Origin of the sequence: Actinoplanes sp. NPDC023714 (genome assembly GCF_040639855.1) — a bacterium.
In the GTDB taxonomy this organism is placed as follows: Bacteria; Actinomycetota; Actinomycetes; order Mycobacteriales; family Micromonosporaceae; genus Actinoplanes.
This window is the reverse complement of sequence record NZ_JBFAAR010000009.1, coordinates 74881-132551: the sequence shown is the minus strand read 5'-3', so window position 1 is coordinate 132551 and position 57671 is coordinate 74881. Positions and strand designations below refer to the sequence as shown.

The window sequence follows — 57671 nt, the reverse complement described above, 5'->3', positions numbered from 1 at the left end:
GGCGCCTCCGGGTACCTCATTTTCCAGGGCTTCTACAACCGCGCGGTCGCCATCTCGGTGCGCGAGGTGTCGATCCCGGCCGTCTCCGCGCTCTCCTACATCCAGCAGGAGCGCCGGCTCAGCGTCGCCTACCTGGCCCGGCCGTCGACGAACCTGAACGCCCTGCTCGAGCAACGGAACCGGACCGACCAGCAGCTCGAGGAACTGCGCGAGGTCGCCGACGGCGCGCTCAGCGCCGCACCGGACTCGATCAAGAACCAGTGGTCGACGCTGGTCGGGTACCTCGACCAGATACCGACCCAGCGCAGCGCCATCGACGCCCGCTCCACCACGTCGAGCCGCGCGTACGACTTCTACAACGAGCTGCTCGACGCCGCGACCGCGATGTTCGACATCCAGGCCCGGATCACGCCGGACGCGACGGCGGCCCTCGGCGGTGTCACCTCGGTCGAGCTGTTCAGCGCCAGTGACATGATGTCCCGGGCCGCCTCCACGATGGACGGCGCGTACGCCGCGAAGGCCCTCGGCCGCACCGACTACCTGGAGTTCGTCCGGCTGGTCGGCGCGTACCGGGCCGAACTCGACGAGATCCGCGACCACCTGGAGCCGACCGTCCGCGAGCGGCTGCAGACCATGGAGTCGAGCAGCGCCTGGGAGAACCTGACGGCCGCGGAGAACTCGATCATCGCGGCCGGACCGTGGAAGAAGGGCGTGCCGGCGGCGGTCACGATGAACCGCGACCGCTGGGCCATGGTGACCGGGACGGTCTCGCAGAGCCTCGTCGACCTCACCATCGACGAGGCCGACCAGGTCTCCGCGCGCACCCTGCGCACCGGCAACAACCAGCTGCTCACCGCGCTCGTCGGCTCGCTCGTGGCGCTCGCCGTCGCGATCGGCGTCATCTTCTGGGCGCTGCGCTCGTCGGCCGTGCTCGTCGACCGCGCGCTGTCGACCCGGCTGTCCCGCCTCGGCGAGGACGCCGGCGCGCTCGTCGACACCCGGCTGCCGGCCGTCATGGACCGGCTGCGCAAGCGCGAGGCCGTGGACCTGGAGACCGAGTTCGCCGCGAAGGACTACGGCGCCGACGAGATCGGCCAGGTCGCCGACGTGATCCACCGCTCGCTCACCGTCGCGGCGGAGGCCGCCGTCGACGAGGCGAAGGCCCGCGCCGCCGGCACCGCGATGCTGATGGGCGTGGCCCGGCGCCCGCAGCGACCGCTGCAGCGCGGCCTCAAGGTGATCGAGGACCTGCAGGGGCAGATCGGCGACGAGAAGCTGCTGACCCACCTCTTCGACATCCACCACCAGCTCAACCAGACCCGGCGATTCCTGGAGAACCTGGTCATCCTCGCCGGTGGGCAGATCGGCCGGCGGTTCTCCAAGCCGGTGCCGCTGCGCCGGGTGCTGCTCGCGTCGTTCGCCGAGGCGCGCGACTACCAGCGGATCAACCTGCGCGGCGCCACCGACGTGGCGCTGGTCGGGTACGCGGTCGCCGAGGTCATCCACCTGATGGCCGAGCTGCTCGACAACGCGCTCGCCTTCTCCCCGCCGGGCACCACCGTCTGGGTCACCTCGAGCCGGGCCCAGCACGGCGTGGCCGTGGAGATCGAGGACGCCGGCGTCGGCATGAGCCAGGAGGCGATCGACCGGGCGAACACGCTGCTCGCGACCGCGCCGACGCCCGAGGTGACCGAGCTGAAGGACGGCTCGCAGGTCGGTCTCTACGTGGTGGCCGAGCTCGCCAAGCGCGAGGGCCTCCAGGTCAGCCTGCGCCGATCGGCATACGGTGGTCTACTGGCGATCGTGCTGCTGCCCGAGCGACTGCTGATCAGCAACAGTGAGCCCGACGAGGACACCGGCTCGGTGATCCCGCCGGCGCCCACGCCCGCCGTGCCGCCGGCCCGGGAGGAGGGCCTTCCGGCCCGCGAGGACGGCCCGATCGCGGTCCTCGAGAAGCCGGTCAAGGTCGAGGTGGCGGCCGAGAAGCCGAAGCCGGTCACCCGTACCCCTCAAGCGGCGCAACCAGGCGGCAAGCCGCCGCTGCCGCACCGCCGTCCCCAGCAGCACCTCGCGCCCGGTCTTCTCCAGACCCCTCCCGGGGAACCGGCGGCTCCGGAGCCGGCGCCCGCGCCGCGGTCGCCGGAGGAGGTGCGCAGCCGGTTCGCGCGGTATCAGCGCGGCTGGGCCGAGGGACAGAACGCAACCCCCGCTACCGACACCGAAACCCCCAGTGAGCAAGGCAGGAACGAATGACCCACCCGACATCTTCCATCGATCTCCCCTGGATGTTGGACGACCTCGTCGAGGTTCCGCAGGTCGTCTCCGTGGTCGTGCTCTCCACCGACGGCCTGATCGTGCAGAAGTCCACGCAGATGCAGCAGGACCTCGCCGAGATCCTCGCGGCCGGCGCGTCCTCGATGTACAGCGTCGCCGCCGGGACGGGCCGGCACTTCAAGAGCGGTGGCGTCCAGCAGGTCGTCATCGAGTTCCAGGAGCACACGCTGTTCATCGCGGCGGCCGGGCAGAACGCCCGCCTCGCGGTCCTCTGCGAGCAGGACGTCGACATGGGCATGGTCGCCTACGAGGTGAGCCGGCTCGTGACCCGCATCGGCGACTACCTGAGCGCGCCCGCCCGCAGTAATGACGGGTGAGGCCTGGGACGGCGACGACGAGACCGCGGCAGGCCGGTTCGTCCCGTTGTACGTCCTCGTCAACGGGCGGACCAGCCCCCGCGACAGCAACCTGGACCTGGCCACCCAGGTGATCGCGGTCCCGGTCGACGCGAGCCGGCTGGAGCCGGAGTACCTCCAGATCCTCGGCCGCTGCGGCAACTGGATCTCGATCGCGGAGATCGGTGCGTACCTGCACATCCCGCTGACCATCGTGAAGGTGATGGTCGACGTGCTGCTCGAACAGGGCTACCTGGACAGCGGCGCCCCGGCACAGCACAAGGTCGTCGACATGCGGCTGCTCAACGCAGTCCTCGCCGGTCTCGAACGGCTCTAGGAGTAATGGTGAATCGCACATCGGTCAAGATCGTCATCGCCGGCGGCTTCGGCACCGGCAAGACGACCTTGGTCAGCTCGGTCAGCGAGATATCCCCGCTGACCACCGAGGAGCTCCTGACGTCAGCGAGCATCGGGATCGACGACGTCACGGGTGTGGAGTCGAAGACGCACACCACGGTGGCGCTGGACTTCGGGCGGATCACGATCAGCCCGGACGTGGTGCTGTACCTGTTCGGCACGCCCGGCCAGGACCGGTTCTGGTTCATGTGGGACGAGCTCGCGCAGGGCGCCCTCGGCGCGATCGTCCTGGTCGACACCCGCCGCCTCGACACGAGCTTCCCCGCCATCGACTACTTCGAACGGCGCGGCATCCCGTTCGTGGCGGCGGTGAACCGGTTCTTCGGCGAGTGCGAGTACACCGAGGACGAGATCCGCTCGGCCCTGGAGCTCACCCCCGAGGTGCCGCTGGTCTGGCTCGACGCCCGCGACCGCGCGTCGTCGAAGCTGGCGCTGATCGCCCTGGTCCGGCACGCCATGGGACGCCTGCCACAGGCCGCCTGAGCCGCCGTGCCGGCCCGGGGCGGGACGCTCAGAGCGGCTGGGTCATCCGGAGGTGGTTGCCGAACGGGTCCCGGAAGCCGCAGTCGATGCCGTACGGGCGCTCGGTCGGCTCCTCGGTGAACTCGACGCCACGGGCCAGCAGCGTCTCGTAGGTCTTGCGGCAGTCGTCGGTCGCGAGGATGTGGGTGCCGCCGAGGGCGCCCTTGGTGAGCAGGTCGCGGACCTGGCCGGCGGTCTCGGCCGACATCATGGGGCCGCCCGGCAGCGACAACAGGATCTGCCGGTCGGGGTGACCCGGGACGTTGACGGTGAGCCAGCGCATGAAGCCGAGGTCGGCGTCGGTGTGCACCTCGAAGCCGAGCGTGCCGACGTAGAAGCCGAGCGCCTCGTCCTGGTCGAGAACGTAGATCTGGGAGTGGGTGATCGCGTTGAACATGCTGGTCACGCTACTCGCCGGGGTGGCCGGAAAACTTATCCGAAACTGCTCATCCGGGCCGGGTCCAGGCCATCGCGAAACAGTTGGGGGCGTCGGCGAGCGGTGGCGACGAGCGGCGGTAGTCCCGAGGTGACTTGCCGACTATTTCGCGAAAAGTCCGGCTGAAGGTCCCAGGACTCTCAAATCCTATTTTGTACGAGATGTCGGTGATAGGCGTCGCCGACGATCTCAACAGGAACATCGCCCGCTCCACCCGGCGCCGCTGCAGGTACCGATGCGGCGTCTCGCCGAACGTCGCCCGGAAGACCCGGCTGAAGTGCGCCGGTGACACGTGCGCGATCCGGGCCAGCGCCGGGACGTCCAGCGGCGACGCGTAGGCCCGGTCCATGGCGTCCCGGGCCCGCAGCATCCGGCGGTTGCTGTCCTCGGACGCGGATACGGGGACGGACACGGCGGCGGGACGACTCACCGGCTCACGATAACGCCGCCCCGCCCGCCCACTTCAGCGAAAGGGGGGCGGCGGGCGGGGCGGCGGGTCATCACAGCGGCGCGAGGCGCACCTTGAAGTGCCGCAGCAGGGGTGGCGCCGAGACGATCCGGTAGCCCCGGATCCGTTCCGGGTCCTTCGCGATGGCCCCGAGCACGGCGGCGACGTACTCGAAATGCTCCGACGTGTAGACCCGGCGCGGGATCGCGAGCCGGACCAGCTCGAACGGTGCCGGGCTGGTCAGCTGGAATCCGGAGTCCAGCGTGCCGAGGTACAGCGACCCCAGCTCCGCCGAGCGGATGCCGCCGTCGAGGTACATCTGGCAGCCGAGCGAATGCCCCGGGAACTCGGCGGGCGTGAGGTGCGGCAGCAGGCGCCCGGCGTTCAGGTAGAGCGCGTGGATGCCGGCCGGCTCCACGATCGACACGCCGGCGTCCCGGATCATCTGGGCGAAGCGCGCGGTCTGCGCGGCCCGGCCGGCCAGGTAGAGCGGGTCGACGACCTCGCGCAGGCCGACCGCGAGGCGCTCCAGGTCCCGGCCGGAGAGCCCGCCGTACGTGGAGAACCCCTCGGTGGCGATCAGGTTGAACTCGCACTGCGCGAAGAGCGCGTCGTCGCGCAGCCCGATCAGCCCGCCGATGCCGGTGAGGCCGTCCTTCTTCAGGCTGATCAGGCAGCCGTCGGCCAGCTGGAAGGCACGGGTCGCGATCTGCCGCGGCGACCAGCCCTGATATCCCGGCTCGCGCTGCTGGACCAGCCACGCGTTCTCCGCGAACCGGGCCGCGTCCAGGAAGAACGGCACCCGGTAGCGCTGGCAGAGGTTCCGCACGGCCTCCAGGTTCGCCATCGAGACCGGCTGCGCGCCGAGCCCGTTGTTGGTGATCGTCATGAGCACCAGGCCGACGTCGGAGGGGCCGGCCAGCAACTCCTCCAGCGCGTCCAGATCGATGTTGCCCTTGAACGGCGCCGGGTCGTCCAGGTCGAACGGGATCGGCAGGTCGACCGGCTTCGCGCCGGCCAGCAGGACGTTGGTGTGCGTCGTGTCGAAGTGCGTGTTGCTGACGCAGATCTGGCCGGGCTTCAGCAGGCTGGAGAAGAGCACCCGCTCCCCGGCCCGTCCCTGGTGCACCGGGAGCAGGTGCGGATACCCGGTCAGGTCGGCGGCCTCCTCGCGGAAGCGGAACCAGGACCGGGCGCCCGCGTAGGACTCGTCGCCCTGCGCGGCCGCGGCCTCCTGCGCCGAGGAGGTGGCGCCGGTGCCGGAGTCGGAGAGCAGGTCCACCGCGATCTGGTCGGAGCGCAGGTTGAACGGGTTGTATCCGGCCGCCTCGATCGCCTCCCGCCGCTGCGACGGCGACAGGAAGGCGATCGGCTCGACCACCTTGATGCGGTAGGGCGGCGGCAGCGGGATGTGATCAGTGGACAAGGGAAGCTCCTCGGTAGGCCTCGGACGACAGGTAGACCGTCATGCCCGGCCGGGGCGGGCCGAGCCGCAGCGAGACGTGCGCGATGAGCCCGGCGTCGCCGTCCAGCGGCCGGCTCGTGACCGCGGCGATCGCCTCGTCGAGCAGGGCCGGGTCGAACCGGTACCGCTCGAGCAGCGGCAGCACGCGCTCGCGGGCCTCCCGGTCGTCGGTCACGTAGCTGCGGATCGGCACGTAGACGCTGTAGCCGTTGGGCCGGTCCGCGCCCTGCGTGATCGTGTAGCTGCCGACGAGCGGGCGCCCGCTGAACCGCTCGGCGCGTCCGGCCTCCGCGCAGAAGGCCGCCACCAGCTCGGGATCGACGCCGGGCACCACCGCCGCGGCGCGGGCCACGTCCTCGGCGCGCGCGTCGTGGTGCGAGATGTAGAGCTTCACCCGGGCCTGCGGCCCGTCGTGAAGATCGAGGGCGAAGAAGGTCAGGCGATCCCGGCGGCCGAGTTCCGCCGGGCGGATGGCTTGGCTCAGCATTCTTTCGTACGCGGGACCGAGCCCGAGACGATCGAGCGCCCGCCGGACGACGTCCGCCGCACCGGCGGGTCCGCGCAGCTCCGGGTTGAAGTAGACCTTGAACTCGGGCGCCCGGCCGGTGCGGAACACCAGGGACAGCCAGAGCACGAAGTCGCCCTGCGGGTCGTCCGCCTCGAACAGGTCGCGGATCGCCTCGAGGCGGCTCGTCGCGAGGCCGTGGCGCTCCGACTGGCGGCGCAGGAATTCGTACGTGGCGAGCGCGTTCGCGCGCACTCCCGGGGTGCTGCCGAACGCCTCCGCGAGAATGCGCAGGGCCGGCGGCTCGCTCTCGTTGTACGCGATGGAGAACTCGACCGGCGTGTGGTCGTCGGCGACGTCGGAGGGCCAGGCCGGAGGCTCCTGCATCGAGCGGCGGCCGTGTTCGCCGAGCAGTTCGGAAAGAAGCTCCACGGGCGTCGACGGATCCATTCCGACGACGTCGCAGAGCCGGCGCAACTGGCCGCCGAGGTGATCAAAAACAGACAAGTCTTGCATCGCGACCCCTGTTATCCGGCAGCCCGCCGGCCACCCGGTCGTCCGACCCCCTCACGGCCGACCTTCCCTGTTTTTCTGCCACCAATCGTTATTTGGATCAACGCGCTTAGTCGAGTGCGACATAGATCACAGTGGACTCATGTGACTGTCCGCAGTGGTTAACGCGCATTTACCGGAGAGGAACCCACCTCGCCGCGAACAAGGTGAGAAGCTCTCAGGATGCACGGAGCGTACTCGATAGATGATCTTCAACGCTATCCCGGAGGTACCGTGTCCCTTGGGGTGCAACGGGACGGAACCGGTCACGCTCCACAGTGTCAATCAACTACTCTGCGTGTCTAGCGGATCTCCAGAACACCGGTTAATCTGCCTATGCCGAGCGTTCATTTTCTCCGCAAGAACAGGTAACACCCGTGGAACATGTCATTCTGCTCGACGAATCCGGCACCGCGATCGGCGTTGCCGACAAACAGACGGTCCACACGGATTCGACGCCCCTTCATCTGGCGTTCTCCTGTTACATTTTCGATTCTGCCGGCCGTTTTCTCGTCTCGCAGAGGGCATTGACGAAGAAGACCTGGCCGGGCATCTGGACGAACAGCGTCTGCGGCCACCCGGCGCAGGGCGAGGCGATGACCGACGCGGTCCGCCGGCGCGCCGGCTTCGAGCTCGGGCTCACCCTCGGCGAGGTCCGCCTGGTCCTCCCGTCGTTCCGCTACCGGGCCGAGCTCGACGGCGTCGTGGAGAACGAGATGTGCCCGGTCTTCTACGCGACCGCCGCCACCGACCCGGCCCCCAACCCGGACGAGGTCGAGGCGACCCGCTGGGTGCCGTGGGAGTCCTTCCTCTCGTCGGCCCGGACCGACGACGCCTACTCCCCCTGGTGCCGCCTGCAGATCGCCGAGCTGACCGCCCTCGGCGCGAATCCCGCAGCCTGGCCCACCGGCGACCCGGCCCACCTGCCGCCGGCCTCAGCCACCTTCTGACCCGCCGGCCTCAGCCACCTTCTGACCGGAAGCCGGCTGCAGCCCATCGCTGCGAATCGGGCGTGCGGCAGCAATACGCCGCGGCCGGGCAGGCTCGCACACCGACTCGGCCGGCGGACCCTGCGACCAAGCGCAGCCCCAGCCGAGCACACCGCGCGCGTCCCAGCGGACCCGAGCGCGCCGCGCGCCACCCCTTCCCCCGCGAACCCGACGGCGCCGCACGGCAAGACATTGACAGTCATCATGTGATCGTTAACATGAACGAAACACGAGATCGAAGGGATTCCCCGATGCCCTGGAAACTCGTACGCCTGATGTCTGTGCTGGCGCTCGCCGCCTACGCCGCCGGCGTAGCCGTCGGCGCCGCCCGCCTCTGAGCTGTTAACGCTCCCCCCGGAGGTCGTCATGAGAAGACTCCTCGTCGCGCTGCTCGCCCTCGTCCTGGGCGCGCTCGCCATCCCCCAGCCCGCCTCGGCCGCCACCACCCTGGTCTATTCGACGTTCAAGGGTGACGGCGCCGCCGACCAGGAACTCTGGATCTACCAGTCCACCAACGGCGGCACCAGCTACTCCGTCCTGTCCGACACCAACTTCCGCGGCCCGACCGGTGTGCTGCGCGACCCGAGCATCCTGAAGTACAACGGGCGCTACTACATCGCGTACACCGTGCAGTCCTGGACCACGAACTCCACCTACTTCAACATCGCGACCAGCACGAACCTGACGTCCTGGTCCAACGTGGCGAGCGTCCCGGCCGGCATCGCGAACGCGAACTACACGTGGGCGCCCGAGTTCTACGTCGAGAACGGCGTCGTCCGGATCATCACGAGCGTGGCGTCCACCGCGTGCGCCTGGTGTTTCCGCCCGTACGTCTACACCGCCCGGAACTCGTCGCTGACCAGCTGGTCCGGGCCGTCGCAGATGTGGGGCCTGGGCACCAACCACATCGACACCTTCGTGGTGAAGTCCGGCAGCACCTGGCACGCGTTCACCAAGAACGAGACGACGAAGTACATCGAGCACTGGACCACCACGGCGAACCTCTACGAGGGCTGGGTGAACCGGGGCACGCTCTGGTCGTCCGGCTACGAGGGACCGTCGCTGGTCCGGCTCGACGACGGCCGCTGGCGGATCTACGTCGACAAGTACACGAACGGCGGCGTCTGGACCGCGACCAGCTCCGACCTGAACACCTGGACGGGCCTGAGCGCGGTCGGCTGCTCCGGCTGCCGGCACGGAACGGCGACGGTCAAGTGAAGCGCCGGGATCTGCTCGCCGCGGTGGGTGGCGCGACCGCGGGGGCGCTGCTGCTTCCGGGCGCGGCCCGGGCCGCGACCTATGCCGGGTACGCCATGGCGTACTTCACCGAGTCGCCGACCATGAGCGCCGCGAGTTACCGGGTGCACCTCGCGGTCAGCGCGGACGGCCTGAACTGGACCCCGCTGAACCAGAACGCGCCGGTCGCGACGCCGACGCTGGGCAGCGGCGGCCTGCGGGACCCGTTCATCCTGCGCAAGCAGAACGGCGGGTTCGTGGTCCTGGCGACGGACCTGAACGGGACGGATTGGGCGTACCAGAGTCAGTATCTGCATGTCTGGGACTCACCCGATCTGCGCAGCTTCACCGGGTACCGCCTGCTCAAGGTGCACTCGCTGGCCACCCACGCGTGGGCGCCCGAGGCGGTCTGGGATCCGGCCCGCAATCAGTACGCCATCGTCTACTCGTCGGTGGTGGGCGGCCACAACGTGCTGATGGTCAGCTACACGACGGACTTCGCGACGGCCACGACCGGGCAGGTCTTCTTCGACCCCGGCTACGACGCCATCGACGGCAACTTCGTCACGGTCGGCTCGACGAACTACATGTATTACAAGAACAACACCAACAGCACCCTCTTGGGTACGCGGTCCAGCAGCTTCGCGCCGGGCAGCTTCTCGATCTACACCGGGGCCATCACGCCCGGCCGGGGTGTGGAAGCGCCGCAGATCGTCAAGTCGAACACGGCCGAGACCTGGTACATGTGGGGCGACACCTGGAGCCCGAACGGCCGGTTCTTCTGCTGGCAGTCGGGGAACATCCCCGGCGGGGCCTGGACGCTGCTGAACGACCGGGCGTACACCCAGCCGTTGAACTCGAAGCACCTCGGCATCACGCCCATCACGGCGGCCGAGATGTCCGCGCTGACCAGCCGCTGGGGAACACCCGCCTGGAATCGGATCAAGTCCTACAACTTCCCGGACCGCTACATCCGGCACGCCGGCAACGTCGGCCGGATCGACGCGTACCCGTTCGACCCGTACCAGGATCAGATGTGGACCCTGGTGCCGGGCCTCGCGAGCTCCTCCGGGGTGTCGTTCCGGTCGGTCAACTACCCCGACCGCTACCTGCGGCATTCGAACTACGCGATGGTGCTGGCCGCCAACGACGGGACCAGCACGTTCGCGGCCGACGCCACCTTCACCCGGGTGGCCGGCTGGGCCGACTCGTCGTGGACGTCGTTCCGGTCGTACAACTATCCGGACCGCTACCTGCGGCACTCCGGCTACGTGCTGCGGATCGACCCGGTGACCAGCTCGTCGGCGGCGACCCTCAAGCAGGACGCCACCTTCCGCGTCACTTACTGACCTGCTCGGGGACCTTCGTCACGGATCGCTCGCCGAGCTGCCGTTCCAGCGCCTCCAGCGCGGAGCGCAGCTCGGCGAGGTTCCGCTCGACGGACGCCTGATCCGGGTTGATCGGCTCCGGTTTCACCCGGGACGCCCGCTCCGCCTCGTGCGCCTCCTGCAGCGCCGTCAGCACGAGCCCGACCAGCAGGTTCGTGAGCAGGTAGCAGGCCGCCACCATGTACGACACGTAGTAGAGGACGGCCCAGCCGGTCACCTCGCGGCCGGCCTGCAGCGTGTCGGTGATCCCGTCCAGCGACAGCAGCAGGAACAGCGTGAGCATGGCCTGGCCCACGGTGCCGTACCGCTCCGGGTAGGCCGCGCCGAACATCATCCAGCCGAGGATCGCGTAGCCGTACAGGAGAAGCGCCGTCACCAGCAGGAAGCTGCCGAGGCCGGGCAGGCTGTGCCGGATGCCGACCAGGATCACCCGCAGGCTCGGGAAGAGCCGGAACGTCCGGACGATCCGGGCCAGCCTCAGCAGCCGCAGCAGCGTCACGTTCTCCCGGACGCCGGGCAGCAGCGGCGCCACGATCACGGCGAGGTCGAACAGGTTCCAGCCGTCCCGGAAGAAGCCGGCCGGGTGCTCGGCGTGGCGCCCGAATCGAATGATCAGCTCGAGGCTGAAGAGCGCGACGCAGACGTACTCGATGGCATGCAGAAGCGGCCCCGCGGCCGCGACCACCGCGGGGTAGGTCTCCAGCCCCAGCGTCACCGCATTGATCATGATGACCGCGAACGACGCGACGTTGAACCACGGGGCGGCGGCGACGGACGCACACCGGGAGGCGACGAGCTTTCGGAACATGGACTGCGAGGTCTCCTCGGTGGCGCGGTGATCCGGACACACCTTATGAGGCGGGCATCAAACGACCAAGGGTGGCGCGGATGCGTCACGCTGGAGTGGTGATCCGCTTGATCCTCAACGTGCTCTGGTTCATCTTCTTCGGCTGGGCGCTCGCCCTGGCCTACCTGCTCGCGGCCGCCATCAGCTTCCTTCTGATCATCACGATCCCGTTCGGTGTGGCGGCGCTGCGCCTCGCGATCTACTCGGCGTGGCCGTTCGGCCGCACGATCGTCGACGACCCCGGCGCCGGCATCGCCTCGGGGCTCGCGAACATCCTCTGGCTCATCCTCTTCGGCTGGTGGATCGCCCTCGCGCACATCGCGGCCGGCATCGCCCAGTGCGTCACGATCATCGGCATCCCGTTCGGCATCGCGAACTTCAAGCTGGTGCCGGCGGCGCTGTGGCCGCTCGGCCGGGACATCGTCGCCGTGCCGTAATCATCCCGCTCGGATGAGGACGGCCGCCGAGGGTGCACATACGGTGAACAGCGAGTGACCATCGCGTGTGCGCCCCGGCGCCGCGTCGCCCACGGCGAGAGGAGGCACCCATGGCCAAGAAGGACAGCAAGAAGAAGGACAAGAAGTCCAAGAAGTCGAAGAAGAAGTGACATCTCGGGGCGGCCCGCTTCCATGGGCCGCCCCGCCCGTCTTACATTGACCCTCTTGGATGAATTTCAGGAGGGCACCATGGATGCTGACCTGCCGGAATATCCGTTCCCCCAGCCTGCGGCCCTGGAGCCGCCGCCCGAGTGGGACGCGCTGCGCGCCGGATGCCCGGTCTCCCACGTGCGGCTGTCCAGCGGCGACGAGGCTCTGCTGCTGACCCGGTACGCCGACGTGCGCCAGGTCCTCAGCGACCCCCGGTTCACCCGGCTGCTCGACGCCGACGGGGCCGCGCGGGTGACCGCCCAGGAGTCGGGCGGGGTGTTCGGCGCCGAACAGGCCTCCCGGACGCCGATGGGTGAGGCGCACCAGCGCTGGCGGAAGCTCGTCGGGCGGTACTTCACGGCCAAGCGGATGTCGGCCATGCAGCCCCGGATCGCCGCCATGGCGAACCAGCTCATCGACGACATCGTGGCCAAGCCGCCGCCCGCCGACCTGGTCCAGTCCTTCGGCTTCCCGCTGCCGGTCTGGGTCATCTGCGACCTGCTCGGGGTGCCGGACGCCGACCGGGACCGGTTCTCGTACTGGTCGGACACCATGCTCAGCCTCACCCGCTACACGCAGAAGGAGATCGACGCGGCGCAGCTCGAGTTCGGCGAGTACCTCTGGCGGCTGATCGAGGCCAAGACCGCTTCGCCCGGCGAGGACCTGCTCAGCGACCTCATCGAGGAGTTCTCCACGATCGAGCTGATCGGCACCGCCCAGGGGCTGCTGATCGCCGGCCACGAGACCACCGCCAACATGATCGGCAAGATGGTCGCGATGCTGCTGGCCGACCGGTCCCGATGGGAGAGCCTGCTCGACGACCCGTCCCTGATCCGTACGGCGGTGGAGGAGGCGCTGCGGTTCGACGCGAACCCCGGCTTCGGGATGCCGCGCTACATCACCGAGGACATCGAGGTGGGCGGCGTGACACTGGCCGCGGGCACCACGGTGATCAGCAGCATGGGGTCGGCGAACCGGGACGAGAGCGCCTTCCCGGGCGCCGACGGCATGGACCTGAATCGGTCACCCAATCCGCACCTCGCGTTCGGGGCCGGTCCGCATTCGTGCATCGGGCAGGCGCTCGCCCGTACCGAACTCCAGACCGCACTGACCGCCCTGCTGGACCGGCTCCCCGGGCTGCGCCTCGCGCAGGCCGCCGCCGACCTGCCGCGCCGGGAGGGACTCATCATCGGGGGCCTGGAGAAGCTCATGGTGACGTGGTGAAGGTGACCGTCGACCGCGAGGTGTGCTGCGGGGCGGGACAGTGCGTGCTGCTCGCGCCCGAGGTCTTCGACCAGGACGAGGAGGACGCGCGGGTCCTGGTGCTCGCGCCCTCCCCGCCCGCGTCCGAGGAGCGGGCCGTCGAGGAGGCCGCCGCCGTCTGCCCGACCGGGGCCATCTCGATATTGCGTTGAGCGCTCGCCGCCGCTGGGTCATCCTGGTGATGGCCCCGGCGGCTTCAGAAGCGAGTCCCTCCGCATCAGACGCACTGGCGCTCACACCACGCTGGTCTTTTGCCTTCTCGGCGACCGATCCTTCACATCGGAACCGCTCCGGGGCCACCCTTCCCTTCCATCGAGGTTCACCATGTCCGAAGTCATCGTCCGCAGCGGATTCCGCGGACTCAAGTACGTCGACGGCCGGTTCGACGCCGTCCTCGAGCCGGGCCGCTACGAGCTGCCCAAGCGACGCGCGCTGGGTGGCCGCGTGCCGCACGTCGAGATCACCCACATCGACCTGCGCGAGCGCGAGCTCAACATCAAGGGCCAGGAGATCCTGACGGCCGACAAGGTCGCGGTCCGGGTCAACATCATCACGCACTTCCGGGTGACCGACCCGGTCGCCGCGGTGGAGCGGGTGGCCGACTACGCCGACCGCGTCTACAGCGACGTGCAGCTCGCCGCCCGGCGCTCGCTCGCGTCCATGACGCTCGAAGCGATCCTGACCAACCGCAACCAGCTCAGCGAGGACATCCTGCGCGACGTCGAGGGCGTCTCCGCGACGTACGGCGTCCAGATCATCCGCGCCGACGTGAAGGACCTCGTCTTCCCCGGCAACCTGCAGGACGTCATGAACCGGGTGCTCACCGCCCAGCGCATGGCCGAGGCGCAGATGGTCGAGGCCCGCACCCGCGCCGACCGCGAGGCCCTCGAGGCGTCGGCGCGCGCCGAGACCACCCGGCTCGCCGCCGAGGCCGACGCCGCGGCGAAGCGCATCCGCGCCGACGCCGAGGTGGACGCCCTGCGCCGGCTGGCCGAGGCCGCCGAGGCGTACGCGCGACACCCGGCCCTGCTCCGCCTGCGCGAGCTGGAGACGCTGGGCGCGCTGGGCGCGAACGCCGAGGCCCGCCTCTACATCGGCTTCGACAAGCACGTCGAGCCCTGATCCCTATCGGTCATAGCATGGTGTGATGGTCACTCCGTGATCTACCGCGCTGTAGCAGGTCGCCGATAGCGTCCGTTCTCGGACACCACCACCTCATGTCCGCTGGCGCGGCCACCGTCGCGCCGACTCCGAGCGCTCTCCGCCGGCCCCGGCGCACCCACCGAGGCCGCCGGGGCACTCCTTTGACACACTGCGGGCATGGGGTTGTTCACGCTGCCACAGGCCCGTTCCGAGCTGGAACGCCTGCGCCCGGTGCTCGACGAGATGATCGCCGTCCGAGCCGATCTGGTCGAGCTGTCCGCCGCCCTGACCCCCGGCGGCGAACCCACCGACCTGGGCGGCCTCCCCGAACGCAAGGCCGCCGAAGCCCGCCTCAACGAGCTCATGACCGAGGTCCAGCAGACCGGGGCCGAGCTCAAGGGCGTAGCGCCCCTGCTGGTCGACTTCCCCGCCGACCTCGACGGCATCCCCGTCCTCCTCTGCTGGCTGGAGGGCGACCCGGACCTGTCCTGGTACCACCGGGCGGACCTGGGCTTCGCCGGACGGCGGCGGCTGCCCGCCACGGCCGGCTGAGGGAGCCCTACCTTCTCCAGCCGGCTCCGGTTCTCCCCGGTCGGGTCAGCTTCGGACGACCGCCGGGGATTCCGCCGCCTTCACCATGTCGCGGCCGTTGTTCTTCGCCTGGTAGAGCGCCGCGTCCGCCCTCTCCAGCAGACGCTCGGCCGACTCCGCGCCGTCCCACACGGCGTAGCCGATGCTGCACGTCTCGGCGTCCGGGGTGGCCCGGCGCACCCGTTCCAGCACCTCGAAGGCCGACGCCGTGGTCCGGCCGGGCAGGGCGATCACGAACTCCTCGCCACCCCAGCGGGCGATCACGTCGTCGCCGTGCAGTTCGCCGGCGAAGGCCAGGGCCGTCCGCTGCAGCAGTTCGTCGCCGAGCAGATGGCCGTGCGTGTCGTTGTAGCGCTTGAACCGGTCCAGGTCGGCGATCGCCACGGCCAGCGGGCAGTCCTGCGCGAACAGCGTCGCCAGCCGGGACTGCCAGGCCCGCCGGTTCGGGAGCCCGGTCAGCGTGTCGGTGAACGCCATCTGCTCGAGGCGGCGCAGCAGCCGCTCGTGTTCCAGGGCGAGCGCGGTCTCGTCGGCGAGCATGGCGACGGCCCGGGCGCGGTGGTCGCTCACCGAGTCGACGCTGCGGGTCCAGCCGACGACCAGGACGGCGAGCACCACGCCGTCGGCGATCACCGGCTGCCACATCATCGAACGGCCGTCGACGAGCGCGAGCAGCGACGGCGACACCCGCGGATCCCGGGTGGCGTCGGCCAGGAAGACCGGCTGCCCGTCGCCGTACACCCGGGCCGTCATCGAGCTGCCGTCCAGCGGGATGCGGGTGCCCAGCACCTGCGCGCCGGCCGCGCCGGTCACCACGAGCGCCTGCGCGTTGAGCGGCTCCATCAGGCTGACGCTGTCCGCCTCGGCCAGCTCCCGGACCGCGTCGATGATCGTGCTGCGCGCGTCCTCGCCGGTGCGGATCCGGCGCGCGGCCTGCGAGACGGCGGCGAGCAGCCGGTCCGAGTCGCGTACGGCGGCCTCCGCGAGGTGCCGGTCGGTGACGTCCTGAAGCTGGATCAGCACCGAGTCCGCGCTCCGCCCCACCGCCGACCACACCCACCGCACCGACCCGTCGGGCCGCTCCAGCCGGCGCTCGAAGCCCCCGGACGCCGACCCGCCTCCAGAAGGAGCAGGTCCCGACAAATCGGACAAGGGAGACGAGGCCGCGGGAGATGACGGCGCCGGCGCGGCGAAGGCGGCGGAGCCGGATGGGGCGGACGGGCCCGCTGAGGCGAAGGCGGCGCAGCTGAAGCCGACCAGCTTGTTCTCGGGGAGGCCCACCAGGTCGCAGAAGGCCTGGTTCACGGCGACGATGACGTCGCGCTCGTCGGCGATGGCGACGCCCGAGGGGGAGGCGTGGAAGAGGCTTCCGAATCGGTCGGCGACGGCGGCGATCTCGTCCCGCGCCTGGCGCAGTTGCCACTGCCGGCGGCGGAGGGCCTCGTGCAGGATCGCGGCCACCAGCGCGGCGATCGACAGCTGCACTACCCAGTAGGCCAGATCGGTCATCCGCAACGACGGCACCCAGATCACCGCGGCCGCCCATCCCGCGCAGCCGAGCACCGTGGCGCCCGCGAAGGTCCGCCGGTGGGGCACCGCCGCCGCGACGCAGACGAGGGTGAGCATCAGCGTGGTGGTCCAGTGGATCTCGCCGGTGAGGGCGACCTGGCAGACGCCGTTCACGACCGGCACGTAGCCGAGGCCGTCCGCCCAGTCCCGCCGCCACAGCGCCGCGACGGCCAGCAGGAGACCGGTTCCGGCGGCGAGGATGGTCGTCGAGAGCCTGGCGAATCCGTCGAGCAGCAGGAAGTCAACGATTGCGAGCACCACGAAGAACGTCGCGAACGCGCCGCGCATCCACCGGGTGGCTGACCGATCCCGATCATCGCCTCGACCAGCGCTCAAGGCCATCCTCCTCGCCCCCAACGCTAGTCGGTAACTATCGGGCGAAACTGAACTGAACCGTCATATCACCTGACTTCCGAAAGCTCGGGGACGCGCGGGAGCGCTATACCGAACTGTTCCCGATACGCCGCGAGGACCTCCTCGTCGGTGGCGAGCGGGACGACGCGACGCCCCTCGCCGGACGTCGTGATGAGCTTCCGGCCACTGATCGAAATCCGCCCGGAACCGTCGAGCCGCGAGCACACCGGCCCCTTCCGGAAGTGCGACTCCGGCCACGTCTGCTGGTACCAGCACGTCGCCGCGAAGTCGTCGAGCGCGCGCGGCCGCCGCTCCAGCCGATATTGCGGCACACCGTCCTTGAGCAGGTCGACGTCGCCGTCGGCGGCCTCGACGAGGGTGAAGACCCCGCCCGGGTCCTTCTGGGCGATTCCGGTCACCCACTCGAGCGGGTACGTCGCGTGCTCACCGAATCCGACGTCCACCAGGAAGGCGCCGTCCACGAGAAGAGCGAGATGATCGTACGGTGGCCCGAGCCGCTCACCCCCGAAGACGCGTGCGGCCAGCCGCTCGACGGTGTGCCCGAGGTCTTCCAGCAGCAGCGCGAACATCCCGTTGAGCTCGTAACAGAAGCCGCCCCGCCGGCGCCGGACGATCTTGTCGTGGAGAGCGTCCGGGTGGAGCGAGATCGGCTCGCCGAGGTGGATGTCGAGGTTCTCGAACGGCACCGTCTCGAGGTGTGCCCGATGCAGTTCGGGCAGCGTCGTGGCGGGCCGGCCGATCCGCTCCAGATAGAGATCCATGCGTGCCAGCATCCGACCTCGACCTCACTTGAGGTCAAGGAGAACGAGGCTTTCGGTCACGGCAGCTCGAAGGAGCGCAGCGAGGAGTAGGCCTCCCGGTAGACCCGCGGACCGATCACCGGCATGAGCGGGTTCCGCAGCCAGATCGGCAGGCCGGCCGCCCGGGAGAACCGGTCGGTGGCGTCCTGCACGTGGGTGACCCGATCACGCCGGCGCTGTTCGAAGCGGGCGCCCGCGGTGTCCCACGGCGAACCGTCGGCGAGCAGGCCGGCCAGCACGAGCGCGTCCTCGACGGCGAGCGCCGCCCCCTGCGCCCAGACCGGAGCGGTCGCGTGCGCGGCGTCCCCGATCAGCACGCACCGGCCGGACGACCACCGCGGCGCGCGCACCTCCTCGATCGGCGAGTGGTAGACCGAGGTCATGTTCTCCAGCACGGCGCGCACCGGCGAGGGGTAGTCACCGAACGTCGTCTGCAGCCACTCCGGCGTGTCACCGATCGGACCGCCACGGACACCGGACGCGTACCCGTACACCTCACGGTCGTCCACCGGGATCAGCAGGAACGCTCCCCCGGCGCCGGACCACACGGTCCAGCAGTCGACGCCCGGATTCGGCGCCATGAACCGCCAGCTCGCCGCGCTGAGCAGCGAGGACCGGGTGCCCGCGCGATCCGTGACGGCGGCGCGGACCACCGATCGCACCCCGTCGGCGCCCACCACGAATCCATGCTTGGCCCGCTCGCCGCCCGCGTAGTGCACCTCCGCGCCGCCGGCTACCGGGCGCACCCGGCTGACGGTGGCGGGCGCGCTGAGCGTGACGTCCAGGCCGTCGCCGAGGAGCGCCAGGAGATCTTCGCGGCGTACGCATCGAGGCCGAGCCCCGTCGCCCCAGAACGCGTCCTCGTCGACGGCGAACAGCAGCCTTCCGCGCGCCGACCGGTATTCCCGCCGCCCGGTGGGCCGGCCCAGCCTCCGCAGCCCGTCGCCGACCCCGAGCGCCGTCAACGCGGTGATCGCATTCCCCGGCAGATTGATCGCCAGTCCACCGGAGCCTGCCCCACCGGAGCCCGCGCCGCCGCGTTCGGCGACCTTGACCGGAACGCCCCTCTCGCGCAGCGCGCGGGACACGGCCAGGCCGGCGATGCCACCGCCGACGACCAGTACGGAATCGTCCATTTCGCGATGATAGGGCAGTTCTGTCCGGGTGCCTGTCAGATCGAGGTCGGCCGGGCGCGGTACGCCAGCACGAGGAGCAGCTCGAACCGGGCGTCCGGGTCGTCCAGGTCGTCGCCGAGCAGGTCGCGGAGGCGGTTCAGGCGGTAGCTGACGGTCTGCGGGTGCACGAACAACTCGGCGGCTACCGACGTACGCGATCCCCAATGCCGCAACCAGCTCTCCAGAGTGACCAGAAGCTGCTCGCGCTGGCTCGCGCGAAGCCCCGTGAGGGGCGCGAGCCGGCGCGCCGAGAGGACCGCGAGCGCGCCCGTCTCGCCGCGCAGCGCCAAGGCCGCGAAGTGATCGTCCGCGAAGATCGGCTCCTGACCGGCTTTGATCAGCTCGGCCGTGCGCTCGGCCAGCCGGACCGCCTCGGGCACCTCGGCCCACGCCAGGGCCGGGCCGACCACCGCCTCCCGGCCCTGCAGCGCCTCGGTGAGCGCCGCGCGCTCGGCCCGCGGGCCGGACCTCAGCAGCAGGACCGCGTCGCGACCACGTTCGGCCACCACGCCGTCGGCGCCGAACCGGAACCGGGCGTCGCGGGCCTGGTCCGGCGGCAGCAGCACCGGGACGACGGCGTCCAGAACCGGCCAGCCGATCCCGGCCGCGGCGTCCCGGGCCACCTCCGGCGGAGCGCCGCCGCGCAGCAGCAGGTCGGCCACCTGCCGGCGCCGCCGATCACCCTCGCCGGCCTGCTCGCGCAGCTGCCGGGCCAGCCCGTCGGTGCAGGCCGCGGCGAGCTCGTCGGCGTAGGCACTGGTCGCGTCCGCCAGATCGATCAGCTCGTCGACGGTGACCGGCCGCCGCGCCGCGAGCGACTCGGACGCGGTCCGCAGCATCAGCCGGGCCGCCGTACGCAACGCGCCGAGCAGCATCTCCGGCCCCCGGTCGTCCCGGGCCTCGGCCGCGCCCAGCGCCACGAACACCTCGCGGATGGGCGGCGGCAGGGCCGGCTCCGCGGTCCCGGCCAGGTCGAGGAACCGATCGAGCGCGACCCGCACCGCGTTCCGGACGTCCCGGGCGAACTTCGCGCTTCCGGCCGCCTCGGCCGCGGTGTCCTCGACCGCGACGGCGATCGCGTCGACGGTGGCGGGCAGCCGCGGGCGCATCGCCGGGCCGAGGTCGGTCGGCAACCGCTGCCACGGTGTTTCCATCCGTCGATTTTGTCACCCGGTGATAAAGGAACGGCCGCATCTTGCTGGCTCGAATACGGTGAACCCGACTCCGGTGGCGAGCACCATGGTGCTGGTCACCATCGGAGAAGGATCGGACATCGCCCGTGAAGCACCAGCTCTCCCGCCGCCATGTGGTCGACATGTGCCGGACCATGCTCGAACGCGGATACCTCAAGGCGACCGAGGGCAACGTCTCGGTCCGCATCCCGGGTCACGAGCTCTACGCGGTCACGCCGAGCAACTACGACTACGACAGGATGCGCGACGAGGACATCTGCATCGTCGACTTCAACGGCAAGCACGTGCCCGACGAGGGCGGCGCCGGCGGCCTGGTTCCGTCGATCGAGTGCGGGATGCACGCGAACATCTACCGCGCCCGCCCCGATGTGAACGCGATCGTGCACACGCATCAGCCGTACGCATCGGCTCTGGCCTTTCTCCGCAAGCCCATCCCGGCGCTGACCGACGAGCAGGTGCGGTTCCTCGGGCGCGAGGTCGCGATCATCGACTACGCGCCGTCGGGCACGAGCTTCCTCGCCAAGAACGTCCAGAAGAAGGTCGTGAGCGGGGACAACGCCTTCATCATCGCGAACCACGGCGTGGTGGCGGTGGGCACCGACCCGGACCGCGCGGTGTTCAACATGGCGCTGCTGGAGAAGGTGTCGATCGCCTATCTCATGGCGCTGACCTCGGAGGCCGGCAAGGTCTACACGATCCCGTCGACGATCCGCGAGATCGCGTTCAGCAAGCTGCGCAAGGACGAGAAGCGGATCGCGTCGCAGATCGTCGACGCGGTGGAGCCGGTGCGGGTGCCGGTCGAGGAGGCGCTGCCCAGCGCTGTTCTGAACGAAATTTCCGATAAATCGGACCGTCCGGAAGACCTCGGCTACTCGATCTCCGAGTATCTCGACGTCGACGACACCCTGCGCCGGCTCAAGGCCCTCGTCGCGCAACCCCTCCGCGGCCTGCGCCACGACGCGCTGCTCGACACCCTGAACTACTTCGAGACCAAGTGCACGGCCAGCAAGGAGATCACCGAGCGGGCCAAGAAGCGCATCCCCGGCGGCGTGCAGCACAACCTCGCGTTCAACTACCCGTTCCCGCTCGCGATCGACAAGGCGCACGGCGCGCACCTGACCGACCGCGACGGCAACGTCTACATCGACTTCCTGCAGGCCGGCGGCCCGACGATCCTGGGCAGCAACTACGGCCCGGTCAACGAGCAGGTCGCCGCCGTGATCGCGGAGAGCGGCCCGGTCACCGGCCTCTTCCACGAGTACGAACTGAAGCTCGCCGAGATCATCAACAGGTACATGCCGCACATCGAGATGTACCGCTCGCTCGGCTCCGGCACCGAGGCCGTGATGGCCGCCGTGCGCGCCGCCCGCGCGTTCACCGGCAAGAAGATGGTCATCAAGGTCGGCGGGGCGTACCACGGCTGGTCGGACACCATGGTCTACGGCCTGCGCGTGCCCGGCAGCTTCCGGATGAACGCGAAGGGCATCCCGTGGGGCGCGACCGAACGTACCCGGGAGGCTTTTCCGCATGATCTGGGCACGCTCAAGCGCAAGCTGATCGAAAACCGCGTGCGCGGCGGGACGGCCGCCGTGATCGTGGAGCCGCTCGGACCGGAGTCGGGCACCCGGCCGGTCCCGTACGGATACAACGCCGCCGTCCGGAAACTGTGCGACGAGTTCGGCGCGATGCTGGTGTTCGACGAGGTCGTGACGGGTTTCCGGACCGGTATGGGCGGCGCGGCCGGCTACTTCGGCGTCACCCCCGACCTGACCGTCTTCGGCAAGGCGGTCTCCGGCGGTTACCCGATGGCCGGTGGCGTGGGCGGCCGGGCGGACGTCATGAGCGTGTTCGGTTCCGGTCTCGACGGCAAGAGCGGCGCGCACATCCAGGTCGGCGGCACGCTCTCGGCCAACCCGCTCTCCTGCGCGGCCGGGTACTTCGCGATCCAGGAGATGGCCCGCACCAACGCGCCGGTCATCGCGGGACGCGCCGGCGACCGGCTCACCCGCGGGCTCCAGCGGCTGATCGACAAGTACGGCCTGCCCTATGTGGCGTACAACCAGGGTTCGATCGTCCACCTCGAGTGCAGCGGCGTCATGCTGCTCGACATGCGCAACCCGGTGAAGCTGCTCAAGGAGAACAAGGGGCGCAAGACGCTGATGGAGCAGATGGGCGCGGCGTACGCGGCCCACGGCATCATCACCCTCGCCGGCTCGCGGATGTACACCTCGATGGCCGACACCGACGAGGTCATCGACGACGCCCTGTCCCGTTTCGATCAGGTCTTCGCGCTGGTCGAGGGGGTCTGAGTGACGGCCGCCCCTCCCCAGGTCCTCGCCATCGACCTGGGCACCTCGGGGATGAAGGCCGCGCTCGTGGCGGCCGACGGCACGGTCACCGGCTGGGCCGAGCGGCCGGTGGCGCTGCGCGTGCTGCCCGGGGGCGGCGCCGAGCAGGATCCGAACGCGTGGTGGGACGCGCTCGCCGAGGTCGTCGCCGATCTCGGCCGCGCGCATCCCGATCATGTGGCGGCGGTGACCACGATCTGCTCGTCCACCCAGGGCGAGGGGACGATCGCCGTGGACGCGCAGGGGCAGCCGCTGACGCAGTGCATAACGTGGCTCGACATGCGGGGTGCGTCGCATCTGCGGCGTCAATTCGGCGGCTTTCCTTCGTACGATGGAATGTCGCTCCTCAAAATCGTGCGGTGGTTGCGCCTCACCGGTGGCATGCCCTCCGTGACCGGCAAGGACCCGGCCGCGCACATGCTGTTCATCCGCGACGAAATGCCCTCGGTCTATGCGAGGACGAAGTCGTTCCTCAACGTGCTCGACTGGATCAATCTGAAGCTGACCGGGCGCACCGTGGCGACCGTCGACTCCATTCTCACGTCCTGGGTGACCGACAACCGGAAAGCCGACGCGATCCGTTATGCGCCGTCACTGGTCGCCGCCAGCGGGATCGACGCGGACAAATTCCCGCCGATCGTGAAATGCACCGAGGTGATCGGCACGCTCGCCCCCAGCGCTGCCGATCACCTCGGTCTGCCCACATCGGTGCAGGTCGTGGCGGGTGCCGTGGACAACACCGCGGCGGCCGTGGGCGCCGGAACCGTCCGCGACGACGAGGCCCACCTCTACCTGGGAACGTCGTCGTGGATCGCCGCGCACGTGAAGCGCAAGAAGACCGACATCGCCGCCGGAATCGCGTCGATCCCGTGCGCCATCCCGGACCGCTATCTGATGACGGCATTGCAGGCGACGGCCGGCGCGAACCTCACCTGGCTCCGCGACAAAATCGTGGAATTCGACGACCCGATCGTCTCGGCCGGACACGTGAGCCGCGACGAGGGCACCATTTTCGACGCGTTCGACAAAATCATCCCGTCCGTTCCGGCGGGCGCCGACGGCGTCATCTACATGCCGTGGCTCTACGGCGAGCGCGCGCCCGTCGACGACCCCCACCTGCGCGCCGGCTTCCTCAACATCTCGCTCGAGACGACCCGCTCCGACCTGCTGCGCGCGGTCTTCGAGGGGGTCGCGCTGAACACCCGCTGGATGACCGGGGCCGTCGACCGCTTCCTCGGCACGCCGATGAAATCGCTGGTCATCACGGGTGGGGCGGCCCGCTCGTCGTCCTGGTGCCAGATCTTCGCGGACGTTCTCGGCATCGAGATCCGCCGTGACGCGCACCCCGTCATGGTCAACGCGCGGGGGGCGGGGTGGATCGGAGCGGTAGGGGCCGGGATGATCAGCTTTTCCGACATCTCGGATTTAGCGCGAAATAATGAGTCGTTTGTGCCGAGTAGCGATCACGCCCGTTATAACGACATATTCGCCATCTACACGCGTCTCCACAAGCAGCTGGCCCCCATCTACAAGCGCCTGAACGCATAACCCGCAACCGGCTGCAGCCCATCGCCGCCGGGCCCGGCGTGTCACAACAACACACCGCAGCCGGGCCCCGGGAAGGTCAGCGGGACAGCAGCTCGCGGGTCTCCTTCACCAACTGCTCGGAGGCGACCGGTTCCCAGGCCCTGAAGAGCTCGGTGAAGTACGCCCGGTTGCGGTCGAAGACGGCCGGCGACTGGGCGATCACGTCGAGTTCGTTGACCAGGGTCAGGTCGACGAAGACGGTGAGCTGCTCCGGTTCGAGCCGGGTCACGTCGCCGGTGAAGCGGTCGGCCACCTCGCCGGTCTCGGCGAGCCGGGGCCAGGTGCGGTCACGGTCGCAGGAGCCGTACCGGTAGACCAGCTCCTCGGCCTCGGCCCCGACGAGCCCCCGCAGCTCGTCGCGTTCCCGCCAGAAGTTCAGGGCCAGATCGAAGCCGTCGGTCCCGTAGGCCGCGTGGGTCAGCCCGGCGTCCTGCACCTCGGGCCCGTGACCGATAACGGCCAGACGGTCGGAGACCCGGCAGAGGTGCTGGTAGAGCGTCCCGCCGGGGTGCTTCACCGTGTCGGCGCCGCGCTCCCGGAGCCATGCCCGCACATCGATGTCGTCGCTCATGCCTTCTCACCCTAGGAGCCATGCCGTCCCGGCACGGCCCCGTGCAGTGAGCGCTTAATCACATATCGTCACGAGTTGTCGATGCGATGGTCGACCGGGCGCGCCGCGCACGACGTACCCATGAAGGGGTGGCTGCCGCGGACGTCGCCCAGCAATCCCGGCTCCCGGCGGGGGCGGCGTGGCGAAATCCGACGATCACAGGATCGCGGCGATCTCCAGGGCGGCCCGCCGGGGATCGCCGTTCCACCGCGTCGGGAACGCGTCGATCAGCCGCCAGCCGGCGCGGTGCAGGGCGATCTGGCGGGCCACGTGCGCGTCCGGTCCGCCGGGATGCACGGCACACAGGGCGCCCGCGAACCGCTCGGCCGACCCGGCGACGAGATCCACATGCCAGGCGCCGACCTCATAGCCGGTCCGGACGGGCACACCGAGGCGTTCGAGCTCACCGGCGAGCGACGCCACCCAGGGAGACTTGAGCGACAAATCGGAAATGTCGGGAATGGGCGGCGCGGCGGCCCACTCCAGGTACTCCCCCAGCAGACCCTCCGCCGCCGACAACCCGCTCACCACGACGAGCCTCTTCCTCGCCCTCGTGATCATCACGTTGAACAGCTGGGCATCCGCGACGAACCGCCGCCGCCCCGGCCCGTCCCCATCCCCGAGCCCGAGCGACACCACCACCGCCTCGGCCTCGCTGCCTTGGAAGGCGTGCACGGTACCCACCCGCAGCCGCAGCTCCTCGATCTTCTCGGCCGGCAGCGCGGCGAGCAGCGCGGCCTCCAGCGCCTCGGCCTGAGCCCGGAACGGACTGATCACCCCGATCCCGCGTACCCCCTTGCCGGCCAGCGCGGATACCGCCTCGAGCGCGGCCGCCACCTCGTCCCCGGCCGGCACGACCTCGATGGCGTCGACCGCCTCGGTGGCCGGGCTCCGCGTCATCACCGACACCCGATCGCCGTAGAACCGCCGCGCCGAGAACCCGATCAGGTGCGGCACGCTGCGGTAGTGCTCGGACAGCCAGGTCACCGGCGCCGCCCCGGCCGCGAGATCGTAGGCGCTGACCCTGCGTACATCGAGGTTCGGTGACGCTTCGTGGGCGGCCAGCACCGAGGACACGTCCACGTCGCTGACGAACGACACGAACCGCAGTTGCCGCGGATCACCGACGATCAGCGCGCGCTTCGCCCGGGCCAGCACCGGCGCCGCCCTGATCTGATCCACGTGCGACGCCTCGTCGATCACCACGAGGTCGAACATCCCGGGCGCCGGCGGCAGCAGATCCTCGACGTCGGTGACCGTCCCGATCCACAATGGCAGGGCTCTGACCAGCGGCGGAGCGTCGATCTGGGCGAGCAGCTCGCGGCGCCGGTTCCGTCCGGCCCGCAGCGCCGCGGCGAGCGCCTGAGCGGCCCTCCGGGCTTCACCGTCCCACCGTTTCGCACTGCGCGCCGCATCCCGCATGGCCTCCCCGGCCGCCTCCCGCAGCGCCGACTCGGCCTCGTGCAGCGCGGCCCACTGCGACTCCAGCCCACTGCCGCCGGTCGCGGCGAGGCGTGCCGCGGCACGCTGCGCGGTGGCCGCTGCGAGAGCTTCGGTCACTCTTTCCCGGGGTACGTCGGAACTGCCGCTCTTGGCCCGGATCCCGAGACTACGGAGTGCCCGCCGCCGGGCGAATCGTGCCCGCCAACCGGGTGGCGCCGCCAGCAGCCTGCGGACCTCATCCAGGTCCACGGCGGGGTCGAACGCGCCCGGCACGTCGACGGTGAGCCCGGGAATCAGGGGTTCGAATTCGGTCAGGCGGGCGGCGTGACGCTCCAGTTCGAGGGAGCCCGCAACCACGGCTCGGGTTTCCCGTACGTGGTCAATCGCGGCCTCGACCCTCTCCTGGCCGGCGCGAAGCCGGGAAGCGCTCGCACCCTGCTCCGCGCCCGCCGTCAGCTCGGCCTCGAGATCGGCCCGGCCGGCGTCCCCGAACAGCACGGGCGCCGGGCCCGGATAGCGGCTCAGCAGCTCGGCCAGCACTTCGGCGGCGTGCGGCGACTGCGTGGCGACCAGCACCGAACCGCCCCGATGCACCACCTCGAGCGCCGCTGCCACGACCGTGTGACTCTTCCCGCTACCGGGCGGACCGGACACCACCGTGACCGATTCCGTACGCGCCCGCGCCACGACCCGTTCCTGGTCGGCACTGAGCGGCAGCGGCGAATGGACCGGGCCCTCGTCCGTTCCCTCCCCCGCCGGCGCACCCTCGTCCGTTTCCTCCCTCGCCGGCGCACCCTCGTCCGTTTCCTCCCTCGCTGGCGCACCCTTGTAGATCGCCTCCAGCGCCGTCCCGGCCAGATCCCGGCCGGCCCAGCTGCGCAGGCTGTCACCGAGCCCGACACCGAACACATCCCTGATCACAAAAAGCGCGGGCGCCGCCACCACGACGAGCCGGTCCTTCGGCAACCGTTCGCCGGAATCGGTCACCGCGTCGAACGCCATCCCGGTCGCCTCGGCCGCCGACCGCAGCCACGCCCGGGCCCCGACCGCCTGCAGCCAGCCCGGGCCGCCGATGCCGGGGGCGGCCTCCAGCGCGGCGGCCAGCTCCCGGTCCTCGATCAACGGGGTGACCTGGAGGTCGCCCGCAGGCACAATCTGGTAGCCGAACAGGGCGCGTTCGAGATGGACGGGCTGGCTGAGGAGCGGAATCCGGATTTTTCGCATTTTTCCGTCGATGAGGGCGGTTCCCGCGAGAAATCCCCAGCCGACATGAAGAATCCGCTCTTCCCGATGCAGCGCATCAAGCGATGCCAGCCGATCGACGGCGGGCTTCCGCGGCGTCCGCTCGGCGCTCTTAACCCACACGAGCGCCTGAGCCCCACGAGTGACGTCAAGTGTCCGCTCGGCGGCCGCAGGAGCCAGCGCAGCAAGAACACCCAGAACGGTCGACGGTCGCATGGCGCCCGAGGCTACCGTCCCCCTCCACACCGCCCTCCCACCCAGCCCAGCCCTCAACTGTCCACGCGCCCGATTTGCCGCCCTCCCGCACAGCCAACCCCACCTGGCTGTACGCCACGGCCGGGTTCGCGCCCGATTTGCCACCCTCCCGCACAGCCAACCCCACCTGGCTGTACTCCACGGCTGGGTCGGCGCCCGATTTGTCGCCCTCCCATACAGCCAACCCCGCCTGGCTGCACGCCACGGCCGGGTTCGCGCCCGATTTGTCGCCCTCCCGCACAGCCAACCCGGCCTGGCTGTACTCCATGGCTGGGCCGGCGCCCGATTTGTCGCCCTCCCGTGCAGCCGTCCACCGTTGCCAGGCCGGCTGCAGCGCACGGCTGCCGGCTGCAGTACACGGCTGGCGGCTGCAGCGTGTGGTCGCCGGACCCGGCGCGTCGCAACCATGAGCTGCAGCCGACGTCGATCACCGGCCGAAACCAACCCCGCCCGGCTGTACGCCACGGCTGGGCCGGCACCCGAAATGTCGCTCTCCCGTACAGCCAACCCGGCCCGGCTGTACGCCACGGCTGGGCCCGCGCCCGAAATGTCGCCCTCCCGCACAGCCGGGAACGCCGTGAGCCGGCAACCGTCCCGCCACGCACGCGCACCAGGACGGAGATCCAACCAACCGCAGCCGGGCCGAACAGAACAGCGCAACCGCGAAACACCGACGAAAGGGACCGCTCTTGCGCAACGTTCTTCGCCGCTTCGCCCTGGCCGCCGCCCTCATCGCCCCGGCCACCCTCGGCCTCGCCACGATGACCGCCGGCACCGCCCAGGCCGCCACCCCGGCGAAGACCACCACCACCCAGACCAGCACCGCCAAGCCCGGCGAGACCACCCTGCAGAACGAGATCAACCGCCTCATCAACATCCAGCGCACCACCCACGGCTGCGCGGCCCTCAAGGTCGACGCCAAGCTCACCACCGCCGCCCGCGGCCACAGCGCCTGGATGGCCCAGACCGGCACCTTCTCCCACACCGGCCGCTCCAACTCCAACTTCGTCGCCCGGTCGAAGGCCGCCGGCTACGCCAAGCCGTCCGCCGAGAACATCGCCTGGGGCTACCGCACCGCCGCGCAGGTCGTCAACGGCTGGATGAACAGCCCCGGCCACCGCACCAACATCCTCAACTGCAAGTCCAAGACGGTCGGCGTCGGCGCGGTCTTCTCCGCCAATGGCACGCCGTACTACACCCAGGACTTCGGTTACTGAAGGAACTGAAAAGCCAGCTATGCCCCAGCCGATCCCCCTGCGGCTGGGGCATAGCCGTGTTTCGAGAACTGCTATGAAACATCGGTGCCTCTGACGGACAGGTACCGGGTGTGAGAGAACGGGAGTCGCGTTTCCGGGCGCTCTATGCCGACGCGTACGAGGATGTGCTGCGCTTCGCCCAGCGCCGGGTCGACCACAGCCACGCCGAGGACGCCGTCGCCGACGCGTTCCTGGTGGCCTGGCGCCGGTTCGACGAGGCGCCGGACCGGGACGGCGACCTGCGGGCGTGGCTGTTCGGGGTGGCCCGGAACTGCCTGCTCAACGCGCGCCGTGGCCGGGACCGCCGGTCCGCGCTGGCGGTCCGGCTCGCCGATCCGGCCGTCGTGTTCGACGACGGCTCGGACCTGCGGGTCGACCTCGCCGCGGCGTGGAAGCGGCTGAGCGACACCGAGCAGGAGGCGCTCGCCCTCGCCGTCTTCGAAGATCTCACCTCGGCGCAGGCCGCCCGGGTCCTCGGGATCAGCGCCACGGCATACCGGCTGCGGCTGCTGCGGGCCCGCCGCAGCCTGCGCCGGCATCTCGAACCGGCCGGCCTCCAGATCCTCGACCTGAGGGAGAACCCGTCATGACCGAACAGATCCTCGACCTGAGCGAGAACCCGTCATGACCGAACAGATCCTCGACCTGAGGGAGAACCCGTCATGACCGACCTCGATCAGGAGCTGCGCGCGCTGGACGCCGCCCTGCCGATCACGGCGGAGCAGCGGGAACGCGCGCTGACGGCGCTGGACCGGATCGTCGCCGGGCCGCCGCTCTCGATTCCGACGCCGCGCCGGCGGCTCGCCCTTCCCCGGTGGGCCGGTCCGGTCGCCGTGGCGGCCGCGGTCGCCGTGGCCGGCACGCTGATCGTCTTCCCGGGCGTGCTCGGGGGCGGCCGGGCCTACGCCTCGTGGACGCCGGTGCCGGCCCCGCTCACCGCCGCCGAGATCGCCATGATCGGCCCCGAGTGCGTGGAGGGCTTCGACAGCATGCCCGGGGTCAGCCGCGCCGACGCCCGGGTGGTGCTGGCCGAGCGCCGCGGCGAGTACGCCATGCTGCTCTACCGCGTCGAGAACCCGGAGACGTCCGTCGCCTGCCTGGCCCACAACGTCCCCGGCAGCGACGACGTCGACGACGTGAAGTGGGGTGCCGGCGGCGGTTCCGGGCCGGCGCGGACCGCGCCGCCGGACACGTACACGCAGGGCGCCATCTCCGACTTCGTCGAGGCCTCGGTGACCGACGGCGCCGCGGGCGAGGGCGTCACCGGGGTGACCGTCCACGCCGGCGACATCACGGCCGAGGCCACCGTCGCGGACGGGCGCTACGTGGTCTGGTGGCCGGGGCCGGCCTTCGCCCGCGACGACGACGGCGACCCGGCCTTCCTCGACCTCACGTACGACCTGACCCTCGACGACGGCCGCGTCGTCACCGGCGCCCAGCCCTACCTCCCGCGCTGACCGCGGACCCCGGATCGTGTCCCGCGGATCACTCACGTGATCCACGGGACACGGCCTGGGGCCGGCCGGCGGCAGCGAGCGCCTCACCGACGTGGTGCAGGAGTTCGGCCGCGGTGAACGGCTTGTGCAGGATGCGGGTGGCGGCGCCGATGTCGTACTGCGCCCGGATCTTGCCGTCGCTGTAACCGGACATGTAGAGGACGGCGAGCGAAGGGTGCCGGGCCCGCAGTTCGGAGGCCAGCAGCGGACCGGACGTGTCGCGCAGGACCACGTCGGTGAGCAGCAGGGACACCTCGTCGAGGGGCACGCCGGCGAGGTCGTCGACGGCGCGGTATCCGCTGTTGGAGAGCACCCGGACCACCAGGTCGCGGACGAACCGCTCGTCCTCGACGACGAGGACCAGCTCGCCGTGGCCGCCGAGGGGCGCCGGCCCGGACGCGGTGGTGTCGTCGCAGGTGGCGGACGCCGCGAGGGGCAGTTCGATCCGGAAGGTGGTGCCGATCCCGAGCGTGGACTCCACCGCGATGTGGCCCCCGGCGTCGCCGACGATGCCGTAGACGGTCGCGAGGCCGAGGCCCGTACCCTGCTCGGCGGTCTTCGTCGTGAAGAAGGGTTCGAAAAGCCGGTCGCGCACCTCGGTCGTCATGCCGGTCCCGGTGTCGCTCACGGTCAGCCGCGCCCACCCGCCGTCGGTGCCGAGCTGATCGGAGATGGCGACCTCGGCCACCACGGTGCCGCCGTCCGGCATCGCGTCCCGGGCGTTGATCACGAGGTTGAGCAGGATCTGGTCGAGCCGGCCGCGGTTGGCGCGCACCGGCACGACGCCGCCGCAGGGCCGGCAGACGAGCCGGATGTGCTCCCCGATGGTCCGGCTCAGCAGCTCCTCGGCGCCGGTCACCACCTCGTTCAGGTCGACGACCTCGACCTGGGTGGGCTCGCGCTTCGCGAAGAGCAGCAGCTGGCTGGTGAGCGACCGGGCGCGGTCGGCGGCGTCCCGGATCCGGGCGAGGTCGTCGGCGGCCTCGCCGGTCACCTCCTCGGCCAGGAAGTCCGCGTAGTTCATGATGATCGCGAGCAGGTTGTTGAAGTCGTGCGCGACCCCGCCGGCCAGCTGGCCGAGGCTCTCCAGCCGGGCCGCCCGGGCCGAGCGTTCCCGGGTCTGCTTCGCCTCGGTGATGTCACGCTCGGTGGCGGCCGCCGCGACCACGGTCCCGTTCTCGTCCCGGATCGGCGAGACGATCACGGATACGACGAAGGGGGTGCCGTCGCGGCGGATCCGCGTGGTCTCGTCCATCCGGATCTGCTCGCCCGCGGCTATCGTCCCGAGCGCCGCCTGCAGGGCCTCGCCGGCGCCGTCCGGCAGCAGGGCGGTGAGCGGCCTCCCGATCACCTCGTCCGCGGAGTAGCCGTAGATCCGCTCGGCCCCGCCGTTCCACGCGGTCACGATCCCGTCGAGGGTGCTGGCGATGACCGCGTCGGAACTCTGCTCGACGATCGCGGCGAGCATCTCCCGTTCCGACCACGACGCTTTCATGGGCCGGTGACCTTTCCGCTGCTCGATACGGGTCAGGGTAGTCCCGCCGCTCTCGCTTACCCCTCGGTTCCGGAAAGGCAGATTCGAACAGGATCTTCAAGGGTACGGAGGAATACGTCCTGTTTCGCCGGATCGAGGAGTTCTGATGAGTGCTGTCGCCAACCCGGCCACCGTCGAGCAGTGCCTGCGCCTGGGCGCCGGGTTCAGCCAGGGTGACCGGAATTGGATCGGGGAACTGTTCAGCACGCTGGACGCCCGGCTCGCCGGGTTCCACGAGGACGCCACCGACCTGGAGCTGTCGGTGAAGGACCGCGGCGCGAAGGGTCAGCACGTCTCGCTCATCTGCCGGATCGCCGGCCGCCCGGAGATCGTCACGACGTCGTCCGAGGAGGACCTGCACGCGGCCGTCATGGACGCGCGCGACGACCTCCGCCGCCGGCTCAACGACTCCAAGACCAAGCAGGAGCCGCGGCACAACCGGCACCTGCGCGACGTCCCCGTGGTGCCGGGCGACAACCTGGAGGTCTGATACCCGCTAGCCGACGGGCCGCCGGACAAGATTGACTACGACCATGAGCGTCTTGTCCGAGCGGTCCGCCGGCGTCCCCGGCAGTGCGGTGGCGGCCGCTTCCGTCACGGTCGTCCTCTGGGCGTCCGCGTTCGTCGGGATCCGGGCGGCCGCGCCGTACTTCTCCCCCGGGTCGCTCGCGCTGGGCCGGCTGCTGACCGGCGCCGTCGTGCTGCTCGTCTTCCTGGCGCTGCGCCGCCAGGGTCTGCCGCCGCGGGCCGCGTGGCCGGGTATCGCGATCTCCGGGGTGCTCTGGTTCGGGCTCTACATGGTCGCGCTGAACTGGGGCGAGGAGCTCGTCGACGCCGGCACGGCCGCGCTCGTCGTGAACGTCGGCCCGGCGATCATGGCGCTGCTCGCGGGCGTGTTCCTCGGTGAGGGCTTCCCGCCGCGCCTGCTGGCCGGGATCGCCGTCTCGTTCGCCGGGACGGTCGTGGTCGGGCTGTCGATGTCCGGCGGCGGGCACTCCCCGGTGCTCGGCGTGCTGCTCTGCCTGGTCGCGGCGATCACGTACGCGTCCGGTGTGGTGGCACAGAAGCCGGCCCTGCGGCACGCGACGGCGTTGCAGGCCACCACGTTCGGCTGCGTCATCGGCGCGCTCGCCTGCCTGCCGTTCGCCGGGCAGCTGGTCGCCGACGTCGCGGACGCGCCGCTGTCGGCCACCCTCAACGTGGTCTACCTCGGCGTCTTCCCGACCGCGATCGCGTTCACGACCTGGGCCTACGCGCTGGCCCGGACGACCGCCGGCAAGATGGGCTCGACGACGTACGCGGTGCCGGCCGTGGTCGTGCTGCTCTCCTGGCTGCTGCTCGACGAGGTGCCCGGCTGGGTCACCCTGGCCGGCGGCGCGCTCTGCCTCGCCGGTGTCGCCGTCTCCCGAGGCCCGGCCCGGTGGCGCAGACGGCCGCGGGAAGCGGCCGCGCAGAGCGCCTGACCCATCGGCGGAAGAGCTGATCGACGAGCGTTACTAGGATGACGACGTGATCCTGGGCCGCCTATCGGAAATCAATGCTCTGGAGGCCCTGCTCGGCGGCGCCGCGGCCGGTGACGGCGGTGCGCTGGTGCTGCGCGGCGAGGCCGGGATCGGCAAGTCGACGCTGATCGGCGCGGCGCGCGACCGGGCCGCCGGCCGTGGGCTGCGCGTGCTGGAGACGGCCGGGGTCCAGGCCGAGGTGCACATCCCGTACGCGGGCCTGCATCGCCTCCTGCGCACCGCGCCCGACCTGGCCGGCGCCGCCGTGGAGATCCTCGGCTCGCCGGACGCCCTGCCCTATCGCGCCGCGACGGCACTGCTCACGGCGCTGACCAGGCACGACACGCCCGTCCTGATCACCGTCGAGGATCTGCAGTGGCTCGACGACGCCAGCTGGGAGGCGCTCGCGTTCGCGGCCCGCCGGCTGAGCGCCGAGTCGGCCGCGATGCTGCTGACCGCGCGGGACGGCCGGGACGTCAGCCGCCGGCTCGCGGGTGCGGGCCTTCCGGAGGTACGTCTGGAGCCGCTGGATCCCGGCGCCGCGGCGGAGCTGCTGCGCCGGGTCGCGCCGGAGCTGGCGCCGTCCATCGCCGACCAGGTCCTCGACGCGGCGCAGGGCAACCCGCTCGGCATCATCGAGCTCGGCGAGGCCGCCGCCCGGTCCGGCCCCTCGGTGCTGCTGCCGAACCGGGTGCCGCTCAGCGAACGCCTGGAGCGCACGTTCTCCGGCCTGGTCGCCGAGCTGCCGCCGGTGACCCGGTCGCTGCTGCTGGTCGCGGCGCTCGACGACGGCGACGACCTGGACGAGATCGTCCGGGCCTGCCGTCTCGTGGAGCCCCGCACGGTCCGCCACGAGGACCTCGACCCGGCCATCGCGACGCGTCTGGTGCAGCTGGACGACCGGATGCAGGTGCGGTTCCGGCATCCCCTGCTGCGGTCCGCGCTCTCCCAGTCGGCGACGCTGATGCAGCGCCGCCGGGTGCACGCGGCGCTCGCCGGGATCCTGGTGGACCACCCGGAGCGCGGCCTCTGGCATCGGGCCGCCGCCGCGAACGGGCCTGATGAGGAACTGGCCCGGGAGCTGACCGAGACCGCGATCCGGGCCGGGCGCCGGCAGGCCGCGGGCATCGCGATGACCGCTTTCGAGCAGGCCGCGCGGCTCAGCGAGGATCTCGCGGCGCGCGGGTCCCGGCTGCTCGCCGCCGTCGACATGGCGTCCGAGCAGGGCGACGACGTGGCGAACAACCGGCTGCTCGACGAGATCCGGCCGCACGAGCTCACCCCGGCCGACCGGGCCGCCTACGAGTTCCTCCTGGAGATGCTGCACGGCAACCGGTGGTCCGGCAGCGACCGGCTGGTCACCCTCGCGGCGGCGATCGAGGCGCTGGTCGCGGCAGGGGACACCGGGCGGGCCGGGCACCTGCTCGACATGGTCGCGCTGCGGACGTACTTCGCCGAGCCGGACCCGGCCGTCGTGGAGCGGCTGGTCGCCGCGGTCGACGCGGTGATGGCGATCTCCGACGACCCGCTGCTGCCGGCCCAGCTCGCGCTGATCGCGCCGATCAGCCGGGGTGCCGAGTGCCGGCGGCGGATGCGGGAGCTGCTCGTCGCGGCCGGGACCGACCCGTACACGACGTACCAGCTCGGGCTCGGCGCGGCGACCACCGGCGATCTGCCGATGGCCGTCGAGTTCGACGCCGCCGCGGTGGTCGGGCTGCGCGCGCAGGGCCGGCTCGGCGTCCTCTACCGGGCCCAGATCATCCACGCGTCGCACGCGGTCTACCTCGGTGACGTCCGGACCGCGATGCCGCTGCTGCCGGAGAGCGAGGCGTTCGCCGTACGGAACGGGCACCGCAACTGGGTGCCGACCGCGTGGACCACCGCCGGGGCGGCCGCGGCGCTGCGGGGCGACCTCGCCGAGGCCGAGCGGCGGGCCGCCGCCACCGAGGCGGTGCTGCTGCCGCTCGGCCGCAATCCGCTGCTGGCCGGCGTCCGGCAGATCCGCGGGTTCGCGGCGCTCGGGGCGGGCCGGCCGGCGGAGGCGTTCGCCGAGCTGAGCCGGGTGTTCGACGCCACCGACGACGCGTACCACCTGGGCACCGGGCTGTTCCTGGTCGGTCATCTGGCCGAGGCGGCGGCCGGCTGCGGCGCCACGGCCGCCCTGCGCCGCATCGTCGGCGATCTGGTGCCGGTCGCCGAGCAGTCCGGCCACCCGGCGTTGCTGGCCGGTCTCGGGTACGCGCACGCCGTCCTGGCCGACAGCGCCGAGGCGTGGGAGAAGGCGGTAGGCGAGGATCTGACCGGCTGGGCGTTCGAGCAGGCGAGGCGACAGCATGCGTACGGGACGTGGCTGCGACGCCGGAGGCGGCCCGCCGAGTGCCGGGCGCTGCTGCGCGCGGCCGCCGCGACGTTCGACGCGCTCGGCGCCACGGCGTGGGCCGACCGGTCCCGGGCCGAGCTGCGCGCGTCCGGCGAGTCGCTGCGCCGGCCGTCCGACACGACGGCGGCCCTGACCCCGCAGGAGACGCAGATCGCGCGGCTGGCCGCCGAGGGGCTGAGCAACCAGGAGATCGGCGAGCGGCTGTTCCTGTCGCCGCGCACGGTCAGCACGCATCTCTCCCGGATCTACCCGAAGCTGGGCATCCGGTCGCGCACCGAGCTGGCCCGGGCGCTACGGAATACATAGTTCTACGTACGCGACCGGCGCCCCGCCTTCCTTAGGTTCGGTGCATGCCTCTGGGGGAACGGCTTCGCCGGTCGCGGCATGCGGCCGGGCTGACGATGGAACAACTGGCCGAGACGTCCGGCGTGAGCGTGCGGGCGATCAGCGATCTGGAACGCGGTCACATCAGGGCGCCGCAGCCCCGCACGCTCGTCGCCCTCGCCGGCGCGCTCGGCATGACCACCGCGGAGCACCGGCGGCTCGAGGAGGACGCCCGCGCCCTGCGGATGCACACCGCGGCGGCCCGGCCCGGCGTCGGCGAGCCACCCCGGCCGGTCACCGACTTCGTCGGCCGGGAACGCGAGCTCGGCCTGGTCCGGCGGCATGCCGCGACCGGCGGCCCGGGCCGGCCGATGCCGGTGGTGCTGGCTCACGGGCAGGCCGGGCTCGGCAAGACCGCGTTCGCGGTGCGGGTGGCCGGCCGGCTGCGTGACGCGTACCCGGACGGGTGCTTCCACCTGGACCTGCGCGGCGTCGACCCGGAGCCGCCGGCGGCCGGCGAGGTCGCGGCGCAGCTGCTGCGAGCGCTCGACGTGAACCCGCGCCGGATCGCCGGCGACGACCAGGACCGGTGCGGCCAGCTGCGGGCCGTCCTGCGGGAACGCCGGTGCCTGCTGGTGCTCGACAACGCGGCCGAGGAGGCGCAGGTACGCCCGCTGCTGGCCGGCACCGGACCCGGCCTGGTCGTGGTGACCAGCCGCCGGACCCTCGCCGGCCTGGAGGGCGTGCTCCGGATCGGGCTGGCGCCGCTCGAGCCCGCCGAGTCCGCGGCCCTGCTGCGCTCGATCGCCGGGCAGGCCGCAGACCCGGCCGCGGCCGGCGATGTGGCGGCGGTCTCCCGGCTCTGCGGTCATCTGCCGCTGGCGCTGCGGATCGCCGGGACCCGGCTGGCGAACCGCGCCGGATGGACCGTCGGGCACCTGGTCGCCCGGCTCGCCGACGCCGACCGGCGGCTCGCCAACCTGCACACCGGCGACATCGGGGTGGCGGCCGCGTTCGCGCTGTCGCACGCCCAGCTCTCCGGCGAGGGCCGCGCGCTGTTCCGGCGGCTCGCGCACGTGCCGGGTACTGGCTTCGCGGCGCCGCTCGCCGCCGTGCTGACCGGAAGTGATCCGGACGACGCCGCCGACCGGCTGGACGAGCTCGTCGAGCTGGGGCTGCTCCAGCACGAGGGCGCCGACCGCTACCGCTTCCACGACCTGATCCGGCTCTTCGCCCGGGAGCGGCTCGCCGTCGAGGAGCCGGCCGGCAGCCGGGCCGCCACCCGGGAGCGGATGGCCCGCCGGCTCCTGGAGACCACCGTCGCGGCGGGCCGCTGGTTCGCGCCCGGCCCCGATCCCCGCGCCGGGGCTGATCCGGCGCCGCTCACCGCGCGGGCCGGCGCCGATCCGGCGCCGCTCACCGCGCGGGCCGGCGCCGATCCGGCGCCGCCGACCACGCGGGCCGGGACCGAACTGGCGCCGCTCGCCACCCGGGAGGAGGCCGGCGGGTGGCTGCAGGCGGAGGCGGAGAACTGGCTCGGCGCGCTGCGGATCGTCGCCGACGACAGGCTCGCCGCGGAGGTGGCCGGGGCGCTGCGCTGGTTCTCCGACGCCGTGCTGGCCCGGCCCGGCTGGGACGAGGACGCGCTCGCCGCATTCCGGGAGGCGGTGCGCGACCTGACCCGCCATACCGCGCTGAGCAGGTGAAACGAAAGTTCTGCCGGTCGTCTCGCCTGGCCCGTGACCCGCTTCGTTGATTGCCTGGACCCACGGGGCTTCCCCCGTACGAAAGAAGGGTCTTGATCTTTGATGTCACCCGTTTCCCGGAGAGCGGTCCTGGCCGGCGTCGCTGCGACCGCCGCCACCACCGTCGCCGCCGGATCGCCCGCCGCGGCGCACGCCTCTTCGCCCGCGGCGGCGCACACGAGGAAGCCGAAGCCGACGATCGTGCTGGTGCACGGCGCGTTCGCGGACGGCGCCGGCTGGTCCGACGTGATCACCCGGCTCACCCACGACGGCTACACCGTGCTCGCGCCGGCGAACCCGCTGCGGGGCGTGGCCTCGGACGCCGCCTACATCGCCGACTTCCTCGCCACCATCGAGGGACCGATCGTGCTGGTCGGGCACTCCTACGGCGGCTTCGTGATCACGAACGCGGCGACCGGCAACCCGAACGTGAAGGCGCTCGTCTACATCGCGGCGTTCGCCCCCGACCTCGACGAGTCGGTGGGCGGCCTGACCGCGAAGTTCCCCGGCTCGCTGCTCGACCCGGCCACCTCGATCGACTTCCGGCCGTGGGGCGAGGGCCACTACGACGGATACGTCAAGAAGGACGTCTTCCGCACGGTCTTCGCCGGCGACCTGCCGCGCTCGGCCACCGACGTGCTGTGGGCCACTCAGCGCCCGGCCGACGCCGCGACCCTGCAGGACCACTCGGCCGAGCCGGCCTGGAAGACGATCCCGTCCTACTTCCTGGTCGCGCGCGAGGACAACCTGATCCCGCCGGCCCTGCAGCGCTTCATGGCCCGGCGCGCCGGCGCGCACACGGTCGAGGTCAAGGCCTCGCACGTCGCGCTGATCTCCCAGCCCCGAGCCGTCGCCGACCTGATCAGAAAGGCATCCCGTTGAGCTACGTGACCACTTCCGACGGTACGAACATCTTCTACAAGGACTGGGGCGCCGGCCGTCCGGTCGTGCTCAGCCACGGCTGGCCCCTCAACGCGGACAGCTGGGAGGCGCAGCAGCTGTTCCTGGCCGACAACGGCTACCGGGTGATCGCCCACGACCGGCGCGGCCACGGCAAGTCCACGCAGACGTGGCACGGGAACGAGATGGACACGTACGCGGATGATCTTGCGACCTTGATCGAGGCTCTTGATCTTCGCGAGGTGACACTGGTCGGATTCTCCACCGGCGGCGGCGAGATCACCCGTTACATCGGGCGGCACGGCACCTCGCGGGTGGCGCAGGCCGTGCTCGTCTCGGCGGTGCCGCCGCTCATGGTGCTCCGCGACGACAACCCGGGCGGCGTGCCGATCTCGGTCTTCGACGGGATCCGGGCCGGCTCGCTCGCCGACCGGTCACAGCTCTACAAGGACCTCGCCGACGGGCCGTTCTTCGGCAACAACCGGCCGGGCGCCGAGATCTCGCAGGGCATCCGGGACGCGTTCTGGCTGCAGTCCATGGCGGCCGGGCACCGCAACGCCTACGAGTCGATCGCCGCGTTCTCGGCCACCGACTTCCGCGACGATCTCGCCCGCTTCGACGTGCCGACCCTGGTGATCCACGGCGACGACGACCAGGTCGTGCCGTTCGAGGTGGGCGGCAAGGCGTCGGCCGCGCTGGTCAAGGACGCAACCCTTCTCGTGTACGAGGGTGCGCCGCACGGAATCACCGACACCCACAAGGAGCAGCTCGGCAATGATCTGCTCGCCTTCCTGAACGGATACGCGGCGTGAGCACGATCGTCCTGGTGCACGGACTGTGGGTCACGCCCCGTAGCTGGGAGCAGTGGATCCCCTACCTGGAGGCTCGGGGGCACACGGTGGTGGCGCCGGCGTATCCCGGTTTCGAGATCGAGGTGGAGGAGTTGCGGGCGAACCCGTCGGTGATCGCCTCGCTGACCGTGCCGTCAACCGTTGATCACCTAGCTTCAATCATTTCGGATTTGTCGGAAAAACCGCTTGTTATCGGGCACTCGTTCGGCGGGACTCTCACCCAGCTTCTGCTCGATCGGGGGCTCGGCCGCGCCGGCGTGGTGATCGACTCGGCGCCGCCGGAGGGCATCCGGGTCACGCCGCCGTCGCAGCTCAAGTCGCTCTTCCCGATCCTGAACAACCCGGCGAAGCGGCACCAGGCGGCGGGGTTCACGTTCGAGCAGTTCCACTACGCGTTCACCAACACGCTGCCGGAGGACCAGGCGCGGGCCGTCTACGAGCGGTACGCGATCCCGGCGCCGGGAAGCTGGGTGTGGGCGTACGGGCTCATCGCCAACTTCAAGCCCGGCAGGCAGGAGACCTGGGTGGACTTCCACAACCCCGGCCGGGCGCCGCTACTGTTCATCGCGGGCGGGAAGGACCACATCATGCCGGCGTCGGTGAACAGGTCGAACGCCGCCCACTACAAGGGCGAGGGCACGATCACCGACTTCCACGAGTTCCCCGAGCGGTCACACTGGACCTGCGGGGAGCCTGGCTGGGAGGCCGTCGCCGACTACGCTCTGGAGTGGGCGCTCCGGCACTGAGTTTTCCCTCCGTTTTTGCAAAGATCCTCATGGGTACGCTCCCAGCGTGATGGCTCTCCTGCTCGACCTCGCCAACATCCTGGGTGGGCTGCTCCTCGCCGTACCCCTGCTCCGCAGCCTGCCCAAGGTCGGCGATCCACTCGGCCGGTTCACCGACCGGATCGCGCCTTGGGCATGGCTGGTGGGGATCCTGGCCCTCGTCGCCGGCGGCTACTACCTGATCGTGCACCTGGTGTCCGGTCCACGACTGTTCCACTTCGAGGTGGTGGGCATCGCCGTCGGCGTGATCCTCCTCTGGGACCGGCTCACCGGCCGCCGCGCCCTGACCGGCTCCCCCTCCAGCTCTCCCTCCGGGGGCGTGCTCTCCGGTAGGGCGCTGCTCCTCGCCGTCTTCGGAGTGATCGCCATCATCGTCGGCCTGCAGGGCCTGGTCACCCCGAACTAGGTATCGCCACCCCGAGTGAGGCGTTGATCCTCACGCCGGCGCGAGCGTGCGGCGTTCTCCTTTGTGGTGCGGTGACGGGTGGTCTCCCGTTCCCGGATCCGCCCGTATCCGGGAACGACGAACTCGGCTACGTCCTGCCAGCTGCGCATGACTCTCTCCTCATCGTGGGTGGTCGATGTCCACGTTCCCGTGGGGCGCGGTGGCGGGCGACGCGGTTTCCCGCATGCAGGGACGGCACGGTCGTCGATGAGCCCGGTCGGCGGTGAGCCCGGTCGGCGGTGAGCCCGGTCGGCGGTGAGCCCGGCTGCACGGGAGAGCGACAAATCGGGCGCAGGGTGAGCCATGGCGTGCAGCCGGGGTTCGGGGTCGCGTTCTTGACATCGATCGGCGCGCATGCGAGAACGGATTTCCACCGTGTGATGTTTACGTAAACAACACGAAGGGACGTCTATGCTCGTCCGCCTCTCCGTCCTCGCGGCGATGACCCTCGCCCTGATCCCGTCCCCGCCGGCCGCCGCCTCCCCGCCCGCTGCCGCATCCCTGCTCGCTGCCGCATCCCTGCCCGGTGCCGCCGCCCCTCCCGCCGCCGCCTCCCCGGCGAAAGCGCCGCCGGTAACCGCTGCGGCATCCACCACCGTCACGATCGATCCGTCGTATCAGCAGGCGGCGTTCCAGGGGTGGGGCACGAGCCTCGCCTGGCTGGCCGAGGCCACCGGCGACTATCCCGACGAGATCCGGAACCGGCTCGTCGACCTCCTTTTCGGCGCGGACGGGCTGAACCTCAACATCGCCCGCTTCAACATCGGCGGCGGGAATGCGCCGACAGTGCAGGACTATCTGCGGCCGGGCGGGGCGGTGCCGGGGTTCTGGCGGGCGCCGCAGCAGTACGGCCCGACCGAAAAGGATTGGTGGAACCCGGACGACCCCGGCCACTGGAACTTCGACGCCGACCCGAATCAGCGCTGGTGGGTCGACCAGATCAAGGACACCGTCACGCGATGGGAGGCGTTCAGCAACTCACCGCCGTACTTCCAGACGGTCAGCGGCTACGTGAGCGGCGGCTTCGACCCGAAGACCGACCAGATAAGAACCGATAAAACAGTAGATTTCGCGAAATATCTGGTACGGGTCGCCGAGCATCTCGAAACCGCCCACGACATCGAATTCGACACTATCGACCCCCTCAACGAGCCCAACACCGACTACTGGCGCACCACGCTCGGAGCGGACGGCCAACCCACCGGCGGCCGGCAGGAGGGCGCCCACGCCGGCCCGGCCCTTCAGGCCCAGGTCATCGAGGCACTGAAGAACGAGCTGCGGAACGCCACCACCGAAGCCGAGGTCTCCGCCCCCGACGAGACCAACCCCGGGATCTTCCTCCAGGACTGGTACGGCTACCCGGCCACCGCCCGGAACGCCGTCGACCAGCTCAACGTCCACACGTACGGAACCGGTCAGCGCACCGCCGCCCGCGACGTCGCCAAGGCCGAGCGGAAGCCGCTCTGGATGAGCGAGGTCGAGGGCAGCTGGGGCAACGACTTCACGAGCATGAACTCCGGCCTCGGCATGGCGCAGCGGATCATCGACGACTTCCGCGAGCTGGAGCCGTCGGCCTGGGTGCTGTGGCAACCGGTCGAGGACCTCGACAACATGATCGCCGAGGGCAATCTCCAGTGGGGAAGCATCCATGTCCCCTTTGACTGCGACAAGTCCGACACACTGGAAACCTGCCCGATCAAGACGAACACCAAGTTCGACACGATCCGCAACTTCACCCACTTCATCCGTCCGGGCGACCGGGTGGTCAAGGTGAGTGATACCGCCACGCTTGCTGCGATCAAGGGCAACGGTACGGGGGTGACAGCCGTCCACAGCAACCCCACCGCACAGCCACGCGAGGTGACCCTGGACCTCTCGAAGTTCCGCACCGTGAACCGGACGGCGACCGTCACCCCGGTCGTCACCAGCGCCTCCGGCAAACTGGTCCGGCAGCCGGCCGTACGGGTGAGGAACAAGCAGGCCACCATCACGGTCCCGGCCGAGTCGGTCACCACGTTCCTGGTCGACGGCGTGACACAGGCGGATGCGGCCCACATCAGCGCAGGTCACCCGTACCGAATCCAGGGTCTCCAAAGCGGCCGCAGCCTCACCCCCGCCGGCGGCAGGGCGGCGATCCGGACCACCGACACGGCGTCTGCCGAGCAGCTGTGGACGATCCGGGCGCTCGGGAACGGGCTGAGCAGCCGCGAACGCTACGTCGTCACGAACGCCGGCACCGGCGAGAGGCTCGCGGTACGTGACGACATCGTGGTCACCGAGAGTGCGACCGCATCCCCCGACGAGGGCGCACAGTGGATCGTCTCGACCACCGGCGACGGCACCTACACGCTGATCAACGTGGCGGCGCGGCGCGTCCTGGACGTGCCTGGCGAGGCGACGACCGACGGCACTCTCGTCGGCCTGTGGCAGCCGACCGCACGGGGCAACCAGCGATGGGCCCTGCGCGACGAGTCGGTGATCCGCACGGATACGGTCTCGACGTACACGGTCCCCGGTCTTGAACCGCAACTCCCCACCACCGTGACCGCACGTCTGAAAAGCGGCGAAAGCCGCGCCCTCCCGGTGACGTGGCGCTGGGAGAAACCGCGTCAATGGCACAGACCGGGAACCGTCACGGTCAAGGGGATCGCGACCGACGCGCTCGGCAAAAGGTACAAAGCCACAGCGAAGGTAGTCGTCGACACCTTCCGCCGCACCGAAACGGCATCGGCGAGCGCCTATGCCGGTGGCACTCCCGACCTGCCGGCCACGGTGATCGGAATCGGACGGTACGGCGGCCGCGCAGCACTCCCGGTGACGTGGGACCCGGTCCCGCCACTGGATCGGATCGGCATCGTGACCGTCACCGGCACGGCGCACGTCGTCGACGGCAGCACGCTCCCGGCGCGGGTGCGGATCGAGGTGGGCGAGGCCGCTGAGGAGAACGCGGCGCTGGGCGCGGAGGTGACCGCGACCTACACCGAGCCGGGATACTCGACGGCCGGGCTGGTCAACGGGGACGTGACCGATAAAGCCTGGTCGAACTGGAAGGCGAGCGGCCGCAATCCGTCCGAGACGCTGATCGTGACGCTGCCCGAGGAGCGTGACGTAACGCAGGCAATCGTCCACTTTTTTCCGGACAATTCATCCGGTGGCGGGATAGCGGCCAGTGCCCGGGTCGGCATCCCGGCAGCCGACGGCACGTGCGCCGGAACCGACCAGCCCGTTGTTTCCGACAAATCGGAAATGTTGCTCACGGCACGCACCGACCGCGTCTGTGTCACCCTCACCACCACCCCTGACGGCTACCTCACCCTCGCCGAGCTGGAGGTGATCACCAAGACAGCCGCGTGAAACTTTACCGACTGGTCGGTACAGTTCCGGTATGACGTCGACCGCCGCCCCACCGCACTACTCGAAGGCCCGCCGCTGGTCCGCCCTGGCGGTGCTCTCCGCGGCGGTCCTCCTGCTCTCGATCGACGGGACGGTGCTCGCGCTCGCGGTGCCGTCCCTGACCGAGAGCCTCTCCCCCACCGCCGAGCAGATCATCTGGATCGGCGACATCTACTCGCTCGCCCTGGCCGGCCTGCTCGCGCTCATGGGCAATCTCGCCGACCGCATCGGCCGCAAGCGCATCCTGCTCGCCGGCTCGGTGCTGTTCGGCGTGGTCTCGCTCATCGCCGCGTTCGCGACCAGCGCCGAGGAGCTGATCGCCGCCCGGCTGCTGCTCGGTGTCGCCGGCGCGACCCTCATGCCGTCGACGCTCTCGCTGATCCGCAACATCTTCACCGACGACGCCGAGCGCACCCGGGCCGTCGCGGTGTGGTCGGCCGCGTTCGGCGCCGGTTCCGCGGCCGGCCCGATGATCGGCGGTTTCCTGCTCGAGCACTTCTGGTGGGGCTCGGTCTTCCTGATCAACGTGCCCGTCATGATCGTCGTGGTGGTGTCGGGGCTGTTCCTGCTGCCCGAGTCGCGCGATCCGCACCCGGGCCGGTTCGACTGGCCGTCCGCGGTCCTGTCGATGCTCACGGTCGCGCCGATCGTCTATGCGATCACCCACCGATCGCTTCCCAGCGTCGTGGTCGCGCTGGGCGGCTTTGCCGCCGGCTATTTCTTCGTACGTCGTCAGCGCCGCCTCGAGAACCCCATGCTCGACGTCGACCTGTTCCGCAGCGGGGCCTTCTCCGGCGCCGTGGCCGCCAATGTCATCTCCATCTTCGCGCTGGTCGGCCTGCTCTTCTTCTTCTCGCAGTACCTCCAGTTCGCCCGCGGCTTCACCCCGTTGCAGGCCGGCCTCGCCGAACTGCCCGCCACGATCGCCTCGATGGTCGTGGTGGCGCTCGTCGGCTGGTCGATCACCCGCCTGGGCCGGGGCCGCGCCATCGCCGTCGCACTCGCGGTCGCTGCCGCGGGTCTCGCCCTGGTGGCGCCTGCGGCGGGCCAATCTTCGTACGTCTGGCTTGCGCTGTGCCTGGTCCCCGTCGGTCTCGGGGTCGGCCTGTCGATGACCCTCGCGGGCGACGCCATCATCTCGGCGGCCCCGCCCCGGAAGGCCGGCTCCGTCTCGGCCGTCACCGAGACGGCGAATGAACTCGGCGTCGTCCTCGGCATCGCCGTACTCGGTTCCCTCCTGACCTCGGTCTACCGCTCCTCGCTGACGCTGCCCGAGTCGGCGCCCGCCGCGGCCCGCGACTCCCTCGGTTCCGCTCTGCAGGTCCTCGACCCGTCGCTGACCTCGATCGCCAAGGACGCCTTCGTCACCGCGATGCAGACGACGTCGCTGGTGGCGGCGGTGTTCACGGCGCTCGCGGCCGTGGTGGCGTGGCGCCTGATCCCGTCCCGATAATCTCGTCGTCATCGGTTTTCACCTCGATCCATTGCCCAGGGGGACACATGGGACGAACGGCCGGACGGTCTCCCGAGGACACCCGGCGAGCGGTCCTGGAGGCCGCGGGGGAGGTCATCCGTACCCGCGGCCTGCACGCCTCCCTCGACGACATCGCCCGCCACGCCGGCGTCTCCAAGGGCGGGCTGATCTACCACTTCGCCAGCAAGGACGACCTCCTCCTGGAACTGGCCCGCACCCTGATCGCCCGCTTCCGCGCCGACGTGGAGAGCCGCCTCGACCCCACCGACACCGCTCCGGGCCGGTTCACCCGCGCCTACATCCGGGCCCTGCTGGCGCCGCCCGAGGACGAGGCCGCCGCACGCCGCTCGATCGCCCTGATCAGCCAGCTCTCCACGGTCCCCGCCGTAGCCGCCCTGGTGGACGCCGACACCGAGCTCCTCAACGCCGAACTCCTGGCCGACGGCCTCCCCCTCGACGTGACAACCCTCGTGACAGCGGCAGCCGACGGCGTCAGCAGCGCCCCGATGTGGGGTGCATCGGTGGACGCCCCGGAATACCGCGAACTCGAGAGACGCCTCATCCACCTCACCCACAACCCCGCCCTCTGGCAGTCCCTCCCCTGGCCGACCTGACACCCCGCCCTGCCACCGGCCGCCGCAGCTCACCCCCGAGCCGGCTGCAGCGTGTTGCTGTCAGCTGCAGCGCACGGCTGCCGGACCCGGCGTGTCGCAACCATGAGCTGCAGCCGACGTCGATCACCGGCGGAAAACCAACACCGCCCGGCTGTACGCCACGGCTGGGTCGGCGCCCGAAATGTCGCCCTCCCGTACAGCCAACCCCGCCCGGCTGTACGCCACGGCTGGGCCAGCGCCCGAAATGCCGCTCTCCCGTACAGCCAACCCCGCCCGACTGCACGCCACGGCTGGACCGGCGCCCGAAATGTCGCCCTCCCGTACAGCCAACCCCGCCCGGCTGCACGCCACGGCTGGACCGGCGCCCGAAATGCCGCCCTCCCGTACAGCCAACCCCGCCCGACTGCACGCCACGGCTGGGCCGACGCCCGAAATGCCGCCCTCCCGTACAGCCAACCCCGCCCGACTGCACGCCACGGCTGAGTCCGCGCCCGAATCGTCGCCCTCCCGCACAGCCAACCCGGCCCGGCTGTACGCCACGGCTGGGTCGGCGCCCGAAATGTCGCCCTCCCGTACAGCCGGGAACGCCGTGGACCGGCAACCGTCCCGCCACGCACGCGCACCAGGACGGAGATCCAACCAACCGCAGCCGGGCCGAACAGAACAGCGCAACCGCGAAACACCGACGAAAGGGACCGCTCTTGCGCAACGTTCTTCGCCGCTTCGCCCTGGCCGCCGCCCTCATCGCCCCGGCCACCCTCGGCCTCGCCACGATGACCGCCGGCACCGCCCAGGCCGCCACCCCGGCGAAGACCACCGCCGTCCCGGCGAAGACCACCGCCAACCAGACCGTCGCCGCCAAGCCCGGCGAGGCCACCCTGCAGAACGAGATCAACCGCCTGATCAACGTCCAGCGCACCACCCACGGCTGCAAGGCGCTGACCGTCGACGCCAAGCTGACCACCGCCGCCCGGGGTCACAGCGCCTGGATGGCCCAGACCGGCACCTTCTCCCACACCGGCCGCTCCAACTCCAACTTCGTCGCCCGGTCCAAGGCCGCCGGCTACACCACCCCCTCCGCCGAGAACATCGCCTGGGGCTACCGCACTGCCACCCAGGTCGTCAACGGCTGGATGAAAAGCCCCGGCCACCGCACCAACATCCTCAACTGCAAGTCCAAGACCGTCGGCGTCGGCGCGGTGTTCTCCGCCAACGGCACCCCCTACTACACCCAGGACTTCGGTTACTGAGGGGAACGGAAAACTCCGGCCAGCGGGCGCGCCGTCAACCCGTGCGCCACGACGCTGAGCAGGACCGTCAGCACGATCACCGCGACCACCGGCGACGCGGACGGGCCGAGTTCCTCGATGGCCAGCAGGGCGAAGACGATCGAGGCGAGGCCGCGCGGGCCGAACCAGCCGACGAGCAGCACGGTACGGGTGCCGAAGTGCGCGCCGACGAGGCTGAGCGCCACCGGGATCATGCGGATCGCGGTGAGGCTGAGGACCGCGTACAGGATCATCGGGGCGGTCAGGAGTGCGGGCAGCAGCGGGACCGCTATCGCGCCGAAGAGGGTCCAGACCAGCACCGAGGACAGGGCCGCGGTCTGTTCCAGGAACGGCACGACCCGGCCGAACGCGAGTCCCGCCACGAAGGCGGCGACGAACCCGTTCGCTCCCAGGGCGATCGCGACGGCGTACGCGAGAAGGGCCAGACCGACGACGCCGGGCCCGGCGAAGAGCGTTTCCACCGTACGCATCAATCTGCCGCCGGCGGCCCCCAAGGCCGCACCGACCACCGCGCCTCCCGCGAGCTGCAACGCGGCGGGGAGGATGCCGTGGGTGGAGGAGGAGACGAGCGCGAGCATCACGACGGGGGTGACGATGCCGTCGTTGAGGCCGCTCTCCACGTTGAGGATGCGCCGGATGCGTTCGGGCACCACCGGGTTCGTGACGACGACCGAGCCGAGGGCCGCGTCGGTGGGTGCGAGCGCCGCGCCGGCCAGCAGCGCCAGCCACGGATCGGGCAATCCGAGCAGCCACCATGCCGCGAACGATCCCGCCGCCACCGTCAAGGGCAGACCAAGACCGAGCAAGCGTACGAAGATTCCGGCGTCCCGGCGCAGTTCACGCAGCCCGACCCGGGAGGCGTCGGAGAAGAGCACCGCGACGAGGGTGGCCTCGGTGAGCGCCGTGACGGCTCCGGACTCCGCCTCCACGTGACCGCCGGCGAGCATCCCCAGCGCAATGCCGACCAGCACGAACGCCATCGGCGCGGTGACGTCGAACCGTTCCATCCGGTGCGCGACCACGCCCCAGGCGAACACCGCGAGGGTCACCAGCACGAGCGCGCCCGTTGTCATGTTCGATGTGACCACGCCGGGGCCGGTCGGAAACCATCCTCGGCGGGTGATGGACCGGACCGGCCGCTGCGGGACCCTTCCGGCATGGCACGCATGAAGGAGAAGGAGTACCAGCGCGAGCTGCGCCGCCTGCACGGTGAGCTGGTCGCCCTTCAGGAGTGGGTGAAGGACAGCGGCGCCAAGATCTGCATCCTCTTCGAGGGCCGGGACACGGCCGGCAAGGGCGGCACGATCAAGGCGATCACCGAGCGGGTGAGCCCGCGGACGTTCCGCGTCATCGCGCTGGCGGCGCCGACCGAGCGGGAACGGTCGCAGATGTTCATCCAGCGCTACATTCCGCACCTGCCGGCCGCCGGCGAAGTCGTGATCTTCGACCGGAGCTGGTACAACCGGGCCGGCGTGGAGCGGGTCATGGGGTACTGCACCGACCAGCAGGCCAAGGACTTCCTGCAGGTCGTGCCCGAGGTGGAGCGCGCCATCGTGAACTCGGGCGTCATCCTGGTCAAGTACTGGCTGGAGGTCAGCCCCGAGGAGCAGACCCGCCGGCTGGAGAACCGCATCCACGACCCGCGCAAGGTGTGGAAGCTGTCCGATCTGGATCTCAAGTCGTACAGCCGCTGGTTCGACTACTCGCGCGCCCGCGACGACATGTTCCGCGCCACCGACACGGCGTGGGCACCCTGGCATGTCGCGCACACCGACGACAAGAAACGCGGCCGCCTCAACATCATCACCCACCTGCTGGCGACCGTGCCCTACAAGCCGCTGCCGAAGCACGACGTCACCCTGCCGAAGAGGCAGAAACCCCATGGGTACGAGGAACCGCAGCTCGCCGTACGCCGGATCCCCACCCCGTTCTAGCGGTCGAGAGGATCCCAGGCCGCCCGTGACCAGGCGTCGCGGAGCAGCGCGGTCAACTTCGCGGTGTCCGGGAACTCGACGCCGTCGATCGCGGCGATCGGCTGGGCCGGGTTGTGCGAGTTGGTGGTCGCGGCGCCGCGCATGCCGGCCACGTCGGCGCGGGTGAGCGGGCGTGCGGAGGACGGCAGGTTGCATTTGAGGACCTGCATCGTGATGCCCTCCAGCATCGGCGCGGCCGGCCACACCACGGTGCCGTCGCCGTCGAGGAAGACCGCGTTCCAGACCGAGCCCTCGCGGACGAGGCCGTCCCGGCCGTGGAACAGCACGTCGTCGAAACCATCGGACTTCGCTGCCAGCACGTGGTAGGTCAGGCCCATCGTCGCCATGTGCTTGAGCTGCGGAAGCTCCCGCTCGTAGGTGATCCCGCGAACCCGCAGAGGCGGTTTCGGCGCATCGGGGACCGGATCGGAGACCGACACCATGACGTCGGCCGACCGCAGGTCGCCGCGCGGGAGCACGGCGACGCGGACCGAGGCGTCGGCGAGGTCGCGCAACGCGTGCCGGATGAGCTCCGGAATGTCGCCGGGCACCGCGGCCTCCGGGAACAGCGTCGCGGACCCCAGTCGCAGCCGCCGCAGGTGATCGTCGAGGCCCGCCACGGCGCGCCCCCGCACCTGCATCGACGTGTAGTGCCCGTAGTTCCAGGTGGCGGCCCGGTGGACGACCTCGAGCGAGGCCGGCGCACCGTTGATCTCGACGTGGGTCACCCCGCCATCCTGACATCGACGTCAGTAGCGGAACGCCCCGACCAGCCCGGTCAGCTCGTCGGCGAGGCGGTTCAGGTTCGCGGCCGCCTCCTGCGTGGTCCGCGCGCCGTCCGCCGTGGACGCCGCCACCGACGCCACCCCGTTGATCGTGCGGGCGACCTCGCCGCTGCTGGACGCCGCGTCGGTGACGGTGCGGCTCATCTCCGAGGTCGTCGCCGTCTGCTCCTCGACCGCCGACGCGATGGTCGTCGTGTAGTCCCCGATCTGCGCGATCACCTCGGCGATCTCCCCGATGGCGGTGGCCGCCGACCCGCTCGACGACTGGATCGCCCCGATCCGGGCGGTGATCTGCTCGGTGGCCGAGGCCGTCTGCTGGGCGAGCTCCTTCACCTCGCCGGCCACGACCGCGAACCCCTTGCCCAGCTCACCGGCCCGGGCCGCCTCGATCGTGGCGTTCAGGGCGAGGAGGTTCGTCTGCTCGGCGATCGACGTGATCAGCTGGAGCACCTCGCCGATCTCGGTGCTGGCCACGCCGAGCTCGGCCACCTGGCCGTTGGTGCGTTCGGCGATCGCGACGGCCTGCGCCGCCACCTGCGCGGCCTGCGTCGCGTTGCTGGAGATCTCGGCGATCGACGCGCTCATCTGCTCGGCGCCGGCGGCGATCGCCTGGACGCCGGCGTTGACCTGCTCGCTCGCGTCGCTGGCCTCGACCGCCTGCCGGGACGCGTCGGTGGCGCCGGCCTCGAGCCGGTTGCTCACGGCGGTGAGCTCCTGCGCCGCGCCGGCGAGCGTCCCGGTCGACCCGGCGATACCGCGGATCGTGATCGCGACCTTCTCGGCGAACCGGTTGAACGCGCTCGCGAGCTGCCCGGCCTCGTCGTCGTGGGCCGCCGTGACCCGCTGGGTCAGATCGCCGTCGCCGTCGGCGATCTCGGCCATCCGGTCGCGGAGGCGCTCGATCGGCCGGACGATCGTGCGGGCCAGGAAGAACGCGGCCAGGCCCGCCACCAGCACGGCCACACAGGCCAGCAGGATGCTGACGGTCCGGGTGGTGCCGGCGGCGGCCAGGACCGTGGCGGTCGGCACCGTCACGACGAGCGACCAGGTGTCGCTCTCCCCGATCGCGAGGGGCGCGGCGATCCGCAGCATCTCCTCGCCGCCGGCCCCGGTGACGCTGCGGCTCGTACCGCCGGACTCGGTGGCCGCGGCCGCGAGCTTCCGGAGGTCGTCCGGCGCGGCCGATCCCGCCTCGCCCCCGCTGCCGGCGACCAGCAGCCCACCGGTGCTGATCAGGGTCGCCGACCCGGTGCCGAACGGCTTGATCCCGCCGACGATGGTCTGCAGCGTCGCCAGCGACATGTCGATGCCCGAGACGCCGACGACCTCACCGTCCCGCTCGATCGGCGTGGCGATCGAGGTGATCAGCGTCTGCACGCCGCCCACGGCGTACAGGTAGGGCTCGACCACCTTGTCCTTGCCGGTCTCCTTCGGGACCACGTAGTAGTCGCCCGCCCCGGCCTCGGCGTATCCCTCCAGCGGCGACAGGCTGACCTCGCCGCCGTCCCGGAACCAGTAGGGGACGAACCGGCCGGTGGCGTCGGTGGCGTCGTTCGCGTTCCGGTAGCGCCGGTCCCGCCCGTCGAAGGCGTCCGGCTCCCACCCGGTCCACGTGCCCAGATACTCCTCGTGCGCTTCCAGCACGGCCTTCAGCTGATCGTTGGCGATCCGCCGCGACGCAGCGGTCCCGGACGTGGCCTCCAGCACCTGCGCCATGTCCCGCACCGTGCCGAGCCCGCCCAGCAGCACCTTGGTGATCTGCCCACCGCTGGCCCGCGTCACCTCGTCGGCATAGTCGAACCCGGTCTCCCGAGCCTCGGCCGAGTTCCGCCCGGTGATGTAGGTGACCACCACCACCATCGACAGAGCCACCATCACCACCATCGCGACGATGACGCGCGCCTTGATGGTGATCCGTACCCGGCGCTTCGATGAGCCCACCACGCCAACCCGATCGGCACCCCGGGGCCAACCCTGAGCCCCGGCCCTAGGATGAACCCCGTGAAGCGCCTGACCATCGCTGTCGCCCAGCCTCCCACCGCGGCCTACGACGTGGCCGGCAACGCCGTCGCGCACGCCGCCGCCGTCCGTGAGGCGGACGCCCGGGTGGTGGTCTTCCCGGAGATGTCGCTGACCGGGTACGAACTGGACGCCGACCTGGTCGCACCGGACGACCCGAGGCTCGCGCCGATCGTCGAGGCGTGCGCCGGGAAGGGCACGATCGCCCTGGTCGGAGCGCCCACCCCGGGACCGCACATCGGCGTGCTCCGGATCGACGGCGACGGGGCCCGGGTCGTGTACGGCAAGGTCTACCTGCACGGCACCGAGGCCGAGCGCTTCACCCCGGGCGAGCCGGCCGTCCTCGACGTCGACGGCTGGCGGCTCGGGCTCGCCGTCTGCCGGGACACCGGCATCCCCGAGCACGCCGCGCGGACGGCCGCGCTGGGCATCGACGGCTACGTCGCCGGCGTCGTGCACCACGACCACGAGGCGGACGTGCACGGCGACCGCGCCAAGCGGGTGGCGGCCGACCACGGGGTGTGGGTGGCGACCGCGGCTTTCGCGGGGCCGACGGGCGGCGGTTTCACCCGTACGTCCGGAAGGTCGGGAATCTGGGACGCCCAGGGTGACGTGATCGCCCAGGCCGGACCCCGACCGGGCGATCTGGCCCGGTGGACCTTCCAGCGCTGAAAAGCACTGAAGAGCGCTGAAAAGCGCTGCCGAGCGCTACCGCCGCAGCCACCGGCCCATCAGGAGAGCCGCTCCGAGACCCGCCACGCCGACCACCACGGCCGACGCGGTCAGCGACGCCACCGCCGTGACCGCCCCGATCAGGAACGGTCCGCCGCCGGTTCCGATGTCGGAGAAGACCCGCCACACGCCGAGGAACTGCGCCCGGCCCGCGGACGGCGAGACGTCGGCGCCGACCGTCATGACGAGGCCGGCGCTGAGGCCGTTGCCGATGCCCATGAGGATCCCGGCGGCGGCCAGCCCGGCCACCCCGCTCGCGAGCGGGAGCAGGGCGAACGCGGTGCCGAGCAGGGCCATGGCGGGTACCGCGGCGGCCCTCCTGCCGTGCCGGTCCATCAGTTTGCCGGCCGGGTAGAACAGCAGCATGTCGACGCCGCCGGAGATGCCGAAGATCAGGCCGATGGTGGCCGGTTCGAGGCCCAGCTGGGCGCCCCAGAGCGGCAGGATCGTCTGGCGCGAGGCCCGCAGCGCGCCGACGAGCAGCACGCCGAGGCCGAGGGTGCGCAGGGTGACCGCGTTGTCCCGGACCACGTCGATCAGTCTCGGCCGTGCGGCACCGGCGGGCGCCGGCCGGTCCCCCGCCACGGCGGGCAGGAGCAGCAGCAGCGCGCCGGCCACCAGCGAGCAGGCGACGGCCACCAGGTACGCGCCCCTCAACCCGATGAGGTGCACCGCGCCGGCGCTCGCGAACGGGCCGAGGAAGGTGCCGATCCGGCCCACGCCGCCGAGCGTCGACATGGCCCGGGCCCGCAGTTCCGGCCGCACCGCCTCGGTCATGTAGGCGTGCCGCGCCACACCCCAGGTGGCGCCGGCCATCCCGACCAGCGTGACCGCCACCGCGAGCAGCAGCACGTGGGCGGCGACCACGCAGGCCAGCAGGGCCGGCAGGGCGAGGGCGGCGCCGAGCAGCATGGTGCGGCGCTCGCCGATCCTCGAGACCAGGACGCCGGCCGGGATGCTGCCGAGGATCTGACCGACACCGATCATGCCGGCCACGACCGCGGCGACCGCGAACGAGGCGCCCAGCCCGGTGGCGGAGAGCGCCACGACCGGCGCGACGGCGCCGAGCCCGATCGAGTAGACGCCGGACGGCAGGAAGATCGCCGGTCCGAGTTGCCGGAGGGTGAGCCCCTGCGCCGTCACTTGGCGATCGCGGCCAGCGCGAGGTCGGTCACGCCGTCGGCATAGGACTCGGTGAGCGGCCCGTTGCGCAGCAGCCAGCGGTGGTAGAGCGGGCCGAACAGCAGCTCGACCGCCTGGTCGAGGTCGATGCCCTCGCGAACCTGGCCGGCCTGCTGACCGGCGCGGAGCCGGGCCTTCACGGCGTCGAGCTGCGGCCGCAGCAGCTGGTCGCGGACCTGCTCGGCGAGCGCCTCGTCGGAGAGCGTCTCGATGGTGATCGCCCGGGTGGTGGCGGAGAGCTTGGGGTCGGCGAACTCGGCGACCGTGGCGCGCAGCACCGCCCGCAGGTCGGCCCGGATGTCGCCGCTGTCCGGCAGGGTGATCGGCTCGGCCGCGGCCATGGTGCTGTCGACGAGCGCCTCGAGGACGACCGCGCCCTTGCCGCGCCACCAGCGGTAGATCGTCTGCTTGCCGACGCCGGCGCGGGCCGCGATCGACTCGATGGTCAGTTCGGAGTAGCCGGTCTCGCCGAGCAGCTCGAGGGTCGCGGTGAGGATGGCGCGGCGGGAGCGCTCGTTGCGGCGGGCGGGGTCGGCGGTCATGCCCCTCACCCTACCGGACACCGAGACGCAACGTCTCGTCTTGACAGTCCCAGACGCGAGACGATACGTTGCGTCTCGTGAATACAGCGACCGAAGCCAAGCACATCGCCGTCGTCAGCATCCCCTTCCACGGCCACGTCAACCCGAGCCTCGAGATCGTCCGAACCCTCGTGCAGCGCGGCCACCGGGTCACCTACGCCAACGACCCCTCCTTCGCCGAACTGATCACCTCGACGGGAGCCACGCTCAGACCGTACGCATCGACCTTGATCAAAAATGCGGGAACGACCGGCGACGACCCGATCGACCAGCTGACGGCCTTCCTCGACGACGCGATCGCGATGCTCCCGCAGCTGAGGGATCTCTACGATGACGACCGTCCCGACCTGTTCCTCTACGACATCGCGGGCGCCCCGGCCCGGCTGCTCGGCGAGCAGTGGGGCATCCCGGCCATCCAGCTCTCCCCCACGTTCGTGGCCTGGGACGGCTACGAGGAGGAGATGGCCCCGTTCATCGAGCAGATGAGGGCCGATCCGCGCGGCGCCGCCTACTACCGCCGGTTCACCGAGTGGCTCACCGCGAACGGCTCCTCGGTCACCGACAGCACGGCGTTCCAGGGCCGCCCCGAGCGGTGCCTCGCGCTCATCCCGCGCGCCCTGCAGCCGAACGCGGACCGGGTGGACGACGAGGTCTACCAGTTCGTCGGCCCGGTCTTCGGCGACCGCTCGCACCAGGGCGGATGGACCCGTCCGGCGGGCGCCGAGAAGGTTCTGCTGGTCTCCCTCGGCTCGGCCTTCACCGATCATCCGGACTTCTACCGGCGCTGCGTCGAGGCCTTCGGCGACCTGCCCGGATGGCACACCGTGCTGCAGATCGGCAAGCACGTCTCGCCCGATCAGCTGGGGGCGATCCCGGATTCGGTGGAGGTGCACGACTGGGTTCCGCAGCTCGCGATCCTCGATCAGGCGGACGCCTTCCTCACCCACGCCGGGATGGGCGGCAGCAGCGAGGGCCTCTGGGCCGGCACGCCGATGATCGCGGCGCCGCAGGCCGCGGACCAGTTCGCGAACGCGCAGCAACTCGCCGCGATCGGGGTGGCCGAGGTGGTCGACGCGGCGACCGTCGGTGCGGAAGACCTGCGGGGCGCGCTCCTGCGGCTCACTTCCGGTCCGGCGGCGGCCGAGGCCGCAAAGATCAAGGCGATCGTACGGGCGGAGGGCGGCGCCCGCCGCGCAGCCGACGCGATCGAACAAGCGGCTTTTGCCGGGATTCGCAAATAGCCGAGGCACTATGTCGTGTCACTTGCGATGGTGTGTGCCGCACACTATCGTAAGTGACATGACAACGGATGCGACGCTCGCCACTCACCTACAGGAGTTGCGCCGCGGCACGGTCGTCGTCGCGAGTCTCACCGTCCTCCGGGAGCCGGGCTATGGGTACTCGTTGCTCGAAACACTGAGCGCGGCCGGTTTCGAGGTGGAGGCGAACACGCTCTACCCCCTGCTGCGGCGCCTGGAGTCCCAGGGCCTGCTGACCAGTTCGTGGAACACCGACGAGGCACGGCCGCGCAAGTTCTACCGGACCACCGAGCAGGGCGACGCCATCGCGGCGGCCCTGCGCGACGAGTGGACGCGGCTCGACAAGGCAGTCACCGATCTCGACAACACCCCGGGGAGTCCCGCATGACCACGCTCATCGACCGCTACGTCCTGACCGTCCTCAGCCGCATCCCCGAGCAGAAGCGCACCGACATCGACCGCGAACTGCGCACCTCCATCGAGGACGCGGTCGAGGCGAGAGTCGCCGGCGGTTCGCCGCCGGACGCGGCGGTCGAGGAGACGCTGCTCGAGCTGGGCGACCCCGGCCGGCTCGCCGACGAGTACGCCGACCGCCGGCAGTACCTGATCGGCCCCGAGCTCTTCCCGGTCTGGTGGCGCGTCACCACCATGCTGATCGGGATCGTGCTGCCGATCGTCGTCGTGGTGCTCACCACGCTCAAGACGCTCAGCGACCCCTCGGTCGGCACCGCGATCGGCACGGCCGTCTCGACGGTCGTCACGGTCGGCGCGCACATGGCGTTCTGGACGACCCTGGTCTTCGCGATCCTGGAGCGCAGCGGGGTGGCCCACGCCGACCTGCCCGGCGTCCCGGGCCGCGCGTGGAGCCTCGACGACCTGCCGCGCCACGAGTCCCGGCCGATCGGCCTCGGCGAACTGGCGACCGGCATCATCTGGCCGCTGCTGCTGATCGTGGCACTGGTCCTCCAGCAGTTCACGTTCACCGACGAGCCGGTGCTCAACCCGGACAACTGGACGTTCTGGTGGCCGTACCTGATCATGGTCTTGATCCTGGAGGCGCTCTACGCGGTCTGGCTCTTCCGCCGCAACGCCTGGACCCACACCGTCACCGTCGTGAACGCCGTGCTCGCGGTGCTGTTCGCCGGCCCCGTGGTGTGGCTGCTCCAGACCGACCGCTTCTTCAACCCGGAGTGGACGGCCACCCTCGACTGGGGCACCACCGAGCCGCTGACCTGGCTCACCGGCATCATCACCGCGATCGTCCTGGTCGGCACGCTCTACGACATCGCCGACGTGGCCATCAAGACCGAGCGCTCCCGCCGCGGTCTGCCGGCCGAGATCCCGACCACGCTCTGACCGCTTCTCCCCGGCCGGGCCCGGGCGGGGACGGCAGGCGCCCGCCCCCCGCCGGGGGGGGCGGCGGGGGGCGGGGGCGCG

At 70.9% G+C, this 57671-nt stretch carries 51 protein-coding genes (1 of these 51 running past the window's edge); 34 read left to right on the top strand and 17 right to left on the bottom strand.

Going from position 1 to position 57671, the window contains the following annotated elements; all coding sequences use genetic code 11:
- The 4 genes in view from AB0G10_RS32465 to AB0G10_RS32450 are tightly spaced (at most 5 nt apart) and all read left to right on the top strand, a layout consistent with a single transcriptional unit that may run on beyond the window.
- On the top strand, nucleotides 1-2253 hold the 3' portion of the coding sequence (locus AB0G10_RS32465) for a nitrate- and nitrite sensing domain-containing protein (protein WP_360930354.1). It extends 126 nt beyond the left edge of the window; the window shows 2253 of its 2379 coding nt (coding positions 127-2379); the start codon falls outside the window, past its left edge; its stop codon occupies nucleotides 2251-2253.
- Nucleotides 2250-2651 carry a roadblock/LC7 domain-containing protein gene (locus AB0G10_RS32460; protein ID WP_360930351.1) on the top strand — a complete coding sequence of 134 codons (402 nt, stop codon included), beginning with the start codon at nucleotides 2250-2252 and terminating at the stop codon, nucleotides 2649-2651. Before AB0G10_RS32465 ends, AB0G10_RS32460 begins: the two co-directional genes overlap by 4 nt.
- The gene (locus AB0G10_RS32455; protein WP_360930348.1) at nucleotides 2641-3006 is read left to right on the top strand and encodes a DUF742 domain-containing protein; all 366 of its coding nucleotides are present in this window, start codon (nucleotides 2641-2643) and stop codon (nucleotides 3004-3006) included. The genes AB0G10_RS32460 and AB0G10_RS32455 overlap by 11 nt, the downstream gene beginning before the upstream one ends.
- Before the next feature lie 5 nt (nucleotides 3007-3011).
- Nucleotides 3012-3569 (top strand): ATP/GTP-binding protein, encoded by a 558-nt coding sequence (locus tag AB0G10_RS32450; protein ID WP_360930345.1) that lies wholly within the window; start codon nucleotides 3012-3014, stop codon nucleotides 3567-3569.
- Between the two features lie 28 nt (nucleotides 3570-3597).
- Here the strand turns inward: AB0G10_RS32450 and AB0G10_RS32445 are convergent, their stop codons facing one another.
- The 4 genes from AB0G10_RS32445 to AB0G10_RS32430 all read right to left on the bottom strand — a co-directional run bounded on the left by AB0G10_RS32445 (nucleotide 3598) and on the right by AB0G10_RS32430 (nucleotide 6978).
- Nucleotides 3598-4005, bottom strand: a complete 408-nt coding sequence (locus AB0G10_RS32445; protein ID WP_360930342.1) for a VOC family protein — start codon at nucleotides 4003-4005, stop codon at nucleotides 3598-3600.
- Nucleotides 4006-4054: 49 nt separating this feature from the next.
- Nucleotides 4055-4414, bottom strand: a complete 360-nt coding sequence (locus AB0G10_RS32440; RefSeq protein WP_360930979.1) for an AraC family transcriptional regulator — start codon at nucleotides 4412-4414, stop codon at nucleotides 4055-4057.
- Nucleotides 4415-4544: 130 nt separating this feature from the next.
- A complete protein-coding gene (locus AB0G10_RS32435) occupies nucleotides 4545-5918 on the bottom strand; it encodes a tryptophanase (protein WP_360930339.1) in 1374 nt (457 codons plus the stop codon).
- Nucleotides 5908-6978: a tryptophan dimethylallyltransferase family protein gene (locus AB0G10_RS32430; RefSeq protein ID WP_360930336.1), complete on the bottom strand. Its 1071-nt coding sequence runs from the start codon at nucleotides 6976-6978 to the stop codon at nucleotides 5908-5910. Before AB0G10_RS32430 ends, AB0G10_RS32435 begins: the two co-directional genes overlap by 11 nt.
- 413 nt (nucleotides 6979-7391) lie before the next feature.
- On the opposite strand from AB0G10_RS32430, the gene idi reads away from it, so the two are divergent.
- From idi to AB0G10_RS32415, 3 genes are all read left to right on the top strand, one after another.
- On the top strand, nucleotides 7392-7964 hold the full coding sequence (gene idi, locus AB0G10_RS32425) for an isopentenyl-diphosphate Delta-isomerase (protein WP_360930333.1): 573 nt from the start codon (nucleotides 7392-7394) through the stop codon (nucleotides 7962-7964).
- A 405-nt stretch (nucleotides 7965-8369) separates the two neighbouring features.
- Nucleotides 8370-9221 (top strand): family 43 glycosylhydrolase, encoded by an 852-nt coding sequence (locus AB0G10_RS32420; protein ID WP_360930330.1) that lies wholly within the window; start codon nucleotides 8370-8372, stop codon nucleotides 9219-9221.
- Nucleotides 9218-10588 carry a glycoside hydrolase family 43 protein gene (locus AB0G10_RS32415; protein ID WP_360930327.1) on the top strand — a complete coding sequence of 457 codons (1371 nt, stop codon included), beginning with the start codon at nucleotides 9218-9220 and terminating at the stop codon, nucleotides 10586-10588. Before AB0G10_RS32420 ends, AB0G10_RS32415 begins: the two co-directional genes overlap by 4 nt.
- On the opposite strand, the gene AB0G10_RS32410 is transcribed toward AB0G10_RS32415, so the two are convergent.
- Nucleotides 10578-11435 (bottom strand): ion transporter, encoded by an 858-nt coding sequence (locus tag AB0G10_RS32410; protein WP_360930324.1) that lies wholly within the window; start codon nucleotides 11433-11435, stop codon nucleotides 10578-10580. The two genes, AB0G10_RS32415 and AB0G10_RS32410, sit on opposite strands and share 11 nt — an antisense overlap.
- Nucleotides 11436-11533: 98 nt before the next feature.
- Here AB0G10_RS32410 and AB0G10_RS32405 point away from each other — a divergent pair, with 98 nt between their 5' ends.
- The 5 genes from AB0G10_RS32405 to AB0G10_RS32385 all read left to right on the top strand — a co-directional run bounded on the left by AB0G10_RS32405 (nucleotide 11534) and on the right by AB0G10_RS32385 (nucleotide 15079).
- On the top strand, nucleotides 11534-11911 hold the full coding sequence (locus AB0G10_RS32405; protein ID WP_360930976.1) for a YccF domain-containing protein: 378 nt from the start codon (nucleotides 11534-11536) through the stop codon (nucleotides 11909-11911).
- Nucleotides 11912-12160: 249 nt separating this feature from the next.
- On the top strand, nucleotides 12161-13345 hold the full coding sequence (locus AB0G10_RS32400; RefSeq protein ID WP_360930322.1) for a cytochrome P450: 1185 nt from the start codon (nucleotides 12161-12163) through the stop codon (nucleotides 13343-13345).
- The gene (locus AB0G10_RS32395) at nucleotides 13342-13536 is read left to right on the top strand and encodes a ferredoxin (protein WP_360930319.1); all 195 of its coding nucleotides are present in this window, start codon (nucleotides 13342-13344) and stop codon (nucleotides 13534-13536) included. The genes AB0G10_RS32400 and AB0G10_RS32395 overlap by 4 nt, the downstream gene beginning before the upstream one ends.
- Before the next feature lie 172 nt (nucleotides 13537-13708).
- Nucleotides 13709-14506 carry a slipin family protein gene (locus AB0G10_RS32390; RefSeq protein ID WP_360930316.1) on the top strand — a complete coding sequence of 266 codons (798 nt, stop codon included), beginning with the start codon at nucleotides 13709-13711 and terminating at the stop codon, nucleotides 14504-14506.
- A gap of 198 nt (nucleotides 14507-14704) precedes the next feature.
- Nucleotides 14705-15079, top strand: coding sequence for a DUF2203 domain-containing protein (locus AB0G10_RS32385; RefSeq protein WP_360930313.1), 375 nt, complete (start codon nucleotides 14705-14707; stop codon nucleotides 15077-15079).
- 45 nt (nucleotides 15080-15124) lie between these two features.
- Here AB0G10_RS32385 and AB0G10_RS32380 read toward each other — a convergent pair whose 3' ends face one another.
- The 4 genes from AB0G10_RS32380 to AB0G10_RS32365 all read right to left on the bottom strand — a co-directional run bounded on the left by AB0G10_RS32380 (nucleotide 15125) and on the right by AB0G10_RS32365 (nucleotide 20191).
- Nucleotides 15125-16945 carry a sensor domain-containing diguanylate cyclase gene (locus tag AB0G10_RS32380; protein ID WP_360930310.1) on the bottom strand — a complete coding sequence of 607 codons (1821 nt, stop codon included), beginning with the start codon at nucleotides 16943-16945 and terminating at the stop codon, nucleotides 15125-15127.
- Nucleotides 16946-17088: 143 nt separating this feature from the next.
- Entirely contained in the window at nucleotides 17089-17823 is a 735-nt protein-coding gene (locus tag AB0G10_RS32375) for an arylamine N-acetyltransferase (protein ID WP_360930307.1), read from the bottom strand.
- 56 nt (nucleotides 17824-17879) lie between these two features.
- Entirely contained in the window at nucleotides 17880-18998 is a 1119-nt protein-coding gene (locus tag AB0G10_RS32370; protein ID WP_360930304.1) for an FAD-dependent monooxygenase, read from the bottom strand.
- A gap of 35 nt (nucleotides 18999-19033) precedes the next feature.
- Complete coding sequence (locus AB0G10_RS32365; RefSeq protein ID WP_360930301.1) at nucleotides 19034-20191, bottom strand: helix-turn-helix domain-containing protein; 1158 nt, start codon at nucleotides 20189-20191, stop codon at nucleotides 19034-19036.
- A gap of 125 nt (nucleotides 20192-20316) precedes the next feature.
- Between AB0G10_RS32365 and AB0G10_RS32360 the strand changes: the two genes are divergently transcribed.
- On the top strand, nucleotides 20317-22539 hold the full coding sequence (locus AB0G10_RS32360; RefSeq protein ID WP_360930298.1) for an aminotransferase class III-fold pyridoxal phosphate-dependent enzyme: 2223 nt from the start codon (nucleotides 20317-20319) through the stop codon (nucleotides 22537-22539).
- Nucleotides 22540-24126, top strand: coding sequence for an FGGY-family carbohydrate kinase (locus AB0G10_RS32355; protein ID WP_360930295.1), 1587 nt, complete (start codon nucleotides 22540-22542; stop codon nucleotides 24124-24126).
- A gap of 76 nt (nucleotides 24127-24202) precedes the next feature.
- Here AB0G10_RS32355 and AB0G10_RS32350 read toward each other — a convergent pair whose 3' ends face one another.
- Both AB0G10_RS32350 and AB0G10_RS32345 read right to left on the bottom strand, forming a co-directional pair.
- Nucleotides 24203-24736 (bottom strand): DUF6817 domain-containing protein, encoded by a 534-nt coding sequence (locus tag AB0G10_RS32350; protein WP_360930292.1) that lies wholly within the window; start codon nucleotides 24734-24736, stop codon nucleotides 24203-24205.
- Between the two features lie 195 nt (nucleotides 24737-24931).
- Complete coding sequence (locus AB0G10_RS32345) at nucleotides 24932-27442, bottom strand: AAA domain-containing protein (RefSeq protein ID WP_360930289.1); 2511 nt, start codon at nucleotides 27440-27442, stop codon at nucleotides 24932-24934.
- 962 nt (nucleotides 27443-28404) lie between these two features.
- On the opposite strand from AB0G10_RS32345, the gene AB0G10_RS32340 reads away from it, so the two are divergent.
- The 3 genes from AB0G10_RS32340 (at nucleotide 28405) to AB0G10_RS32330 (ending at nucleotide 30428) form a co-directional block, all read left to right on the top strand.
- Complete coding sequence (locus AB0G10_RS32340) at nucleotides 28405-28932, top strand: CAP domain-containing protein (RefSeq protein ID WP_360930287.1); 528 nt, start codon at nucleotides 28405-28407, stop codon at nucleotides 28930-28932.
- 110 nt (nucleotides 28933-29042) lie between these two features.
- Complete coding sequence (locus AB0G10_RS32335) at nucleotides 29043-29561, top strand: sigma-70 family RNA polymerase sigma factor (RefSeq protein ID WP_360930284.1); 519 nt, start codon at nucleotides 29043-29045, stop codon at nucleotides 29559-29561.
- A gap of 72 nt (nucleotides 29562-29633) precedes the next feature.
- Nucleotides 29634-30428 (top strand): hypothetical protein, encoded by a 795-nt coding sequence (locus tag AB0G10_RS32330; RefSeq protein WP_360930281.1) that lies wholly within the window; start codon nucleotides 29634-29636, stop codon nucleotides 30426-30428.
- 28 nt (nucleotides 30429-30456) lie between these two features.
- Here AB0G10_RS32330 and AB0G10_RS32325 read toward each other — a convergent pair whose 3' ends face one another.
- On the bottom strand, nucleotides 30457-31962 hold the full coding sequence (locus AB0G10_RS32325; protein ID WP_360930278.1) for a PAS domain S-box protein: 1506 nt from the start codon (nucleotides 31960-31962) through the stop codon (nucleotides 30457-30459).
- A gap of 145 nt (nucleotides 31963-32107) precedes the next feature.
- On the opposite strand from AB0G10_RS32325, the gene AB0G10_RS32320 reads away from it, so the two are divergent.
- The 12 genes from AB0G10_RS32320 to AB0G10_RS32265 all read left to right on the top strand — a co-directional run bounded on the left by AB0G10_RS32320 (nucleotide 32108) and on the right by AB0G10_RS32265 (nucleotide 47664).
- Nucleotides 32108-32491, top strand: coding sequence for an HPF/RaiA family ribosome-associated protein (locus AB0G10_RS32320; RefSeq protein WP_360930275.1), 384 nt, complete (start codon nucleotides 32108-32110; stop codon nucleotides 32489-32491).
- Between the two features lie 43 nt (nucleotides 32492-32534).
- Nucleotides 32535-33464: a DMT family transporter gene (locus tag AB0G10_RS32315; protein WP_360930272.1), complete on the top strand. Its 930-nt coding sequence runs from the start codon at nucleotides 32535-32537 to the stop codon at nucleotides 33462-33464.
- A 46-nt stretch (nucleotides 33465-33510) separates the two neighbouring features.
- Nucleotides 33511-36189: an AAA family ATPase gene (locus AB0G10_RS32310; protein WP_360930269.1), complete on the top strand. Its 2679-nt coding sequence runs from the start codon at nucleotides 33511-33513 to the stop codon at nucleotides 36187-36189.
- 44 nt (nucleotides 36190-36233) lie between these two features.
- On the top strand, nucleotides 36234-37913 hold the full coding sequence (locus AB0G10_RS32305) for a helix-turn-helix domain-containing protein (RefSeq protein ID WP_360930266.1): 1680 nt from the start codon (nucleotides 36234-36236) through the stop codon (nucleotides 37911-37913).
- 102 nt (nucleotides 37914-38015) lie between these two features.
- Nucleotides 38016-38834, top strand: coding sequence for an alpha/beta hydrolase (locus AB0G10_RS32300; RefSeq protein WP_360930263.1), 819 nt, complete (start codon nucleotides 38016-38018; stop codon nucleotides 38832-38834).
- Nucleotides 38831-39664 (top strand): alpha/beta hydrolase, encoded by an 834-nt coding sequence (locus tag AB0G10_RS32295; protein WP_360930260.1) that lies wholly within the window; start codon nucleotides 38831-38833, stop codon nucleotides 39662-39664. The genes AB0G10_RS32300 and AB0G10_RS32295 overlap by 4 nt, the downstream gene beginning before the upstream one ends.
- On the top strand, nucleotides 39661-40449 hold the full coding sequence (locus tag AB0G10_RS32290; RefSeq protein ID WP_360930257.1) for an alpha/beta hydrolase: 789 nt from the start codon (nucleotides 39661-39663) through the stop codon (nucleotides 40447-40449). Before AB0G10_RS32295 ends, AB0G10_RS32290 begins: the two co-directional genes overlap by 4 nt.
- Before the next feature lie 49 nt (nucleotides 40450-40498).
- Nucleotides 40499-40894, top strand: coding sequence for a hypothetical protein (locus AB0G10_RS32285; RefSeq protein WP_360930973.1), 396 nt, complete (start codon nucleotides 40499-40501; stop codon nucleotides 40892-40894).
- Nucleotides 40895-41344: 450 nt separating this feature from the next.
- Nucleotides 41345-44287: a glycoside hydrolase gene (locus tag AB0G10_RS32280; RefSeq protein WP_360930255.1), complete on the top strand. Its 2943-nt coding sequence runs from the start codon at nucleotides 41345-41347 to the stop codon at nucleotides 44285-44287.
- Between the two features lie 31 nt (nucleotides 44288-44318).
- On the top strand, nucleotides 44319-45779 hold the full coding sequence (locus AB0G10_RS32275; protein ID WP_360930252.1) for an MFS transporter: 1461 nt from the start codon (nucleotides 44319-44321) through the stop codon (nucleotides 45777-45779).
- 47 nt (nucleotides 45780-45826) lie between these two features.
- Nucleotides 45827-46414, top strand: coding sequence for a TetR/AcrR family transcriptional regulator (locus AB0G10_RS32270; RefSeq protein WP_360930249.1), 588 nt, complete (start codon nucleotides 45827-45829; stop codon nucleotides 46412-46414).
- Nucleotides 46415-47115: 701 nt separating this feature from the next.
- Entirely contained in the window at nucleotides 47116-47664 is a 549-nt protein-coding gene (locus AB0G10_RS32265) for a CAP domain-containing protein (protein WP_360930246.1), read from the top strand.
- Here AB0G10_RS32265 and AB0G10_RS32260 read toward each other — a convergent pair.
- On the bottom strand, nucleotides 47658-48776 hold the full coding sequence (locus tag AB0G10_RS32260; RefSeq protein WP_360930244.1) for a cation:proton antiporter: 1119 nt from the start codon (nucleotides 48774-48776) through the stop codon (nucleotides 47658-47660). The two genes, AB0G10_RS32265 and AB0G10_RS32260, sit on opposite strands and share 7 nt — an antisense overlap.
- Before the next feature lie 84 nt (nucleotides 48777-48860).
- Here AB0G10_RS32260 and ppk2 point away from each other — a divergent pair, with 84 nt between their 5' ends.
- Nucleotides 48861-49637 carry a polyphosphate kinase 2 gene (ppk2, locus tag AB0G10_RS32255; protein ID WP_360930242.1) on the top strand — a complete coding sequence of 259 codons (777 nt, stop codon included), beginning with the start codon at nucleotides 48861-48863 and terminating at the stop codon, nucleotides 49635-49637.
- Here the strand turns inward: ppk2 and AB0G10_RS32250 are convergent.
- Entirely contained in the window at nucleotides 49634-50404 is a 771-nt protein-coding gene (locus tag AB0G10_RS32250; RefSeq protein WP_360930239.1) for an aminotransferase class IV, read from the bottom strand. The two genes, ppk2 and AB0G10_RS32250, sit on opposite strands and share 4 nt — an antisense overlap.
- 21 nt (nucleotides 50405-50425) lie before the next feature.
- Nucleotides 50426-52402 (bottom strand): methyl-accepting chemotaxis protein, encoded by a 1977-nt coding sequence (locus AB0G10_RS32245; protein ID WP_360930236.1) that lies wholly within the window; start codon nucleotides 52400-52402, stop codon nucleotides 50426-50428.
- A 60-nt stretch (nucleotides 52403-52462) separates the two neighbouring features.
- Here AB0G10_RS32245 and AB0G10_RS32240 point away from each other — a divergent pair, with 60 nt between their 5' ends.
- The gene (locus AB0G10_RS32240; protein ID WP_360930233.1) at nucleotides 52463-53152 is read left to right on the top strand and encodes a carbon-nitrogen hydrolase family protein; all 690 of its coding nucleotides are present in this window, start codon (nucleotides 52463-52465) and stop codon (nucleotides 53150-53152) included.
- Nucleotides 53153-53188: 36 nt separating this feature from the next.
- Here the strand turns inward: AB0G10_RS32240 and AB0G10_RS32235 are convergent, their stop codons facing one another.
- Both AB0G10_RS32235 and AB0G10_RS32230 read right to left on the bottom strand, forming a co-directional pair.
- Nucleotides 53189-54355 (bottom strand): MFS transporter, encoded by a 1167-nt coding sequence (locus AB0G10_RS32235; protein ID WP_360930231.1) that lies wholly within the window; start codon nucleotides 54353-54355, stop codon nucleotides 53189-53191.
- On the bottom strand, nucleotides 54352-54936 hold the full coding sequence (locus AB0G10_RS32230) for a TetR/AcrR family transcriptional regulator (RefSeq protein WP_360930228.1): 585 nt from the start codon (nucleotides 54934-54936) through the stop codon (nucleotides 54352-54354). Before AB0G10_RS32230 ends, AB0G10_RS32235 begins: the two co-directional genes overlap by 4 nt.
- Nucleotides 54937-55013: 77 nt before the next feature.
- On the opposite strand from AB0G10_RS32230, the gene AB0G10_RS32225 reads away from it, so the two are divergent.
- The 3 genes from AB0G10_RS32225 to AB0G10_RS32215 are packed head-to-tail and all read left to right on the top strand — an operon-like array spanning nucleotide 55014 to nucleotide 57590.
- The gene (locus AB0G10_RS32225; RefSeq protein WP_360930225.1) at nucleotides 55014-56216 is read left to right on the top strand and encodes a macrolide family glycosyltransferase; all 1203 of its coding nucleotides are present in this window, start codon (nucleotides 55014-55016) and stop codon (nucleotides 56214-56216) included.
- A gap of 58 nt (nucleotides 56217-56274) precedes the next feature.
- A complete protein-coding gene (locus tag AB0G10_RS32220) occupies nucleotides 56275-56622 on the top strand; it encodes a PadR family transcriptional regulator (RefSeq protein ID WP_360930222.1) in 348 nt (115 codons plus the stop codon).
- Nucleotides 56619-57590: a permease prefix domain 1-containing protein gene (locus AB0G10_RS32215; protein ID WP_360930219.1), complete on the top strand. Its 972-nt coding sequence runs from the start codon at nucleotides 56619-56621 to the stop codon at nucleotides 57588-57590. Before AB0G10_RS32220 ends, AB0G10_RS32215 begins: the two co-directional genes overlap by 4 nt.
- The last annotated feature ends 81 nt before the right edge of the window (nucleotides 57591-57671 follow it).

Coding starts and splice junctions, on each gene's coding strand:
- AB0G10_RS32460 (WP_360930351.1), top strand. CDS start 2,250: ATGACCCACCCGACATCTTCCATCGATCTCCCCTGGATGTTGGACGAC.
- AB0G10_RS32455 (WP_360930348.1), top strand. CDS start 2,641: ATGACGGGTGAGGCCTGGGACGGCGACGACGAGACCGCGGCAGGCCGG.
- AB0G10_RS32450 (WP_360930345.1), top strand. CDS start 3,012: ATGGTGAATCGCACATCGGTCAAGATCGTCATCGCCGGCGGCTTCGGC.
- AB0G10_RS32445 (WP_360930342.1), bottom strand. CDS start 4,005: ATGTTCAACGCGATCACCCACTCCCAGATCTACGTTCTCGACCAGGAC.
- AB0G10_RS32440 (WP_360930979.1), bottom strand. CDS start 4,414: ATGCTGCGGGCCCGGGACGCCATGGACCGGGCCTACGCGTCGCCGCTG.
- AB0G10_RS32430 (WP_360930336.1), bottom strand. CDS start 6,978: ATGCAAGACTTGTCTGTTTTTGATCACCTCGGCGGCCAGTTGCGCCGG.
- AB0G10_RS32420 (WP_360930330.1), top strand. CDS start 8,370: ATGAGAAGACTCCTCGTCGCGCTGCTCGCCCTCGTCCTGGGCGCGCTC.
- AB0G10_RS32410 (WP_360930324.1), bottom strand. CDS start 11,435: ATGTTCCGAAAGCTCGTCGCCTCCCGGTGTGCGTCCGTCGCCGCCGCC.
- AB0G10_RS32400 (WP_360930322.1), top strand. CDS start 12,161: ATGGATGCTGACCTGCCGGAATATCCGTTCCCCCAGCCTGCGGCCCTG.
- AB0G10_RS32390 (WP_360930316.1), top strand. CDS start 13,709: ATGTCCGAAGTCATCGTCCGCAGCGGATTCCGCGGACTCAAGTACGTC.
- AB0G10_RS32385 (WP_360930313.1), top strand. CDS start 14,705: ATGGGGTTGTTCACGCTGCCACAGGCCCGTTCCGAGCTGGAACGCCTG.
- AB0G10_RS32375 (WP_360930307.1), bottom strand. CDS start 17,823: ATGGATCTCTATCTGGAGCGGATCGGCCGGCCCGCCACGACGCTGCCC.
- AB0G10_RS32370 (WP_360930304.1), bottom strand. CDS start 18,998: ATGGACGATTCCGTACTGGTCGTCGGCGGTGGCATCGCCGGCCTGGCC.
- AB0G10_RS32365 (WP_360930301.1), bottom strand. CDS start 20,191: ATGGAAACACCGTGGCAGCGGTTGCCGACCGACCTCGGCCCGGCGATG.
- AB0G10_RS32350 (WP_360930292.1), bottom strand. CDS start 24,736: ATGAGCGACGACATCGATGTGCGGGCATGGCTCCGGGAGCGCGGCGCC.
- AB0G10_RS32345 (WP_360930289.1), bottom strand. CDS start 27,442: ATGCGAAAAATCCGGATTCCGCTCCTCAGCCAGCCCGTCCATCTCGAA.
- AB0G10_RS32330 (WP_360930281.1), top strand. CDS start 29,634: ATGACCGACCTCGATCAGGAGCTGCGCGCGCTGGACGCCGCCCTGCCG.
- AB0G10_RS32325 (WP_360930278.1), bottom strand. CDS start 31,962: ATGAAAGCGTCGTGGTCGGAACGGGAGATGCTCGCCGCGATCGTCGAG.
- AB0G10_RS32320 (WP_360930275.1), top strand. CDS start 32,108: ATGAGTGCTGTCGCCAACCCGGCCACCGTCGAGCAGTGCCTGCGCCTG.
- AB0G10_RS32315 (WP_360930272.1), top strand. CDS start 32,535: ATGAGCGTCTTGTCCGAGCGGTCCGCCGGCGTCCCCGGCAGTGCGGTG.
- AB0G10_RS32305 (WP_360930266.1), top strand. CDS start 36,234: ATGCCTCTGGGGGAACGGCTTCGCCGGTCGCGGCATGCGGCCGGGCTG.
- AB0G10_RS32300 (WP_360930263.1), top strand. CDS start 38,016: ATGTCACCCGTTTCCCGGAGAGCGGTCCTGGCCGGCGTCGCTGCGACC.
- AB0G10_RS32285 (WP_360930973.1), top strand. CDS start 40,499: ATGGCTCTCCTGCTCGACCTCGCCAACATCCTGGGTGGGCTGCTCCTC.
- AB0G10_RS32280 (WP_360930255.1), top strand. CDS start 41,345: ATGCTCGTCCGCCTCTCCGTCCTCGCGGCGATGACCCTCGCCCTGATC.
- AB0G10_RS32275 (WP_360930252.1), top strand. CDS start 44,319: ATGACGTCGACCGCCGCCCCACCGCACTACTCGAAGGCCCGCCGCTGG.
- AB0G10_RS32270 (WP_360930249.1), top strand. CDS start 45,827: ATGGGACGAACGGCCGGACGGTCTCCCGAGGACACCCGGCGAGCGGTC.
- AB0G10_RS32260 (WP_360930244.1), bottom strand. CDS start 48,776: ATGACAACGGGCGCGCTCGTGCTGGTGACCCTCGCGGTGTTCGCCTGG.
- ppk2 (WP_360930242.1), top strand. CDS start 48,861: ATGGCACGCATGAAGGAGAAGGAGTACCAGCGCGAGCTGCGCCGCCTG.
- AB0G10_RS32230 (WP_360930228.1), bottom strand. CDS start 54,936: ATGACCGCCGACCCCGCCCGCCGCAACGAGCGCTCCCGCCGCGCCATC.
- AB0G10_RS32220 (WP_360930222.1), top strand. CDS start 56,275: ATGACAACGGATGCGACGCTCGCCACTCACCTACAGGAGTTGCGCCGC.
- AB0G10_RS32215 (WP_360930219.1), top strand. CDS start 56,619: ATGACCACGCTCATCGACCGCTACGTCCTGACCGTCCTCAGCCGCATC.